Origin of the sequence: Acinetobacter sp. XS-4 (assembly GCF_023920705.1) — a bacterium.
GTDB lineage: Bacteria > Pseudomonadota > Gammaproteobacteria > Pseudomonadales > Moraxellaceae > Acinetobacter.
The window spans coordinates 3343652-3401322 of the sequence record NZ_CP094657.1 but is presented as its reverse complement, the minus strand read 5'-3'; the positions used below and the strand labels follow the sequence as shown (position 1 = coordinate 3401322).

General features: G+C 37.8%; 50 protein-coding genes and 1 pseudogene (2 of these 51 running past the window's edge). 32 read left to right on the top strand and 19 right to left on the bottom strand.

The annotated features are described in order from the left end of the window. Positions 1 to 3383, top strand: the final stretch of a protein-coding gene (locus tag MMY79_RS19460; RefSeq protein WP_354669042.1) for an ABSDF2314 family large adhesin. Its footprint begins 7282 nt before the window's first position; the window shows 3383 of its 10665 coding nt (coding positions 7283-10665); the start codon falls outside the window, past its left edge; the stop codon is at positions 3381 to 3383. A gap of 129 nt (positions 3384 to 3512) precedes the next feature. Here MMY79_RS19460 and MMY79_RS15770 read toward each other — a convergent pair whose 3' ends face one another. From MMY79_RS15770 to MMY79_RS15755, 4 genes are read right to left on the bottom strand one after another with little or no spacing between them, the layout of a single operon-like run. Beyond that, positions 3513 to 4580, bottom strand: a complete 1068-nt coding sequence (locus MMY79_RS15770; RefSeq protein WP_252610112.1) for a peptidase MA family protein — start codon at positions 4578 to 4580, stop codon at positions 3513 to 3515. Beyond that, positions 4550 to 6091 carry a glycosyltransferase gene (locus MMY79_RS15765; RefSeq protein WP_252610108.1) on the bottom strand — a complete coding sequence of 514 codons (1542 nt, stop codon included), beginning with the start codon at positions 6089 to 6091 and terminating at the stop codon, positions 4550 to 4552. Before MMY79_RS15765 ends, MMY79_RS15770 begins: the two co-directional genes overlap by 31 nt. A 48-nt stretch (positions 6092 to 6139) precedes the next feature. Further along, on the bottom strand, positions 6140 to 6889 hold the full coding sequence (locus MMY79_RS15760; RefSeq protein WP_252610106.1) for a CatB-related O-acetyltransferase: 750 nt from the start codon (positions 6887 to 6889) through the stop codon (positions 6140 to 6142). A gap of 44 nt (positions 6890 to 6933) precedes the next feature. Then, positions 6934 to 8592 carry a poly alpha-glucosyltransferase gene (locus MMY79_RS15755; RefSeq protein WP_252610104.1) on the bottom strand — a complete coding sequence of 553 codons (1659 nt, stop codon included), beginning with the start codon at positions 8590 to 8592 and terminating at the stop codon, positions 6934 to 6936. A 742-nt stretch (positions 8593 to 9334) separates the two neighbouring features. Between MMY79_RS15755 and MMY79_RS15750 the strand changes: the two are divergent. Together MMY79_RS15750 and MMY79_RS15745 are read left to right on the top strand one after the other, a co-directional pair. Then, positions 9335 to 9959: pseudogene (locus MMY79_RS15750) on the top strand (hypothetical protein). 625 nt (positions 9960 to 10584) lie between these two features. After that, on the top strand, positions 10585 to 10992 hold the full coding sequence (locus MMY79_RS15745; RefSeq protein WP_354669033.1) for a hypothetical protein: 408 nt from the start codon (positions 10585 to 10587) through the stop codon (positions 10990 to 10992). 90 nt (positions 10993 to 11082) lie between these two features. Here MMY79_RS15745 and MMY79_RS15740 read toward each other — a convergent pair whose 3' ends face one another. Together MMY79_RS15740 and MMY79_RS15735 are read right to left on the bottom strand one after the other, a co-directional pair. Further along, complete coding sequence (locus tag MMY79_RS15740; protein WP_252610100.1) at positions 11083 to 11457, bottom strand: hypothetical protein; 375 nt, start codon at positions 11455 to 11457, stop codon at positions 11083 to 11085. Positions 11458 to 12045: 588 nt separating this feature from the next. Continuing rightward, entirely contained in the window at positions 12046 to 12633 is a 588-nt protein-coding gene (locus MMY79_RS15735) for a recombinase family protein (RefSeq protein ID WP_252610099.1), read from the bottom strand. Positions 12634 to 13468: 835 nt separating this feature from the next. Between MMY79_RS15735 and MMY79_RS15730 the strand changes: the two genes are divergently transcribed. Continuing rightward, a complete protein-coding gene (locus MMY79_RS15730; RefSeq protein ID WP_252610098.1) occupies positions 13469 to 14047 on the top strand; it encodes a recombinase family protein in 579 nt (192 codons plus the stop codon). A gap of 689 nt (positions 14048 to 14736) precedes the next feature. Here MMY79_RS15730 and MMY79_RS15725 read toward each other — a convergent pair. The 3 genes from MMY79_RS15725 to MMY79_RS15715 all read right to left on the bottom strand — a co-directional run bounded on the left by MMY79_RS15725 (position 14737) and on the right by MMY79_RS15715 (position 19181). Beyond that, a complete protein-coding gene (locus tag MMY79_RS15725) occupies positions 14737 to 16020 on the bottom strand; it encodes a ribonucleotide-diphosphate reductase subunit beta (RefSeq protein WP_252610096.1) in 1284 nt (427 codons plus the stop codon). A 138-nt stretch (positions 16021 to 16158) separates the two neighbouring features. Beyond that, entirely contained in the window at positions 16159 to 16293 is a 135-nt protein-coding gene (locus tag MMY79_RS15720; RefSeq protein WP_016139143.1) for a hypothetical protein, read from the bottom strand. Between the two features lie 56 nt (positions 16294 to 16349). Further along, entirely contained in the window at positions 16350 to 19181 is a 2832-nt protein-coding gene (locus MMY79_RS15715; RefSeq protein ID WP_252610095.1) for a ribonucleoside-diphosphate reductase subunit alpha, read from the bottom strand. Positions 19182 to 19533: 352 nt separating this feature from the next. Here MMY79_RS15715 and MMY79_RS15710 point away from each other — a divergent pair, with 352 nt between their 5' ends. The 3 genes from MMY79_RS15710 to bfmS are packed head-to-tail and all read left to right on the top strand — an operon-like array spanning position 19534 to position 22111. Beyond that, a complete protein-coding gene (locus MMY79_RS15710) occupies positions 19534 to 19716 on the top strand; it encodes a hypothetical protein (protein ID WP_252610094.1) in 183 nt (60 codons plus the stop codon). After that, positions 19713 to 20429, top strand: a complete 717-nt coding sequence (gene bfmR / locus MMY79_RS15705) for a response regulator transcription factor BfmR (RefSeq protein ID WP_003653488.1) — start codon at positions 19713 to 19715, stop codon at positions 20427 to 20429. Before MMY79_RS15710 ends, bfmR begins: the two co-directional genes overlap by 4 nt. Before the next feature lie 32 nt (positions 20430 to 20461). Then, a complete protein-coding gene (bfmS, locus tag MMY79_RS15700) occupies positions 20462 to 22111 on the top strand; it encodes a sensor histidine kinase BfmS (RefSeq protein WP_252610092.1) in 1650 nt (549 codons plus the stop codon). A gap of 22 nt (positions 22112 to 22133) precedes the next feature. On the opposite strand, the gene MMY79_RS15695 is transcribed toward bfmS, so the two are convergent. Together MMY79_RS15695 and MMY79_RS15690 are read right to left on the bottom strand one after the other, a co-directional pair. Further along, entirely contained in the window at positions 22134 to 22487 is a 354-nt protein-coding gene (locus MMY79_RS15695; RefSeq protein WP_252610090.1) for a hypothetical protein, read from the bottom strand. A 91-nt stretch (positions 22488 to 22578) separates the two neighbouring features. Next, the gene (locus MMY79_RS15690) at positions 22579 to 23997 is read right to left on the bottom strand and encodes a GGDEF domain-containing protein (protein ID WP_252610088.1); all 1419 of its coding nucleotides are present in this window, start codon (positions 23995 to 23997) and stop codon (positions 22579 to 22581) included. 424 nt (positions 23998 to 24421) lie between these two features. On the opposite strand from MMY79_RS15690, the gene ndhC reads away from it, so the two are divergent. The 15 genes from ndhC to MMY79_RS15615 all read left to right on the top strand — a co-directional run bounded on the left by ndhC (position 24422) and on the right by MMY79_RS15615 (position 40615). Further along, positions 24422 to 24973 carry an NADH-quinone oxidoreductase subunit A gene (gene ndhC / locus MMY79_RS15685; protein ID WP_003653481.1) on the top strand — a complete coding sequence of 184 codons (552 nt, stop codon included), beginning with the start codon at positions 24422 to 24424 and terminating at the stop codon, positions 24971 to 24973. A gap of 6 nt (positions 24974 to 24979) precedes the next feature. Then, the gene (locus MMY79_RS15680) at positions 24980 to 25657 is read left to right on the top strand and encodes an NADH-quinone oxidoreductase subunit B (protein ID WP_002050353.1); all 678 of its coding nucleotides are present in this window, start codon (positions 24980 to 24982) and stop codon (positions 25655 to 25657) included. A gap of 84 nt (positions 25658 to 25741) precedes the next feature. Next, entirely contained in the window at positions 25742 to 27529 is a 1788-nt protein-coding gene (nuoC, locus tag MMY79_RS15675) for an NADH-quinone oxidoreductase subunit C/D (protein WP_144735482.1), read from the top strand. A 13-nt stretch (positions 27530 to 27542) separates the two neighbouring features. Next, positions 27543 to 28052, top strand: a complete 510-nt coding sequence (nuoE, locus tag MMY79_RS15670; RefSeq protein WP_199968106.1) for an NADH-quinone oxidoreductase subunit NuoE — start codon at positions 27543 to 27545, stop codon at positions 28050 to 28052. Next, positions 28049 to 29380, top strand: coding sequence for an NADH-quinone oxidoreductase subunit NuoF (nuoF, locus tag MMY79_RS15665; RefSeq protein WP_252610086.1), 1332 nt, complete (start codon positions 28049 to 28051; stop codon positions 29378 to 29380). The genes nuoE and nuoF overlap by 4 nt, the downstream gene beginning before the upstream one ends. Positions 29381 to 29391: 11 nt before the next feature. Continuing rightward, complete coding sequence (gene nuoG, locus MMY79_RS15660; RefSeq protein ID WP_252610084.1) at positions 29392 to 32076, top strand: NADH-quinone oxidoreductase subunit NuoG; 2685 nt, start codon at positions 29392 to 29394, stop codon at positions 32074 to 32076. Positions 32077 to 32079: 3 nt separating this feature from the next. Next, the gene (gene nuoH / locus MMY79_RS15655; protein ID WP_004703499.1) at positions 32080 to 33096 is read left to right on the top strand and encodes an NADH-quinone oxidoreductase subunit NuoH; all 1017 of its coding nucleotides are present in this window, start codon (positions 32080 to 32082) and stop codon (positions 33094 to 33096) included. 18 nt (positions 33097 to 33114) lie between these two features. Continuing rightward, a complete protein-coding gene (nuoI, locus tag MMY79_RS15650; RefSeq protein WP_174738674.1) occupies positions 33115 to 33657 on the top strand; it encodes an NADH-quinone oxidoreductase subunit NuoI in 543 nt (180 codons plus the stop codon). Beyond that, entirely contained in the window at positions 33657 to 34175 is a 519-nt protein-coding gene (gene nuoJ, locus MMY79_RS15645) for an NADH-quinone oxidoreductase subunit J (protein ID WP_014205902.1), read from the top strand. Before nuoI ends, nuoJ begins: the two co-directional genes overlap by 1 nt. Continuing rightward, positions 34175 to 34483: an NADH-quinone oxidoreductase subunit NuoK gene (nuoK, locus tag MMY79_RS15640; RefSeq protein WP_003653467.1), complete on the top strand. Its 309-nt coding sequence runs from the start codon at positions 34175 to 34177 to the stop codon at positions 34481 to 34483. The genes nuoJ and nuoK overlap by 1 nt, the downstream gene beginning before the upstream one ends. Then, complete coding sequence (gene nuoL / locus MMY79_RS15635) at positions 34480 to 36369, top strand: NADH-quinone oxidoreductase subunit L (protein WP_004794316.1); 1890 nt, start codon at positions 34480 to 34482, stop codon at positions 36367 to 36369. Before nuoK ends, nuoL begins: the two co-directional genes overlap by 4 nt. Before the next feature lies 1 nt (position 36370). Beyond that, positions 36371 to 37969: an NADH-quinone oxidoreductase subunit M gene (gene nuoM / locus MMY79_RS15630; RefSeq protein ID WP_252610082.1), complete on the top strand. Its 1599-nt coding sequence runs from the start codon at positions 36371 to 36373 to the stop codon at positions 37967 to 37969. Positions 37970 to 37971: 2 nt separating this feature from the next. Then, positions 37972 to 39468, top strand: coding sequence for an NADH-quinone oxidoreductase subunit NuoN (gene nuoN / locus MMY79_RS15625; protein ID WP_252610079.1), 1497 nt, complete (start codon positions 37972 to 37974; stop codon positions 39466 to 39468). Between the two features lie 100 nt (positions 39469 to 39568). Then, positions 39569 to 40204, top strand: a complete 636-nt coding sequence (upp, locus tag MMY79_RS15620; RefSeq protein WP_003653460.1) for a uracil phosphoribosyltransferase — start codon at positions 39569 to 39571, stop codon at positions 40202 to 40204. 117 nt (positions 40205 to 40321) lie between these two features. Next, on the top strand, positions 40322 to 40615 hold the full coding sequence (locus MMY79_RS15615) for a cold shock domain-containing protein (RefSeq protein ID WP_252610077.1): 294 nt from the start codon (positions 40322 to 40324) through the stop codon (positions 40613 to 40615). Positions 40616 to 40813: 198 nt separating this feature from the next. Here MMY79_RS15615 and gigC read toward each other — a convergent pair whose 3' ends face one another. Continuing rightward, entirely contained in the window at positions 40814 to 41698 is an 885-nt protein-coding gene (gene gigC, locus MMY79_RS15610; RefSeq protein WP_252610075.1) for a LysR family transcriptional regulator GigC, read from the bottom strand. Between the two features lie 86 nt (positions 41699 to 41784). Between gigC and MMY79_RS15605 the strand changes: the two genes are divergently transcribed. Continuing rightward, positions 41785 to 42546, top strand: a complete 762-nt coding sequence (locus MMY79_RS15605) for a ferredoxin--NADP reductase (RefSeq protein WP_252610073.1) — start codon at positions 41785 to 41787, stop codon at positions 42544 to 42546. Between the two features lie 48 nt (positions 42547 to 42594). Here the strand turns inward: MMY79_RS15605 and MMY79_RS15600 are convergent, their stop codons facing one another. Then, complete coding sequence (locus MMY79_RS15600; RefSeq protein WP_171056780.1) at positions 42595 to 43014, bottom strand: hypothetical protein; 420 nt, start codon at positions 43012 to 43014, stop codon at positions 42595 to 42597. Positions 43015 to 43304: 290 nt separating this feature from the next. On the opposite strand from MMY79_RS15600, the gene MMY79_RS15595 reads away from it, so the two are divergent. The 3 genes from MMY79_RS15595 (at position 43305) to MMY79_RS15585 (ending at position 45716) form a co-directional block, all read left to right on the top strand. Further along, positions 43305 to 43538 carry a hypothetical protein gene (locus MMY79_RS15595; protein WP_252610071.1) on the top strand — a complete coding sequence of 78 codons (234 nt, stop codon included), beginning with the start codon at positions 43305 to 43307 and terminating at the stop codon, positions 43536 to 43538. A 221-nt stretch (positions 43539 to 43759) separates the two neighbouring features. After that, a complete protein-coding gene (locus MMY79_RS15590; RefSeq protein ID WP_252610069.1) occupies positions 43760 to 45418 on the top strand; it encodes a mechanosensitive ion channel in 1659 nt (552 codons plus the stop codon). A gap of 127 nt (positions 45419 to 45545) precedes the next feature. Next, positions 45546 to 45716 carry a hypothetical protein gene (locus tag MMY79_RS15585; protein WP_252610067.1) on the top strand — a complete coding sequence of 57 codons (171 nt, stop codon included), beginning with the start codon at positions 45546 to 45548 and terminating at the stop codon, positions 45714 to 45716. Position 45717: 1 nt separating this feature from the next. On the opposite strand, the gene MMY79_RS15580 is transcribed toward MMY79_RS15585, so the two are convergent. From MMY79_RS15580 to MMY79_RS15560, 5 genes are all read right to left on the bottom strand, one after another. Beyond that, positions 45718 to 46917: an NAD(P)/FAD-dependent oxidoreductase gene (locus tag MMY79_RS15580; protein WP_252610065.1), complete on the bottom strand. Its 1200-nt coding sequence runs from the start codon at positions 46915 to 46917 to the stop codon at positions 45718 to 45720. A 117-nt stretch (positions 46918 to 47034) separates the two neighbouring features. Beyond that, a complete protein-coding gene (locus MMY79_RS15575) occupies positions 47035 to 47916 on the bottom strand; it encodes a pyridoxal-phosphate dependent enzyme (RefSeq protein ID WP_252610063.1) in 882 nt (293 codons plus the stop codon). 64 nt (positions 47917 to 47980) lie between these two features. After that, positions 47981 to 49102: an HlyD family secretion protein gene (locus MMY79_RS15570; RefSeq protein WP_252610060.1), complete on the bottom strand. Its 1122-nt coding sequence runs from the start codon at positions 49100 to 49102 to the stop codon at positions 47981 to 47983. 40 nt (positions 49103 to 49142) lie between these two features. Beyond that, positions 49143 to 50786, bottom strand: a complete 1644-nt coding sequence (locus MMY79_RS15565; RefSeq protein WP_049838187.1) for an MFS transporter — start codon at positions 50784 to 50786, stop codon at positions 49143 to 49145. Beyond that, positions 50783 to 51352 carry a TetR/AcrR family transcriptional regulator gene (locus MMY79_RS15560; RefSeq protein ID WP_252610057.1) on the bottom strand — a complete coding sequence of 190 codons (570 nt, stop codon included), beginning with the start codon at positions 51350 to 51352 and terminating at the stop codon, positions 50783 to 50785. The genes MMY79_RS15565 and MMY79_RS15560 overlap by 4 nt, the downstream gene beginning before the upstream one ends. A gap of 178 nt (positions 51353 to 51530) precedes the next feature. On the opposite strand from MMY79_RS15560, the gene MMY79_RS15555 reads away from it, so the two are divergent. The 3 genes from MMY79_RS15555 to MMY79_RS15545 all read left to right on the top strand — a co-directional run bounded on the left by MMY79_RS15555 (position 51531) and on the right by MMY79_RS15545 (position 52812). Beyond that, a complete protein-coding gene (locus MMY79_RS15555; protein ID WP_013198835.1) occupies positions 51531 to 52154 on the top strand; it encodes a LysE family translocator in 624 nt (207 codons plus the stop codon). A gap of 153 nt (positions 52155 to 52307) precedes the next feature. Beyond that, entirely contained in the window at positions 52308 to 52496 is a 189-nt protein-coding gene (locus MMY79_RS15550; RefSeq protein WP_005302999.1) for an NF038215 family lipoprotein, read from the top strand. Then, positions 52477 to 52812, top strand: a complete 336-nt coding sequence (locus MMY79_RS15545; RefSeq protein WP_252610055.1) for a calcium-binding protein — start codon at positions 52477 to 52479, stop codon at positions 52810 to 52812. Before MMY79_RS15550 ends, MMY79_RS15545 begins: the two co-directional genes overlap by 20 nt. A gap of 108 nt (positions 52813 to 52920) precedes the next feature. Here MMY79_RS15545 and metG read toward each other — a convergent pair whose 3' ends face one another. Then, positions 52921 to 54987 (bottom strand): methionine--tRNA ligase, encoded by a 2067-nt coding sequence (gene metG / locus MMY79_RS15540; protein ID WP_252613543.1) that lies wholly within the window; start codon positions 54985 to 54987, stop codon positions 52921 to 52923. Between the two features lie 393 nt (positions 54988 to 55380). Here metG and MMY79_RS15535 point away from each other — a divergent pair, with 393 nt between their 5' ends. The 3 genes from MMY79_RS15535 to MMY79_RS15525 form a co-directional block, all read left to right on the top strand. Then, positions 55381 to 55881, top strand: a complete 501-nt coding sequence (locus MMY79_RS15535) for a hypothetical protein (RefSeq protein WP_252610053.1) — start codon at positions 55381 to 55383, stop codon at positions 55879 to 55881. 145 nt (positions 55882 to 56026) lie between these two features. Continuing rightward, a complete protein-coding gene (apbC, locus tag MMY79_RS15530; RefSeq protein ID WP_252610051.1) occupies positions 56027 to 57217 on the top strand; it encodes an iron-sulfur cluster carrier protein ApbC in 1191 nt (396 codons plus the stop codon). A 142-nt stretch (positions 57218 to 57359) separates the two neighbouring features. Next, a protein-coding gene (locus tag MMY79_RS15525; protein ID WP_252610048.1) for a 5'-methylthioadenosine/S-adenosylhomocysteine nucleosidase crosses the window boundary here: on the top strand, positions 57360 to 57671 show its 5' portion. 564 nt of this gene lie beyond the right edge of the window; only the first 312 of its 876 coding nucleotides appear in the window; its start codon is at positions 57360 to 57362; the stop codon falls past the right edge of the window.

Genomic DNA, 57671 nt, shown 5'->3' with positions numbered 1-57671 from the left:
CCACAGCGACAGTTGTTGCGGGTACAGATGGAAGCTGGACAGTACCGAACCCAGGCTTGAATGATGGCGATGTTGTAACAGCAACAGCGACAGATGCAGCAGGTAACGAATCGGCACCGGCAACAGAAGTTGTAGATGCATTGGCTCCGGCAGCACCAGAGATTGATCCAATCAATGGTACGGATCCGATCACAGGTACGGCAGAACCAGGTTCAACAGTGACAGTGACTTATCCAGATGGCACCACAGCGACAGTTGTTGCGGGTACAGATGGAAGCTGGACAGTACCGAACCCAGGCTTGAATGATGGCGATGTTGTAACGGCAACAGCGACAGATGCAGCAGGTAATGAATCAGTACCGGCAACGGAAGTTGTAGATGCATTGGCTCCGGCAGCACCAGAGATTGATCCAATCAATGGTACGGATCCGATTACAGGTACGGCAGAACCAGGTTCAACAGTGACAGTGACTTATCCAGATGGCACCACAGCGACAGTTGTTGCGGGTACAGATGGAAGCTGGACAGTACCGAACCCAGGCTTGAATGATGGCGATGTTGTAACGGCAACAGCGACAGATGCAGCAGGTAATGAATCAGTACCGGCAACGGAAGTTGTAGATGCATTGGCTCCGGCAGCACCAGAGATTGATCCAATCAATGGTACGGATCCGATTACAGGTACGGCAGAACCAGGTTCAACAGTGACAGTGACTTATCCAGATGGCACCACAGCGACAGTTGTTGCGGGTACAGATGGAAGCTGGACAGTACCGAACCCAGGCTTGAATGATGGCGATGTTGTAACAGCAACAGCGACAGATGCAGCAGGTAATGAATCAGTACCGGCAACGGAAGTTGTAGATGCATTGGCTCCGGCAGCACCAGAGATTGATCCAATCAATGGTACGGATCCGATTACAGGTACGGCAGAACCAGGTTCAACAGTGACAGTGACTTATCCAGATGGCACTACAGCAACAGTCGTTGCGGGTACAGATGGAAGCTGGACAGTACCGAACCCAGGCTTGAATAATGGCGATGTTGTAACAGCAACAGCGACTGATGCAGCAGGTAACGAATCAGTACCGGCAACGGAAGTTGTAGATACTGTACCTCCAGTAATTGCTATTGATGAATTGGATGATGTTGATCCGATTACAGGTACGGCAGAACCAGGCTCAACAGTAACTGTAACCTTCCCAGATGGTAGTACCATTACTACTACTACAGAAGGTGATGGTACTTGGTCTGTACCTAATCCTGGCACATTAGTAACTGGCGATGTTGTAACAGCAACAGCGACAGATGCAGCAGGTAATACTTCATTACCAGTCACATCTATAGTTCCAGTTTTCATTGATGCTATTGACGATATTGCTACGGTATTAAGTGAGGTTAATCCTGTAGTAACTCATCCTGATATTCCGGGTGGTGCATTAGTAACCTTCCCATCATTGTCATTCATCGGTCCAATTATTGATCTTAAAGGTCAAACACCAATTACAGTTACCGTACCTGAAGGTGGAATTGCATCGTTTGATGTGTCTTTTGGTGGAGTGTTAATAGGTGGTGGTATTGGTTCTTATGACCTTAATATTCTTCGTTATAACGAGAATACTGGTGGATACGAACAGTACAGCAAAATAGACAATGCTGGATCTATGCTTGGAATTGGTTTAGGCGTCATGGGTGGTGGAGCATCTATCAGTAATCTACCTGAAGGACAATATGCGCTTGTATTAACTCCAGGTGAGGGTGTTCAAGTAACTGGTATTGGTATCGCTTCAATTTCTGTTACCAATGAGGTACTGAGTGATTATGGTGATGTCGTTGCGAAAGGTAATGTGATTACAGCAAATAATCCTGAAAATCCAACGGACGTTGCTGATGTGATTCATGCTGGTGAAACAGCAACGGTTATCAGTGTTGCTAATGAAGATGGTGTGACAACTGCTCTACCACAAGACAGTGAAGCATTTACTCGTATTCAAGGTGAATATGGTGAGTTGTTTATTGATAAGAATGGTAATTATGAATACATCCGTGATTTCACCATTCCAAATAGTCTAGGTAAAGTAGATAGTTTCACTTACACCATTCAGGATAGTGACGGGCATCAAGATACAGCGACTTTAAATGTTCGCATTGATACAAATGATCTTGATATCACATGGCCAGAAGATCCAACTCAAGATGGTGTAGTAGAGTTGACGGCAACTGATAATACAGCAGCAGCTGCGATTACGTTAGTTCCATCAACCAATACAACTGTTGATACGGGTAGTATGGCTGCAAGTAGTACGAAACCGTTATTTGGCGCTGCTACTTCAGTTGCTGGTAGTGATACGAGTGATGTGATTAATGTCGCTGCAAATACTGCTGCATCGCTTAATTTCTCTGTGACTACACAAGGTGGTATCCTCGATAGCTCTGCTAATGGTGATACTTTCAGTTATCAAGTGCAAAAACTTGTGAATGGTGTTTGGACAACTCAACCTGGAGCATCAGCTTCTGTTGTACATTCATCACCAATCTTAGGTGATGCTGGCGGTACTGTGTTGATCAGTGGCTCTTATCAGGTTTCTGCATCAGACACTGCTAGTCAATGGCGTGTCGTGTTTGGTAGCACAGAATCTAATATTCCTCTGATTGCTGGAACGAATACAACTACTGTCAACACTACTGTAAATGCTACTTTCACACATTATGACCAATTCGTTGGTAATGGTGCGACGGTAACTGCTACGGGTAACTTGTTAACAGATGATTCTGGTAATGGTGTAGATGTAACGGGTGGAGCAAGTACAAAAGTATTTGTAGAAACTTCGCCTGGTACATATGTACAAGCGAATGGTCAAACAATCGCGGTTGAGGATGGTACATTCGTTGTTTCGGCAAATGGAACATATACGTTCACAGCAAATAGTTCTGCTACTTCTGGTGATGTCGCTACATTGAACTATAAACTGGTTGCTGCAACAGGTGATGAAAGTACACCTGCAACATTGACCGTGAATATTGGTAGTGAGACCATCAGTACTGCTAGCCATGACATTATTACCACTGGAGCTGGTGCAGATACAGTTGTCTATAACTTACTGAATGCTGCTGATGCAACGGGTGGCAATGGTAAGGATGAATGGACTGACTTTAATTTGGCGCAAGGTGATAAAGTTGATATTAGTTCATTGTTAAATGGTGCTAATGCAAGCAATATCTCTAATTATGTGTCTGTTACTTCTGATGGTGCGGGTAATACTTTGATTAGTATTGATCGAGATGGTACTGGAAATACCTATAACTCAACTGATCTCATTGTATTGAAAAATACAGATACAACACTGGATGAGTTATTGAATAATAATCAGTTGTTATTTTAATTGATTATTGCGAATAGAAAACTGTAAATAGAAGAGAAGGCATAAGTGCCTTCTCTTTTTTTATTTAAAAATAGTTTTTAAAAGCATTAGTCGCAGTAAATGGCTTATTTAATATTTTTGAAAGTAAAATTAACTAGATTTTTTATTTTTAATAACTTTTTTTAAGAGACTTTGAAATTTATTTTTCTCTATATTGCTTTCGTTAGTTTTTTCTAGAGTTATCAATAAAGTATCTAAAATTTTTTGGTTGAAATGAGCTGAATTTTGATCAATTTCTTTCCAATGATATAAATTCCAATTATTTAAAATAGAAATTTGTTGATCTTGTCTTCCAAGATTTTCAAGAAACTTTTTCATAAAGATGGTTCCTTTTAAATATTGATCTTGAAAAACAGGTTGTCCATCAGTGTATCTCTGTTGTATGAGAGAAGAGGGTAAAAATAGTTTTCCATCAGATGTATCTATAAGTGTGGTAAGACGGTTCCATAATTGAGATGTTCTATAAGTTCTTTGCAAGATGTATTTGTCAAAATCTTCTTCATTTTTCGGCAAATTTCTTTGTCCATATGTACCAAACTTATCTTTTCTGATAATCCCTTCTGACCAAGCTGCCAAGCTTTCTGTCAGCCAAGGTTGCTTAAACATCGTATAACCATAGGTGTAAAGATGAAATAATTCATGTGCTATTAATGAAGAGTCAGTAGTTAGATTTGGAATATTATTGCTAATAAGAATAATTAGAGCACAAGCATTTTTTTTTAATGGATTATTGGAATGTCGATGGGGTTCATCATAAGCTAGTCCGAGTCCATCAAGCTTCTGTATTTGTATATCAATATATTGGACGTTATTTTTATAGCGTGGACTATTCAAAGGATCTTGGTAGCCTAAAACGGACCAAGCTTTTCGTGTGGTATTTGCTTGAATAGCAATATTTTCTACATAGTCTGGAACATGATTTAGATTTTTATCCTGCTGAAATATTAAAGCATTATCACCAGAAGTAGTGTAAAAAATACGCAGATTATTCATGCCATAATAGACTTGATCAAGTTGTTTAACAACAGGAGGGCTACTTGAATAACAATCAGTTTTTGCATGAATATAAGTAGATACACAAAATGTAGAGAATAATAAAACCAAAGTTTTTTTATGCATAAAAAACATTACTGAATAGCCTGGAAAAGCTCTTGCCATTTTAGGGCAAATTGTTTTTGATCTGTGAGTCGACTACATGCATATGCATTTTCACTAAGTTTAAGCCGTTTGTGTTCATCTTTTAATAAAGAAACTACTTTCTGTGCAAATAAATCTTCATCTTGAAAAGTAATTAAATAACCATTTTCATCATGATTAATCATATCTGATGGTCCGTAATCGATGTCATAACTCACTACAGGGCAACCATGGCATAGGGCTTCTAAAACTGCCATACCGAAACCTTCAGATCGGCTAGAAAAAAGGAATAAGCTTGCTTTATTATATAAAGCATCAGTATTCTCATTATAGCCCATCAATTTAATATGGTTATTTAACTGATGTTCATCAATTTGACTTTGTAAGAAGTTATACTCACTTCCAAAACCATAAATGTTTAAATAAGCATTGGGGATTACTTCTACAACTTTTTTGAAGACCCTAATTAAGCTATCTAAATTTTTCGCTTTATCATATCTGGCAATAGTTAAGCAAAACATTGGATCTCTGTTTGAAAAATTGACATAATCGACAGTTTTTTCATATATATGCGGAATAACAAATAGTTTCCCTTCCATTCCAAAGCGCTGTTGAATATGTTGTTTTTGGCGTTCAGTTAAAATTACTAGTGCATCTAATTCATTACTATATTTAAAGTAACTACGATAATGACGATTAATTGTAGAGTTTTGAATATCATGACCATTTAAATGGGTGGCATGAATTGTACCAATAAAACGCATATTTTCTTGTTTTATCTCTCTAAGTGGTTCATAGAAATGAATTGCACGGTCGATAAGAATATACATCAGATCATTTTTATAAAGTTGAGAGATTTTTAGGAACCAGTATTGAATGAGTTGAGACTCAGTATCAAAAACCTCATCAATAACACCTTGTTTATTAAATAAAAAAATATTTGAAATAATGTTTTTATTCTTTTCGTTGAGTTGATAGTTTTTTATAATAACTGGATAACCTTCTGTATGATAATAAGTTTCAGTTATTATCATTTGATTTTCTGGGTTGATGACTTGAATACAACTAAGATAACCATAAGAGTCATAAATAATTCGTCCTGTTTTTACACCTTTTTTGAAAGTATTCACATAACTTAAAGTAGGAGAGTCATTTTGTCGTATTTCGTACAAATAGTTTTTATTATTTTTATCATGAAAACGTTGATTGTATGTGAAAGGAATTATAGTTTTTAAAATGTTACTGTTAAACATTTCTACCATAGGGCCATGAATTTTTTTATTAGCTAGTTTTAGATGAGTTCCTTGAAAATCACCATATAAATTGAGATAGCCAATAGAAGGAGGAGCTAAGTTTGTAGCTATAAGGCTCCAATAATTTTCTGCAAGTGAGCGATCATATTCAGTAGTAATAATTGTGGGGCTAATACATAATTGTTCATTTAGTATTTTTGCGCGCTTTAAAAGAGCAAAAACCAATCCATTTTTCTTTTGGTCAATTTTTGGAAATAGAAAAAAATATTGAGTTTTCATAATAAATAACCATTTTATAATTTATACAACATAAAAGATTTTTTTGCTTTAAGATGGTTGAAGTAAATCATTTTTTGTAAAAATTGGTGGGTGATATTCATTTAATTTTTCCACATAAATTCTTTTTTCTAAATTATTTATGAAATCAGATGGGGCTGTAAAATTTAGACCTTTTAAATCATTTTTATGAAATCTCCACCATTTTAAGTGCATTAATTCTTTAATGACTGTATCTTCGAATCTTTTACGAATTAATTTGGCAGGATTACCACCCACAATAGTATATGGTTCTACATTCTTTGTAATAACACTATTAGAAGCAATTATTGCGCCATCACCAATTGTAATGTTATTTTTTAAAACAACATCAGCTCCAATCCAAACATCATTTCCGATAGTAACATTACGCCGACTTCTATAATTATGGGTGACTAATGCTGGATCAGTATCATGATAGTCCTCACTATAAAAGTGCGGTGAAGTAGAAATCCACTCGGGAAAGTGGTGAGCACCCATAATTTTGATATTACTTGCTAGACTACAATAGCGGCCAATAGATATTCCATAGTTAAGATTAGAAGATGAGTATGAGAAGGCACCAATTGTACAAAGGCTTAGAACAGAATTATAAAAATTATTATGTCCTTCAAGTTTCAAATCATTATTTAGTGTAATAAGCTTATGTGGATTTTTTTTAAGGAAAAACATATTTATATTAAGTCGACTAAGACTCTTTTCAATTTTAAAAAACTCAACATTTGTAGTTTCATTTGATAAAGTAAATATTTCATTATTCATAAAAATACCTTTAATTACATTATTAAATAATTTTAGATTTGAAACTAATCTTTGAAGTGTAAATAATAGGCAATGTAACCTGATAAATTATGTTCTTGATCATCAATTCGAGCACGAAAACGATCATGTCTTACATAAAAAGAATTTAATATAGACTTGGGATTTTTCATATACATGGCAACTTCTGGATAGAAGAAACCTGTGCGTTGAAATTCAGCACGTAACTGAATAAGAGATTTTAATTCTTCGAATTTAGAAGATTTAAATAGATTTTCATGACCTTGTATATTTAGACGATTTACCATTTTATAAGCAGACATCATCATCTCAAGGAAAGTAGCATATACTGTTTTACGATTTTTAATGAAGTTCATATGATTTAAATAGTTGTTGATACCAAACTGATAGTATTTAACTTCTGGACATACTACTGTTAATTCATTCGTACAATAACTTAACCAATGATCATGATATTTTTCATATGAATTAGATATGAAGTTATCAAACATTAACTTAACAGTATCTAAAAGAACTTTGTTATTATTTAACTGATAAAGCCTTAAGAGTGCCAGTGCAGCTTCACCATCATAATAAACAATTCTAAATTTTTCTTTAATAGACAAGGATGGGTATTCCAAAATATGAGTGGTTTTTCCTGTTTTATCAATCATTTGAAGAATTCCATTTGCTATTTTTTCTGCATATTCTAGATATTTTTTATTTTTAGTAATTTCCTGATATTTTGTTAACATTAAAATAGTAGCTGCATTCGCACCAAGCTTGATCTCATAATTATTGTCATTTCCATCAATCATATGAGCTGTATCTTCATCTATTAATTTATAAAAATTTTTGATGCTATACTCAATAGCTAAGTGAATTTTAGACCAATATTGATTGTTTTCTTCAATCTCAAAAGTTTCTAAAAGTGAATAAATTGAAGTGCAATGCCGTATTGTATTGTAGCTTTTAATTTCATTATTAAATGCAGGGAAATAGCCGTAGATAAATTTCCCATCTTCTAAAATTTGACTGGTTAGGAAACTAGCATTTTTATTAATTATTTCTTTAATATGAGATTTATCATTTTTATCAATGAACCTAACCCCATTTTCACAACCTCCACTTTGAAGTTTAATAAATTTACCATTTTCGTAAAATACACTTTCAGTTTCAAAAAGCCATACATCATTAATTTTACTAATTTCTAATTCTTTTTGAATAGAAGGATATTTTTTCTTGATTGCATTATTTAAATTTTTTTGGTCAATGAAATTTTTTTGATCGTATGAAATTCCTCGTATGATTGCATTCCCATAAATTTCTTGCTCTAAAAAACATATATTGAAATCTTTATCAAAACTAATACCTTTCCTAAAATGATTATTATGCTTTTGATTAGATATATCATTGGTAACATCAGTCCAAGTTTTTTTTTCTATTTGAGTTGCAATGTCAATTTTTATATAGGCTAGATAACGTTTATCTCTAAGAAAAATTTTTTCTAAAAAGTTATTTATTTTTTTTTGCAATTTTTGCATGTCAGAACTAGCGATTGAAAAAACTTTACAACGTTGATCTAGGCAACCATATGATATAAAAACTATTTTTTTATCAGAGTCTGTCTGATCATTTAGTGATATCCATTCACTGATCTGATTCTTTAAATTACTTAAATCTAAATATTTCAATTGATGTAGCATATTACGACCTAATTAAGTTAATCTTGGCTGGAAAACAATTAAATTGTTTTAATCCCTTTTTTAAAAAATAATAGAGTGATATTTAATTCTATTTGTTATTGTATTTGTTTTTTTGTGGTACTAGAAGTGATTTTAAGATTTGAGTTGTGTTTAAAATTATTTGAAAATTAATTCATATGTTTTAATTTAAGTGTAGTTTAAAACATAATTTATATTTTAAGTTTTAGTGTAATCTAACTTAATTTTTTAATAAAACTAAATAAATTATATATTTCAATATTGCTGAATTTTTTTGTTGTTGTGTTAATTAATCTTGGTTGTTAATTTAATTATCTAAAGTTTATTTGAATTAAAATGGTTAATTATGAAAAAAATAATTTCTTTATTGATGTTGTTAGCTGCTAATCATAGTTTTGCTGAAACAGTTAGTATAGATTTAACAAATGGAAACTTTATTGGAAATGATGCATATAAAGTTGTTACTTCGACTCAAGAACAATGTACACAATTGGATAACTCGGGAATCGGGAGAACAGTTTGGGTTGAAGTAAATTTAAATGGTTACTCATATAAAGAATGCATACGATATTATTCTGCCGGATTACTCGAAAATCAAACCAATAATAGAGCAATTGCATATTTTTCTGGAGATGTAGCAATTGTAGGAGGGAAAGCACCTGCATCATATACTGACAAAAAACCACAGGACAAAGTTAATGAAGCAGTCGTTAAGTCAACAGAGTTGTATAATTTCCCATATATTTTTGTAGCTCGTCCAGGGATTTATGGATCATCTGGTGTACATAATGGTGCTAGAAAGCCATTGGAATCTTTATTAATGTCTGAAGCATTAAATAAAATTAAGCAAAGACATCAAATCCTTAATTATGTGTTAGTTGGGCATAGTGGTGGTGGTCATATTGTATCAGCCTTATTGTCAAAAAGGACTGATATATTATGTGCTATCCCAAGTTCAGCCCCTTCATCACCAAAAATATTGGCTGAAGCATTGGGAAAGACGCCTGATCCAAGACTATTTGAAACTGTAGATGCAATAACAGCACTTACACCTAAGCACCCAGCGAATAGAGTATTTGTAGTAGGGGATTTAAATGACAGTATTGTGCCTTGGGTTTCTCAAAAAGTACTTCATGACAAGTTGATTCAATTATCTTGGGCGTCAAATATCATAAATTTACAAGCAATTGACGGATCTCATCATGATGTGGCTGAGAAAGCTACCAAGATCGCGGGGATGTGTGCAAGGGGATTGCCAACCTTAAATATTCTTGACCAAGCAGGAAATTTATAAGCGTATTTTTTATTTGCTTACAACAATAAAAGTACTATCGTTATATCACTCATAGGAATCACTTTTACGCGAATACTAAAAGATTAGCTTACTTTGAATCTATCAAATGATCTATTTAATTGTTTATTGCTTAAATATAAGTTTTATAAATGAAATGAAAATTGAGATGAGAAGGAATATAGCTATAAAAATTATAAACTCTGAACAATAAGTTGTGAGAGTATTCTATCTTTAAAATTTTTTATAATGTTTGAAATTTAAGTATTTAAAACATAATTTTAAAACATTTTTTTAGATATGAATAGTCTTAGTGTATGTAAAATAAAGATAATTTTAAAAATAGGAATTTTTTTTTTGAACTTAATTAATTCGTAATTGATAATGATGAGTTCTCATGTGAATATAATTTTGAGGATATTTATTATACAACTATCCTCGTATTTCAGGTTTGAGTGATATTCACTAAGTCCACAACCTTACAGGATGTGGACTCTTCTTAATTAATAAAGAACTTAAAGTCATATTGATTTCTTTTATCTTAATTCAGAAGTATAAAGTTAAATTTTACTTAAACTTATTGGGATATATCTATTATTAACAATCCTAATTCTATAAATTTTAATTTAAGATGGATTCTATAAAAATGGATGTTTATGTATTTAACATGAGGATTAAAATTAGTGAAGAATTTAATTCTAACTCAAATCGTATTTTCATTAACAGTAATCTTAGCTGGATGTGTGAATCAGCCGTATGGTCATCAATCTGTTTATTCACCTGCTTCCATTAATACAATTGCTAGTCATAAATTGTACTTAATAGCCGAAAAATCAGGTCATCCTAGCTTAGGTACGGGTGAGGTCACAGCAGATAAAGCTACTCAATATGCAAGTAATCATAAGAAGACAGTGATTTGTGATAAACATCATTACTATGCTGCGAGTAATGTTAGTAGCGATGTGAAACAGACAAAGATTACTTTAGTAAGTGGTGAGGAGATTAATGTCTCTAAATCGTGTTGGGTAGAGGATGCAAACCCAAAAAATTCAATTTATGTTTCTAAATCATCTGTTAGTCATAGTTTTTGATAATTAAGTACATAGTGGAGATTAAGCCTTAGTAGTTTAGTCTCCTTATAATTTATTTAAATGATTTCAATAAAATTCTCTTTAAAAAGATTAATTATTTAAATTAAAGCAATTAATTGAAGTGATACCCTGAAAATAATTTTTATATAACTCTATATTGAGATCTATCAAATTATTTCTTTCAATTTCTATTAAGTAGACCTTGTTACTATTTACTTCCTTTTGGCTTAAAATGTACTCTATTATTGTACCTATTTCTATTTTTTTATCTAAATTTAATTTTACTATAAAAACGAAAAACCCTATTTCTTTCATTCTTTTTGCATAGAAAGTAGCATAAGCTCTTGTATTTTTTATTAAACCTGTATCAAAAATAATAATTGTTGGAAAAGGTCCAATTCCTTTAGGAATATAAATCTCAGCTGTTGCTGAGTCTATTGAGGAATTCCAGAAAATATCATTCATATCAAGGATTTATCTTATTTTAAAATAAATAAATTTTCATAATAATGCTTGAAAACATTAAACTATTTTATTAAAACTGAAATTTATAAATCTTAAATGGTTAAATTGTTAAGCTAACATTTGAAATACATTGGTACTATCAAGATTTTATTGAAAGTTAATTTAATTTATTTCATGGAAACAACTTTACGTTGTAAATATAATATAATCAATAGCAGATGCACATAAATTATATTTTTATATAAAATCTTCTTTATAACCAATTGAAAATAAATCGTTTTTAGACTTATAAAATTAATTATCCCTAGTTTAATTGAGAAGAGTAATGATAATAAAAGATACTTTTAAAGTTATATGGTAAAAGTAACTGAATATAGAGCTACTATGAATCATATAGATTAAATTTTAAGCACAACAAATATTCTAAATATATGTATATATATCAATATCTTATTGATTAAGGTTTAATATTCAATATTTCTGTAATTCATATTCTATAGAGGCTTAACCCTTATTAATAAAATGTATTTCATTACTATCCCTTTTATATTATTCCATATGTATTTAATAGGTTTGAAATTTAAATAATTACAATACATTACTCTTTGTGGCATTGTTTAAAATTCTTTGAATTACAGTTCTTGTAACTGAAAATTCTTTAGCAAGTGAATATACGCTATAACCCTTTTTGAACAATTCAATCACTCTATTTTTTTGTTCATTATTTAATATTTCCGGCCTACCAACCTTTCTTGTTGGTTTCTGATCTTTGAACTTCTTATTGTCAGACTTGAACAACTTCTCAAATTCAGCTGATAATTTGAGAAAATGAAGGAAGAAAATTTTCAAGTCACCATTAATTTCATTTTTAGAATAATCTAAGCATATCAGTCGGATTTTTTTTTGATCAATTTTATCAACTATACCTAAAATTTCTTCAAAACTATTACCTAAGCAATCCATGCTTTTTATCACTAAAATATCGCCTTCTTCTAACGAATAACTTATTAAGTTAAGAAATTTATCTCTATAAATAATAGATTTATCAACAGATACTTCTTCTACTACTAATCTATTCTTTTGAATTTTATAACCATACTCACTGAAAAAGGAGATATATCTAGAAAATTCAAATTGTAAATTAGGATCTATTCTAACATAGGCATATGTACGCATATTAAAAACACCAAAATTAAACAAAAACAAAACAAATCTTAGCATCTTATTTTTTTAAAAAAAACATGAACTAAATCACAAAAGTGTACTATACAGTGTTTAAAACATATTAATTAAATACATAGTTGAAGTTTAACTGTTCATTAAATTTTTTGTTCATCATTATTATATTAGTTAATAATTTTATTAGTTTTTTAGGAGTGTTTTTTTTCATCTTTAATTACCTCATTACTTAAGCATTTCTGAATTTAATATTAATCTAATGTTAAAATCTAGTTTTATTTTTTTACTAGATTAATTCGAATATACATAACATAACAAAATAGCGTGTGGGCAATCGGGTAAATCTTTTTGTTTTTTGTATCTTATTGATATTGTTTGTTTTTTTAATTGTTTTTATTTTGTTTTTAGCTATATGTTTAAATTTATTAAAAATAAAAAACATGGTTTTAAAACATCTTTGTAGAATGATTGTTAAAATTTATAATTTTAAATTTTTATTAATATTTAAAATATATATGGTTTTAATTTTTTAGTATTTAGTCATATTTATAATGTTATTTTATTAATTTTTGAAATTTGAACTTTAAAGTTAAAATAATTTCACTGGAATTTATTAATCTTTATATAATATTTTTAAATATTATATTTTTAATTGTTGTGATGGTTGGAGTTTGAAATAGTAGAAATATGGAAATAATTACACTATTATAAAAGAATGAAATTAATAAACTAATTATATAACAAACAATAAGTGAAGATCTAAAAGTATATTTCGGTTTTAATTTACTTTGGTATACACACTTCACATAATTTCAAGGAGTGGAAGGGGAGCATGCGTACTTATGCCTATATGCGAATTAACTCTAATCTTGAAGATTCGGAAAAAGAATCCTTTGTTTCTTTACTGGCAAGCTTTAATCGTAAAGTTCACTCCAATAGAGTCATTTTCGAATTTGTGTCAGTAGATAAATCTATTGCTATACGGAATATTTTTTTTAATCTAATTAATTATTCCTTAGAAGAGGGTGACTTTCTAATTGTTAAAGGCATTGACTGTTTAGGAAATAGTTTTGAAGAAATATTATCTACAATTACTTTAATTGAAAAAAAGAAAATTAAATTAATTATATTGGATTATGCTAATAGTGAGTTGAAAGAAGATATTAAAAATAACTTTATCCATTTTATTGAAATTGGCATTGGTTTTGAAAAACTTTTTTTAGCTGATCAAGCTACACAAAAAAATTATAGATTATCTAAAAAGGTAGGTAGACCTGAAAAATTAACCAATGATCAAAAACAGGATGTTATTAATAAATTTAAAAAAGGATTTAGTGTGTATTCGTTAGCTAAGGACCTTGCTGTCTCAAGAACTGTGATACAAAGAATAATTGAAAGATCAAATGAGTAATTGTTAATATTTAATACTACATTAAAGTGATTTCTTTTAGTTGTTTTTTTGTGTATTAAATTATGTTTTATTTTTTAATTTAATAAGTATTAAATTAAAAAATAATTTTAAAATTAAATTCATATTGATATTTTTATTGATATTGTTGTATATGTTTTATAAAGTAATTTTAATTTATTGAAAGTTATATTAGATAGCTATGTAGTTGATTTTATGGTCTGGTAAAATTAAATATGGATATGAATATTGATTTAGAGAAATGGAGATGCTCTATATGTAATGGTTTTGTTGTTGTTGATCATTCAAAAATTCAGAAAGAAGATTCTGTGCAGTTTGTATATAGACGAATAACTAATAATGATTCTATTTATTTTATTTATAGAGTGGGTTTAGTCATTAGCCGAAAGGAAAAATTATTAACTATTAAATATAAGAATAGACTGTATAAAGTTCTCGATAGTGATACTTACCCAATAGCTGCTCCAGCTCTTATTGTCTACAATATGTTTTGGATTTGTGGTTGTTAGTGTCTAAATATTAAAAATGCTTATTTTTGTCTAGTTGAAATTCCTATAAATTTTTAATTCCTATATTTTGATTTTATCTGCCGTTTTGTGTGTTTTAATGAATTATATTTTAAATAAAAAACCGCTATTTATAGCGGTTTTTTATTTAGTAGATGCTTAAACTTACCAGCTTAATGCACCACCAGTTTGGTAGTCAGTTACGCGAGTTTCAAAGAAGTTTTTCTCTTTACGTAAGTCCATCATCTCAGACATCCATGCAAATGGATTCGTTACACCAGCAAATTGCTCTGGTAAACCTAACTGAGATAAACGGCGGTTACAGATGAATTTCAAATATTCTTCCATCATGCTTGCGTTCATACCTAATACACCGCGTGGCATTGTGTCACGTGCATATTCGATTTCAAGCATTGTGCCTTCAACAATCATTTGAACCACTTCTTGTTGGAACTCAGTGCTCCAAAGGTGAGGGTTCTCAATCTTGATTTGGTTAATCATGTCGATACCAAAGTTCAAGTGCATAGACTCATCACGCAAGATGTATTGGAATTGCTCAGCAACACCGTTCATCTTGTTACGACGACCCATACTCAAAATTTGAGTAAAGCCACAGTAGAAGAAGATCCCTTCAAGAACACAGTAGAATGCAATCAGGTTACGAAGTAAACGCTGGTCGTTTTCAGGTGTGCCTGTGTGGAAATTAGGGTCAGTTAAAGATTGAGTATATTTCAATCCCCATGCTGCTTTACGCGCAACAGATGGAACTTCACGGTACATGTTGAAGACTTCGCCTTCATCCATACCTAAAGATTCGATACAGTATTGGTAAGCGTGAGTATGAATTGCTTCTTCAAATGCTTGACGCAAAATGTACTGACGGCATTCAGGGTTAGTAATGTGGCGGTAAATTGCCAATACAAGGTTGTTTGCAACCAAAGAGTCCGCAGTCGAGAAGAAACCTAAAGAACGCATAACAATCGTACGCTCGTCTTCAGTTAAGCCGTTTTCAGACTTCCAAAGTGCGATGTCGAGGTTCATGTTTACTTCTTGCGGCATCCAGTGGTTTGCACACCCGTCAAGATACTTCTGCCAAGCCCACTCATATTTAAATGGAACAAGCTGGTTCAAGTCCGCACGACAGTTAATCATTGCTTTGTCGTCAACTTGAACACGTTGCGCACCCATTTCTAGCTCTTCAAGGCCAGGGGCAACGTCTAAGTGTTCTAAGGCTGCAGAGGCTCTAGCCACCGTATCGGAGGCAACTGTTGGTCGCACGGAATGGGTTCCAGCGGATTGTGGAGCTGCCACGCTCTGCGATGATGACTGCGCAGCAGATACATTCTGCGAATCAGGCGTTTTTTCCGGTTGGATGGGCGCAGACTTGTGTTCAGGTGCAGCCGGTTTTTGCGAATCATCTTCAAAATCGTCCCAACTAAGGATAGACATTTTTGTTCTCTCTTCGTTGTGTATATCTATATTTGACATCTCTTAAACGAAGATGTCCCTACTATACGCTTTTAATGTGTAAACAAAATTAAGTTTTATTGATGCATGACCAAATTTTGGGCCTCTGGTCTCTACTCACTACAACTTATTTTGCTTACGCTGTTGCTTACGTATTGTGAAAAATGCGTAAATCAGTGGTATATAAAAGAAAAGAAAGGCAAAGATTAAAACTCCAACACCAAGCATATAGTTATGGCTGAGATGAGAAAGCATAATCTTTACCTCTTTTAAAATTGCTCTTTAGTGAAAAAGAGCAATTTTATTGAATGTTATTGGCAAGCTTCACAATCAGGATTGTCGATTGAACAAGCCATTGGAACTGGAGCTGCTTGAGTAAACCCATCTTCTTCAACAGCTTCTGGTTTCTTCGCTTCTACAACAGGGGCAGCAACTACCGCCGCTTCAACAGTCGCAGGTTTAACTGCGTTTAAAGCACCTGTGTTGATTGTAGATTTTTCAGCAGAAGTTGCGCCTAAAGCTCGGAGGTAATAAGTCGTTTTAAGACCACGTAACCATGCCATCTTGTAAGTGATGTCAAGTTTCTTACCATTTGCACCAGCAATGTAAAGGTTAAGCGACTGAGCTTGATCAATCCATTTTTGACGGCGTGATGCAGCATCAACGATCCAGCGTGTATCTACTTCAAACGCAGTAGCAAAGATTGCTTTTAATTCTTCAGGAATACGAGCAATTTTTTGTACTGAACCTTCAAAGTGTTTCAAGTCATTAACCATCACTGTGTCCCAAAGACCACGATCTTTTAATGCACGAACGAGGTAAGGGTTAATTACAGTGAACTCACCAGACAAGTTAGATTTCACATATAAGTTCTGGAATGTTGGCTCAATAGACTGAGAAACACCACAAATATTAGAGATGGTTGCAGTAGGAGCAATCGCCATTACGTTTGAGTTACGCATACCGTCTTTTTGAACTTTTGCACGTAAAGTGTCCCAGTCTAAACGTTGAGTACGGTCAACTTCGAACATGCGCTCTGGACGAGATTTTGCAACAATTTCTAAAGAATCGATTGGAAGGATGCCTTGATCCCACAATGAACCTTTGAATGTTGAGTAAGAACCACGTTCAACAGCCAAGTTGCTTGAAGTTTCAATCGCGTAGTAGCTAATCACTTCCATTGATTCATCAGCAAAATCAATAGCAGCATCTGAACCATAAGCGATGTTCATTTCATATAGAGCATCTTGGAAGCCCATGATACCCATACCCACTGGGCGGTGTTTTAAGTTCGAATTTTTCGCTTGTGGCACAGCGTAGTAGTTAATGTCGATAACGTTATCGAGCATGCGTACTGCTGTTTTAATAGTGCGAGCTAACTTCTCACGGTCTAACACACCACCTTGAACGTGTTGTACAAGGTTGATTGAGCCCAAGTTACATACTGCAATTTCATCTTGATTTGTATTCAAGGTAATTTCAGTACATAAGTTAGATGAGTGAACTACACCAACATGTTGTTGTGGTGAACGTAAGTTACATACATCTTTGAATGTAATCCACGGGTGACCAGTTTCAAACAACATAGAAAGCATTTTGCGCCATAAGTCTTTAGCACGTACTTTCTTGTGTAGCATGTTAGTTTCTTTCGCTACAGACTCATAGTAAGCATAACGCTCAGCAAATTCAGCACCAGTTAAGTCGTGCAAGTCTGGAGTTTCAGAAGGCGTAAATAATGTCCATTCACCATCTTCAAATACACGTTGCATAAACAAATCTGGAACCCAGTTCGCAGTGTTCATGTCGTGTGTACGGCGACGGTCATCACCAGTGTTTTTACGAAGTTCTAAAAACTCTTCGATATCTAAGTGCCAAGTTTCTAAGTATGCACACACGGCACCTTTACGCTTACCCCCTTGGTTTACTGCAACCGCTGTATCGTTCGCAACTTTCAAGAATGGAACTACACCCTGAGACTTACCGTTTGTACCCTTAATATAAGAGTTCAATGCACGTACAGGTGTCCAGTCATTACCTAAACCACCAGCCCATTTAGAAAGCATTGCATTGTCACGCATTGCGCCATAAATGTCATAGAGATCATCGCCAATTGTTGTTAAGTAACAACTAGAAAGCTGTGGACGTAATGTACCTGAGTTAAACAGGGTAGGCGTAGAAGCCATGTAGTCGAAGCTAGACAATAAGTTGTAGAACTCAATTGCACGTTCTTCTTTATCTTGCTCATTTAAGGTAAGACCCATCGACACACGCATAAAGAATAATTGCGGTAATTCGAAGCGAACGCCATTTGAGTGAATGAAGTAACGGTCAAATAAAGTCTGTAAACCTAAATAGGTAAACTGATTAGAACGTTCTGGCTGAATTGCTGCTGCCAGTTTCTCTAAATCGAAATCAAGTAAGTCTGGTGAAAGCAAATCAAGCTCTACACCTTTTTTCAAAAAGGCTTCGAGTGCAGTGTTTTCAGGAGTATCTGTAGGTAAGCCTAAGAACGCTAAACCTGTGCTCACTAATTCACTAGAAAGCAAACGTGCAGTCACGTAAGTATAGTTTGGTTCTTGCTCAATACGAGTACGTGTTGCCATCATCATCGTAGTGGCAATATCACTTTCTTTTACGCCGTTATATAAGTTCTTAACGGTTTCATCGACAATAGCCTGAACATCAATACCTTCCAAACCTTCAGCTGCTTTAGCAATAGTTGCTTGCAATGCACTTAAATCAAGTGGCTGAAGCTGACCGTTTGTATCGGTCACTTGTAACGTAGGGTGGTGGTTTGAGTTCGTTTGCTGACGAGCAGTCGTACGTTGTTCGCGGTAAATTACGTAAGCGCGGGCAACTTTCTGTTCTCCGGTACGCATTAAAGCAAGTTCAACCTGATCTTGAATTTCTTCAATATGGATCGTACCGCCCGATGGTAAACGGCGAGTGAAAGTATTTAATACCATTTCCGTCAGTTGGGTAATACGGTCGTGAATACGGCTTGAATCCGAACTCTGTTGACCTTCCACAGCAAGAAAAGCTTTACCAATCGCAACAGAAATTTTCTCTGCATCAAATGCAGCAACATCTCCAGTGCGTTTGATCACCTGAATTTGACCGGGAGTCGAAGTAATTACGCTCATGCAGCATAGCTCCATTGTCACTTTTGTTATGTTTATAGACCGTTTGAACCGAGCAAAAAGTATGCCACGATGTTTGAGGGATAAACACAAGACTTAGTAGTTAAAGTTTATTTTGAACACAAGATACGGGATTTTTCATAGCAGATCAATCTTGACTTTTTAGTAATTTTTTATCTGTATGATTTGATGGGAGATAGCATAGCAAAGCTATTAAAAAACGCTTATAGATAACTTTGTGGATAACTCAAAAAACAAACACTTAAATACAATTAATGTAGGAAGAGAAATAATTTGTTTAATATTCATACATTGGAAATATGAATAGAATATGAAATTTAATAACAATAACTAAATGTTAAAAACACGAGAAAATTCAAAGGTTAATAAAATGCAACAAAACACGGTTGTCATGTATCAGTTTGGTGAACGCCTACTTGTTTACAATGTAAACGTGTGTATATTGCAAATGATAAACGAATGTATCTGCAAGATTTTTAAGATACATGTAATGAGATTTATAGGGGCAATGATATGAGCCAAGAAGAAAAGTTACCAAAGATTCTGATCGTTGAAGATGACGAGCGTTTAGCACGATTAACTCAAGAGTATTTAATCCGCAACGGCTTGGAAGTTGGTGTAGAAACTGATGGTAACCGTGCAATTCGTCGTATTATTAGTGAACAACCAGACCTCGTGGTCTTGGATGTCATGTTGCCGGGTGCCGATGGCTTAACCGTTTGCCGTGAAGTTCGTCCACATTATCATCAACCGATTTTGATGTTGACTGCACGTACAGAAGATATGGATCAGGTACTTGGTCTTGAAATGGGTGCGGACGACTATGTCGCTAAACCAGTTCAGCCGCGTGTACTTTTAGCCCGTATTCGTGCGTTATTACGTCGTACAGATAAAACTGTAGAAGACGAAGTTGCACAACGTATCGAATTTGATGACCTTGTGATTGATAATGGCGGCCGTTCTGTAACGCTGCATGGTGAGCTTGTTGATTTCACTAGCGCAGAATATGACCTATTATGGTTGCTTGCATCAAACGCTGGCCGTATTTTATCGCGTGAAGATATCTTCGAACGTTTGCGTGGTATCGAATACGATGGTCAGGACCGTTCAATCGATGTCCGTATCTCTCGTATTCGTCCAAAAATTGGTGATGATCCTGAAAATCCAAAACGTATTAAAACAGTACGTAGTAAAGGTTACTTGTTCGTTAAAGAAACCAATGGGTTATAAGATCTGAATAAACTTCCTATAAGGTTGGTCGAGTGTTTAAACACAGCATATTCCTGCGAATCTATGCGGGACTGGTAATTCTTGTTGTTTTGGTTGCCGTTTTTGGTTATTTGCTTGTGCAAATTATCAACTATCAACGGGCTCAAGAATACCGTGAATCTTTAACTGATGGTATTTCATATGTCATTAGTGAGGGAGTCGCTCGACAACCGGGGAAGCAACAGAAAATAGACTGGGTTTCAGATGCATCAGATTTATTGGAACTTCCAATTTACTATACTGATGCGAGCAAGGTTGAGTTATCTCGTACTGAGAAAAAGCGGATCGAAGCTCAAAAGTCTGTTGTTCGTTACGATGCCAGTAATAGTATTGCTTATATCATTATTGGTTTGCGTGACGATCCTCAGCACTTTTTATCGATAAAAGTAGACAAAATTAGTGAGCGCCAAATGAAGGCTCTCCCTATTTTTGTGCTTGATTATCTAATGTTTTATCCGGGGCAAGAACAAGAGTATCTTGCTAAGATTCAAAAACATTTCTCATATCCAATTAATATCTTCAATATTCAAGATATTAATCTAGACTCTGAGCAAATTGGTCGTTTACGCCAAGATCAAAGTGTCATGTTGTACAAAGATAGTGCAACAATGCGTGGCACAACCATTTCAATCGTATCTCCAATACCAAATCATCCTACTCAAGTTCTGGTTCTTGGGCCAGTTCCAATGTTTAACTGGATGCCTTTACAGCTTTCTGCCGGAATTACCTTATTTAGCCTATTCCTACTGAGTTTAGGTGTTTATGGTCTTATCTTGCCGTTAGAGCGTAAAATTCGCCAAGTTCGTTATGCTTTAAACCGTATGAAGTCAGGTGACTTGTCATTGCGTGTTCCTATTGAAGGAAGCGATGAAATGGCAAACTTGGCATCAAGTTATAACAATATGTCTGATCATATTCAGCGTTTAATTGAGGCTCAGCGTGAGTTGATGAGAGCTGTATCTCATGAGCTTAGAACGCCAGTTGCCCGTATCCGTTTTGGTACAGAGATGTTGGCAGAGGAAGACGATTACAATCATCGTATGCATCAGGTTGATATGATTGATAAAGATATTGAAGCGCTCAATACTTTAATTGATGAAATCATGACTTATGCAAAACTAGAGCAGGGTACACCTTCATTAGATTTTGCTGAAATTGCTCTATTTGATGTATTAGATCAGGTTGCGGTAGAAACTGAAGCTTTAAAAACGCAAAAAGAAATTGAACTTGTTGCTCCTCCTGTTTATTTGAAAGTGGATGCAGAGCGTCGTTATTTACATCGGGTTGTTCAAAACTTGGTGGGTAATGCTGTTCGTTATTGTGATAATAAAGTCCGTATTACAGGTGGTGTTCACAGCGATGGTATGGCCTTTGTTTGTGTTGAAGATGATGGTGCTGGAATTCCTGAACAAGATCGTCAAAGAGTATTTGAAGCCTTTGCCCGTTTAGATGACAGTCGTACGCGTGCGTCAGGTGGATATGGCCTAGGATTGTCTATTGTAAGTCGTATTGCTTACTGGTTCGGTGGTGAAATTAAAGTAGATGAAAGTCCTACCTTAGGTGGAGCTCGCTTTATCATGACATGGCCTGCAAAACGTTTTAAACAACCTCCTTTGAAAGCCAATAAAAAAGCACCTTCATAAAGGTGCTTTTTTATTGCATTACTTATAATTGAGTTGCATCTGGTTCCAAAATGGGTTTTCCGTTTCTTAAGCTGGTTAACGCATCGGAATTAAAGTCGATCAGTAATGAATTATTTTTTGCATCAATCTGGTATTTCTGAATAAGAGGTTGATCTCCATTAAGCGTTTCTATTTTATATTCATCTGCAATATGCAAAATACCTTCTAGGTTTGTTGTCGTTGACGCAAAATCCTGTCTAAATATTTCATAGACATCTCGCAAGTCAAAAATTGCATTGTTAGCATCTGGATGTTTGTGAATATAGCTTTCTATATGTCGCACAAGTAGCTGCGCAAACAAGTAGTAGTTTGGTTTGTGCGTATATTCTAGATTCATGCATTTTTCTCCTTATTATCTGTTATTAGCATACATGGCAAAACACAGGTTATTGTATAAAATTCATTACACTAGATGATTAAATGGAAACCTATAAAGATATAAAGACCCGATTACGCCCTTGACGTTTTGCTTGATATAAAGCGTCATCTGCTTCTTTAAATAAATTTTCAATCGCTCTATGTGATGAAGGGGAATATAAACTTATACCAATACTGACTTGTATGAAAATTGGTAATTTTCCATAAATATAAATCGGTTGCTGACTAATTTTAATTCGTATTTGTTCTGCAAGGTCAAAGGCACTCTCTTTCGTGGTATCTGCAATGAAAATTGCAAATTCTTCACCGCCAAATCGTCCCAATAAATCATGAGGATGCAAAATATTTTGAATAGTGGTAACACAGGTTTGTAGGGCGCGATCACCTATTTGATGTCCGTAGTTGTCATTAACCTGTTTGAAGTGGTCCACATCCAGCATGAAAAAGGCTGAAGTTTTATTTTCCTTGTGTACCTTTTCTTGAAGTAGTCTGACCGATTGCAAAAACTGGCGTCGAGTGAGACTTGAGGTGAGTTCATCATGCGCAATGGCGTGTTGAAGCTTTTGAATTAACTCTGAATGTAAAACACTAATGCTAGAGACGGTAAGAGGTGCAATCGTCATCATGATTAAGCCAATACGAATTGAAATGGTATTACTTAAATATTCGTTTGGATAAAGCAAAAGGTAATGCCCAGAGACATGATAGATAATATAGGCACTCGTAAAGGTCGTAATGAGTGCAACAATAATCGGTTTGTAGCGAATTGCACACCAGATCAGTGCGGCAATTGGGTAGAGTAGCGAACCAGGACCAGAGTCATAATAGCTGGCGGCAATAGAAATGATGACAGCTAAAAAAGGTAAAAGGTCAATCGTTTGTAAGCCACGATTTCTCGAAATATAATGTTTTACCTGACTATATTGAGGTAAGTTCAATATGATCGGCAAAAGAAGTAAAGCGTTTTGTAGTTCTGATGTGAACCAGTAACCGAATTCATCCCATAAACTACCAAGCATAAATTTGGTATTAAACATAGGCACGAAAGTTGCTGCAAACAATGCACCTGCTACGCTTCCTACTCCGCATAAAGCAAATAAAAAAAGGTAAGAATAACCTCGGTAGGCTGCTTTAATATGCTGATTAAAAAACATGTAGAGTGCAAACGTAGTAACAACATAAATAAAATTTGACGTTGTTAAAACGAGTGTGAGAACAAATGGAGTGCCTTGAAGTAGGTCGGCAATGACATAGCCGCTATAGGCGCCTAAAAATGTGCTTAATCGACGTGTGCTTGGAAAGCGAATGAGTAAACCAAGCAAAATAGAATTGGCGGGCCAAAAGAACGCAAGAAAGCTTAAAGGGCGAGATGCAATGCCAATAAAACAACATACTGTAATAATAAAGCCAAACAGGAGAAAAAATTTTAAAGAAGTGGGAAATGAAAATTCACGAAGTGAGTATGGCATCAGCTGCCCTTAATGATAAATACTCTTATCCAAGAGTAATAAAATATTATGCATGATTAAACATTCATCATAATTCAGAGGAGAAGCTGAATACAATAAAAAACAAACTAATATTATAAAAAAGTAAGTTATAAAAACTTAATAGTCGATGAACTGTGTAAATATTCTAAAATTAAAAAATGAAAAAAATCATCATAAACAAAAAAACTATTAAATAAACCGATTATGTGCGGTGAAACCCCCCTTACAACCCATAGAAGAATAGTTTTGCCAAGAAAATCATCCGAAAGACTAAGACGCTTCAACTAGCATGCGAAATTAGAAATCAGGTACAATTGGCGGGATTAATTTTGTGTTTGGTGTATTTGAAGGCCAATACATACATTCTTTGTTAAATAATAGGCCTGCCAGGAGTTATCCCCGCATGAGTGCCATTACTCCATACGACTGGGCGATTATCGCCTTCGTGATCGGCGTTACATTTCTTTGCGTCTTTATGCTCACAGTTCCCTTACTCCTCGGGGGGAAATCGTGGGGGCGTGCTAAGCAAGAGCAGTTTGAATCGGGTGTCGTGAGTGCTGGTGGCGCTCGCATTCGCCTGTCTGCAAAGTTCTATTTAGTTGCAATTTTCTTTGTTGTCTTCGACTTAGAGGCACTTTACCTCTATGCATGGTCTACTTCTGTGCGTGAAGTAGGGTGGTTGGGCTATACCACTGTCGTGATCTTTGTCGTTGATTTATTGATTGCGCTTGTTTATGCCTTCTCTGTAGGTGCTTTAAGTTGGTCACCAGCAGATCGCCGTAAATCAGCAGGTGAGGCGATTAAAATCGGTTCACCAACAATGAACATTGCTGAAATTACACGCTTTAACTCTATTGAAGAGCTCGTAACTGACCCTACAGGCCAGATTCCAGCTCAATCATCAGGTCGTGTTAAGTCAAAAACTACACCTGCATTGTCATCTGAAAAGGAGTAAGTCGGGATGAAATATACTCTGACCCGCGCGAATCCGGATGCTGATCAATACCCATTGCAAGAACGTCAAATCGTGACAGATCCACTAGAAGAGGAAGTGAATAAAAACGTATTCATGACTCGTTTAGAGGATGTCTTGCATACAGCAGTAAACTGGGGGCGTAAAAACTCCTTGTGGCCATTTAACTTTGGTACCTCATGTTGTTACGTTGAGTATGCAACGACCTTAACAGGTGTGCATGACTTGTCACGTTTCGGCGCAGAGGTTATCCGTGCTTCACCTCGTCAAGCTGATTTGATGATTGTTGCAGGGACCTGTTTCGTAAAAATGGCACCAGTTATTCAGCGTCTATATGAACAGATGTTAGAGCCTAAATGGGTCATCTCGATGGGTGCTTGTGCAAACTCTGGAGGTATGTACGACATCTATTCAGTAGTTCAAGGTGTAGACAAAATTATTCCTGTTGACGTGTACGTCCCAGGTTGTCCACCTCGTCCTGAAGCATTAATTCAAGCTTTAATGCTTTTACAAGACCAGATTCAATTAGAGCGACGCCCGCTTTCTGCCGTGATCGGTGATGATCTTCAGCCAGTGTATAAGCCAAAGATGATGCCAGAACGTGACCGTAAGAATGCGCAGCGTATTGCCGTTAAAAACTTACGCTCTATGGATGAGATTAAATAATTTTTTGACGGTGCTTTGACATATCTAACCGATATGTTCATCGAGAAAATTGACAGAATTTGTATTAAATAGGAAGCCAAGCCAATGGCTGAAACTGACATTGCTATGCCAGAGTCAACACCAGTTGATTCACGCCCAGCATTTGCAATCGTAGAAGAACTCAAAACCAAATTTGGTGAGAACTTTTACGTGCAGGCGACTTTTGAAGAGTTTCCAACAGTCTGGGTTGAGCGCGCACGCGTGCAAGAAGTCCTTATGTTCCTACGTAAAGTGGAACGCCCATATGTAATGCTGTTTGACTTATCTGCGATGGATGAGCGTTTACGTGTTCATCGTGATGGTTTACCAGCATCTGACTTCACTGTGTTCTATCATTTATTATCGCTTGAGCGTAATAGTGACATTCGTATCAAGGTTGCCTTGAACGAAAATGATCTTAACCTTCCGACAGCGACCAATATCTGGCCAAATGCCAACTGGTATGAACGTGAAGCTTACGATATGTTCGGTATTAATTTCGAAGGGCATCCAATGCTCCGTCGTATTTTGCTGCCAACGTATTGGGAAGGTCACCCGCTTCGTAAAGAATATTCAGCACGTGCGACGGAATATACGCCGTACATGCAAGACAAAGCGAAACAAGACTTTGAACAAGAGCACTTACGTTTTGTTCCAGAAGACTGGGGTCTTAAGCGTGGTAACGCTGACGAAGACTTCATGTTCCTGAACTTGGGTCCTAACCATCCATCTGCACATGGTGCGTTCCGTGTTGTATTGCAGTTAGATGGCGAAGAAGTGAAGGACTGTGTTCCTGATATTGGTTATCACCACCGTGGTGTGGAAAAGATGGCTGAACGTCAAACATGGCATTCTTTCATTCCTTATACTGACCGTGTCGACTACTTAGGTGGTTGTGCTCAAAACATGCCGTACGTAATGGCTGTAGAGCAAATGGCAGGCATTAAAGTTCCTGAACGTGCGCAAGTTATTCGTGTCATGTTGAACGAATTGTTCCGTATTAATAACCACTTGTTGTTCTGTGGTACGGCAATTCAGGATGCCGGTGGTATGACACCAGTATTCTATATGTTTGCAGACCGTCAAAAAGTTTACGACATTGTTGAAGCAATCACGGGTTACCGTATGCATCCAGCATGGTTCCGTATTGGTGGTACAGCACACGATCTTCCAAACAACTGGCAAAAACTTGTTAAAGAATTGCTAGAGTGGATGCCTAAGCGCTTAAATGAATATTACACAGCGGCATTGAAAAACTCTGTGTTTATTGGTCGTACGCGTAACGTTGCACAATACGATGCCAAATCTGCACTCGCATGGGGTGTAACTGGTACTGGTTTACGTGCAACAGGTATTGATTTTGACGTTCGTAAATATCGTCCATACAGTGGCTATGAAAACTTCGATTTTGATGTGCCAGTTGAGTATGAAGGCGATGCATATGCACGTGTACTCGTTCACTTCCGTGAAATTACTGAGTCGTTAAAAATTATTCAACAGTGTTTGGATAACATGCCTTCTGGTCCATATAAAGCGGATCACCCATTGGCTGTTCCACCACCGAAAGATAAGACATTACAAGATATTGAAACCTTGATTACGCACTTCTTGAGCGTTTCATGGGGTCCTGTCATGCCAGCGGGCGAGTCATCATTTATGACTGAAGTGGTTAAAGGCGCAAGTACGTACTACTTGACTTCAGATAAAGCGACGATGAGTTATCGTACTCGTATTCGTACACCGACGTTTACTCACTTACAGCAAATGCCTGCAGTGATTAACGGAAGTTTGGTATCTGACTTAATCATTTATCTGGCGACCATTGACGTGGTTATGGCTGACGTGGATCGCTAAGAGGTAACACATAATGATGATTTTGACTGATAAAAAACCACGTGTGAATGTTGAAGGGATTTTGACTGCGGAAGAAATTCACGATATCGAACATCACATTGGTCACTATCCATACCCTCGTGCAGCCTCTTTGGATGCATTGAAGTGTGTACAGCGCCGTAATGGTTGGGTAGATGACGCTCAAATGAATGCCATCGCACAGTTATTGTCGATGAGTGTTGCTGATTTGGAAGGTGTTGCAACATTTTACAACCGTATCTATCGCCAACCGGTAGGTCGTCACGTAATTTTGCTTTGTGACTCAATTGCTTGCTTCTTGATGGGTGCAGAAACACTTGCTGAAGCATTCCAGCGCGAATTAGGTATTCAGTTTGGTCAAACGACTGCAGATGGTCGTTTTACGCTGCTTCCAATTTGCTGCCTAGGCAACTGCGACAAAGGCCCAACTTTAATGATTGATGAAGATACTCACGGTTTAGTTGAAGTGACATCAGTCAAACAGTTATTGGAGAAGTATGTATGAATACTGAACCAAAACCAATTTATGGCGACGGTAATCCAGAAACTCATCCACTAACTTGGCGTTTAAGTAAACGTGACGAAGTTCGTGGTGCTGATGATTACGAAGCACTTGAAGGTTATGCTGGCTTTAAAAAAGCATTAAGCATGAAGCCTGCTGAAGTGTTAGACGTGATTAAAGCTGCAACCGTAAAAGGTCGTGGTGGTGCGGGTTTCCCAGCGGGTATTAAATGGTCATTAATGGCACCAAATGATGGTGGTCCACGTTATTTGATCTGTAATGCCGATGAAATGGAACCGGGTACCTTTAAAGACCGTTTGTTGATGGAAAAACTTCCACATCAATTGATCGAAGGGATGTTAATTGCGGGTTATACCTTAGAGGCGACTCATGGTTATATCTTTATCCGTGGTGAATACATCGAGGCCGCTCAATATCTAAATGAAGCGCTAGAACAGATTCGTGCTAAAGGTTATTTAGGCGAAAATATTTTAGGTTCTGGCTGGAATTTTGAGTTGCATGTACATACGGGTGCAGGGCGTTATATCTGTGGTGAAGAAACTGCATTAATTAACTCGCTTGAAGGCCGTCGTGCTAACCCTCGTACTAAGCCACCGTTCCCGCAAGTTGCAGGAGCATGGGGCCGTCCAACAATTGTGAACAACGTTGAAACTTATAACAACTTGCCAGCAATTATGCTTCGTGGTCCAGAGTGGTATATCGGTTTATCAGCAGGTAAATCAAAAGACCCAGGCACTAAAATTTATGGTGCCTCAGGTAAAGTGAAATTCCCAGGTCTTTGGGAATTACCATTTGGTACAACTGCGCGTGAAGTGATTGAAGATCATGCTGGTGGTATGCGAGAAGGCTTAACGCTGAAAGCATGGTTACCAGGCGGTGCTTCAACTGACTTTTTACCAGCAGATACCATTGATTTACCAATGGATGCAGACACGATTATGAAAGCAGGTTCTCGTTTGGGAACATGTTTATTAATGGTTGTAGATGAAACTCAATGCATGGTATCGCTCACTCGTAACTTAGAAGAGTTCTTTGCACGTGAATCATGTGGTTTCTGTACACCATGTCGTGATGGTTTGCCATGGGCTGTTAAAGCGCTTAAAGCACTTGAAGCAGGCGAAGGTAAGAAAGAAGATATCGACCATTTACAAGAATTGACTCGTAAATTATGGATCGGTAAAACTTTCTGTGCCCACGCACCAGGTGCGATGGAGCCGCTTATGGGCGCACTCAAACATTTCCGTGGTGAGTTTGAAGCGAAAGTGACGACTCGTCCTGTCGTGCAAACCAGCAACGTAGAACAAGCTTAAGGAATTCGACTATGGCTACAATTCATGTCGATGGAAAATCGTATGAAGTCAACGGCTCGGAAAACTTGCTACAAGCATGTTTGAGTCTGGGCATCGACATCCCATATTTTTGTTGGCATCCATCCTTAGGTTCGGTTGGTTCTTGCCGTCAATGTGCTGTTACGCAATATGCGAATCCAGAAGATACGCGTGGTCGTTTGGTCATGTCTTGCATGACACCAGCATCTGACAATACCTATATCTCAGTTGAAGACAAAGAAGCAACGGATTTCCGTGCATCTATTGTTGAATTTTTGATGACGAATCACCCGCACGACTGTCCAGTCTGTGAAGAGGGTGGTCACTGTCATTTACAAGATATGACGGTAATGACTGGTCATGACCGTCGTCGTTACCGCTTCACAAAACGTACGCATTACAATCAAGAACTCGGCTCATTCATTGCACATGAAATGAACCGTTGTATTGCTTGTTACCGTTGTGTTCGTTACTACAAAGATTATGCGGGTGGTACAGACTTTGGTGTGTATGCCAATGCATCTCGTGTTTACTTTGGTCGTCCAGAATCAGGTACTTTAGAATCTGAATTCTCAGGTAACTTGACTGAAGTATGTCCAACAGGTGTATTCACTGATAAGACTCATTCAGAGCGTTATAACCGTAAATGGGATATGCAGTATGCACCAAGCGTGTGTCAGGGCTGTTCTTCGGGTTGTAACATTTCTCCGGGTGAACGTTATGGTGAAATCCGTCGCGTAGAAAACCGTTTCAATGGTTCGGTTAACCAGTACTTCCTTTGTGACAAAGGTCGTTTTGGCACAGGTTATGTAAACCGTGCAGACCGTCCACGTCAGCCTCAATTCCGTAACGGTGAAACTGTTGCAACTGTTTCTGTCGATCAAGCTTTAGATCAAACGATTGCAAAGCTTCAAGGCAAAAAAGTTTTGGGTATTGGTTCTCCGCGTGCAAGCTTGGAATCTAACTATGCATTACGTGAGCTTGTAGGTCAGGCAAATTACTCAACTGGTGTTGCTCAAAAAGAGCAAAAACTTGTTGAACTTGCTGCATCTATCATGCAAACCGAGGGTATTTACAACCCGAACATGCGTGAAATTGAAAGCTACGATGCTGTTCTGATTTTAGGTGAAGATCTAACTCAAACTGCTCCACGTATGGCATTGTCTGTTCGCCAAGCTGCGAAAAACAAAGCTCGTGAAATGGCTGCGAAAACACGTACTCCAGATTGGTTGGCTGAACCTTTACAACGTATTGGTCAGGAAGCAAAATCTCCGATCTATATCTTGGCTGCAACTCAAACTCGTCTTGCCGACGTTGCAACTGGTGAAGTTGTTGCTTCTCCAAATGATATTGCACGTTTAGGCTTTGCCGTAGCAGCAGCAGTGAAAGGTGACGTATTAACTGGTTTAGATGACGATGCAAAAGCATTTGCTCAAACCATTGCCGACACTTTAAAAGCAGCAAACAAACCATTAATCATTGCGGGCACAAGTTTGCAAGATGCTTCTATTATGGAAGCTGCGGCTGAGTTGACTCAGAACTTAGGTTCTAAAGCTGGTTTAAGTCTTGTGGTTCCTGAAGTGAACTCTATGGGCTTGGCATTGTTTGGAGGCTTAAGCCTTGAACAAGCATTTGCTCAAGACTACGACACACTGGTTATTGTTGAAAATGACTTGTTCCGTCGTTTACCTGCTGCTCAAGTAAAAGCTGCACTAGATAAAGCTGAAACAGTAATCGTGCTTGATCACAGTGAAACTGAAACTGTGAAACTAGCTGATATCGTTCTTTCAGCAGCAAGCTTTGCAGAGGGTGACGGTACTGTTGTAAGCCAAGAAGGTCGTGCACAACGCTTCTATCAAGTTTACGATCCAAGTTATTACAAGCCTGAATATGCAATTAAAGAATCATGGCGTTGGTTACATGCCATCGAAACTGGCATTAAAGGTAAGGCTGTAGATTGGACATTGCTTGATGATGTGATTGAAAGCATCGTGAAAAATGTACCAGTACTTGAAGCAATTCAAGATGTGGCACCTGATGCAGGTTACCGTGTACATGGTTTGAAAATTGCGCGTGAACCACGTCGTTATTCAGGTCGTACAGCAATGCGTGCGCCGTTATCAGTTCATGAACCGAAACAGCCTACCGATCCAGATTCAGCATTAACATTCTCAATGGAAGGTTATGTTGGTCCGCAAAAAGCATCATCATTAGTACCATTTGCATGGGCTCCGGGCTGGAACTCTCCACAATCTTGGAACAAATACCAAGATGAAGTGGGTGGTCACTTAAAAGGTGGTGATTCCGGTGTTCGTTTATTCGATCGCTTGGCAAAACGTCCTGCACGTAGCTATGTTGCTCCAGTGTCTGTAGTTGCAAACCCTGAAAGTTTCCGCTTAGTACCAATGCATCATATTTTTGGTTCTGGTGAATTCACTATTAAAACACCTGCAATGGAAACTCGTATTCCAGAAGCTATGTTTGCAGTGGGCGAACAAGATGCAACTCGTTTGAACCTTCAAGAAGGTCAACGCATTACAGTAAAAGCAGGCGAAACCACAGTGAGCTTGCCTGTACAAGTAATTGAATATTTACCTACAGGTTATATTGGTTACCCAGTTGGTTTAGCACCAATGGTGTCACTAGCTGAGCCTGTTTCAGTGGCTTTAGGAGTGTAATTCATGAATCAAGAAATTATACGTCAAACGCCACTTTGGGCTGAGAACTGGCCAATCGCCTACGCTGTAGTTCAAGCAGTTGTGATTTTGCTTGTGGTTGTTTTAGTTGCAGCGTTGATGTCTTTTATTGAACGTCGTTTACTTGCTTGGTGGCAAGACCGTTATGGTCCAAACCGTGTTGGTCCTGGTGGTATGTTCCAGATCGTTGCCGACATGCTCAAGATCATGTTCAAAGAAGACTGGACACCAAAATTTGCTGACAAACTTACATTCCGTTTAGCACCAGCTGTTGCAATGGCAACAGCGGTTCTCTCATTCATGGTAATCCCGGTGAGTCCTTCACTGGGTGTTGCCGATATGAGTATCGGTTTGTTGTTCTTCATGGCAATGGCTGGTATTGCAGTCTATGCAGTATTATTTGGTGGCTGGGCTTCAAATAACAAATACTCATTGCTTGGTGGTTTACGTTCAGCTGCTCAAACCATTTCTTATGAAGTGTTCTTGGGTATTTCATTGATGGGTGTGGTTGCAATTGCAGGCTCATTTAACCTTCGTGAAATTGTTGAAGCACAACGCGATGTTTGGTTTGTCATTCCACAATTCTTAGGTTTCTTGATTTTTGTGGTTGCTGGTGTTGCGGTAACTCACCGTCATCCATTTGACCAACCAGAAGCAGAACAAGAATTGGCTGAAGGTTACCATGTTGAATATGGTGGTATGAAATGGGGTATGTTCTTCGTTGCTGAATATGTCAACGTGGTACTTATTTCTGCATTGATCGTAACTTTATTCTTCGGTGGCTGGTTAGCACCATTCAATTTAGAAATTCCATTTGTTCCGCCAGTATTCTGGTTTGTGATTAAAACAGCATTCTTTGTAATGATGTTTGTTTTGGCTCGTGGTTCTTTAATGCGTCCACGTTATGACCAAGTCATGAACTTTGGTTGGAAAATTTGTTTGCCATTGGCGTTGGTCAACTTGTTAGTGACTGGTGCTGTGATTCTGATGAATCAGGCCTAGGACAGCAGGGAGTACAAAATGTATAAATTTCTAGCTGGATTCGGATCGATTGTACGTTCGTTGTTTATGGTATTTAGCCATGTAACGCGTAAACGTGACACGATTTTATATCCAGAAGTACCAGCTGAACAGATTGTACCGCCACGCTTTCGTGGTCGTATTGTGTTGACGCGTGACCCAGATGGGGAAGAGCGTTGTGTGGCATGTAACCTATGTGCGGTTGCGTGTCCGGTTGGCTGTATCTCACTACAAAAAGCAGAAACAGAAGATGGGCGTTGGTATCCGGAATTTTTCCGTATTAACTTTTCACGCTGTATTTTCTGCGGTATGTGTGAAGAAGCTTGTCCAACCACTGCGATTCAGATGACACCAGATTTCGAACTTGGTGAATATGTACGTCAAGACCTTGTTTATGAGAAAGAAAACTTACTCATTTCAGGTCCGGGAAAATACCCAGACTACAACTTCTACCGTGTAACGGGTATGGCAATTAACGGTAAAGAGAAAGGTCAAGCACAAAAAGAAAGTGCACCAATCGATGTACGGAGTCTATTACCATGATGTGGCCGTTTTATTTGATGGCACTCGTGGCCATCGTTTCTACGGTTCGTGTAGTGACTAACACGAACCCTGTACACGCTTTGCTTAGTCTAATTGTTTCATTGCTTGCTGTTGCTGGTATTTTCATGATCGTGGGGGCGCCTTTTGCAGGTGCTCTTGAAATCATCGTCTATGCTGGAGCAATTATGGTTCTGTTTGTATTCGTTGTGATGATGCTTAACTTAGGTCAACACACCGTTGAACAAGAACGTAAATGGCTTTCTTCAGATGCTTGGGCATATCCGGCCCTCATGAGTTTCTTACTCGGCTTGCTTTTAGTTTGGATGCTTGGCGGTGAATACACCACTATTTCAGCACCACTTGGGGCACAAGTGATTGGACCAAAAGTAGTTGGTCAAGCACTCTTTACTCACTATTTATTATTGGTTGAAGTTGCCGCGATGTTATTGCTAGCAGCCCTTGTTGCAGCATACCACTTAGGTAAACGTGAACCAGGTGCAGAAGAGGAAAAAGAATAATGGGCCAGATTCCTTTAGAACATGGTTTGATTGTTGCAACCATCCTTTTTGCACTCGGTTTTTACGGTGTAATGGTGCGACGCAACCTATTATTTATGTTAATGAGCCTTGAGGTCATGATGAATGCTGCTGCATTGGCATTTGTTCTTGCGGGTAGCGTATGGGCACAACCAGATGGACAAGTGATGTTCATTCTGATTTTGACCCTTGCAGCAGCAGAGGCATGTATCGGTCTTGCGATTGTCCTTCAGTTCTATCATCGCTTCCATCATTTGGATGTGGATGCTGCTAGTGAGATGCGCGGATGAGTTATTTATATCTAACAGTATTATTTCCGCTAATCGGTTTTATTTTATTGGCGGCAGGACGAGACAAACTCTCTGAAAATGTTGCAGCAATTATTGGTGTGGGTTCTGTAGGTTTATCTGCATTATTTGCACTGATTGCTGGAATGGCATTTACCACGAGTGGTCAGCAAGTCTTTGTTCAAAATCTGTGGACTTGGTTCAATGTTGGTGGTTTTGCACCGGGCATTAGCTTACATTTAGATGGCTTATCTTTACTCATGATGGGCATGGTGACGGGGGTTGGTTTCTTAATCCACATCTTTGCATCATGGTACATGCGCGGTGAAGAAGGTTATGCTCGTTTCTTCTCTTATTTCAACCTGTTTGTTGCCAGCATGCTTGTGCTTGTACTGGGCGACAACTTAGCGTTGTTATTCTTAGGTTGGGAAGGCGTAGGTCTTTGCTCTTATTTGCTTATCGGTTTCTATTATGCAAACCCTGCAAATGGTTGGGCTGCGATCAAAGCATTTACAGTTACCCGCGTAGGTGACGTATTCTTACTTATCGCTTTATTCTTGCTTTACCAACAATTTGGTACGCTGAATACTCAGTACATCGTTGAACACGCAGCAGAAGTAATGACGAAGAGTTCGTCTCTTACGATCTGGACTGCATTAATGTTGTTCTTGGGTGCTGCTGGTAAATCTGCGCAAATTCCATTGCAAACATGGTTGGCAGATGCAATGGCAGGTCCAACACCTGTTTCTGCATTAATCCATGCTGCAACAATGGTAACGGCTGGTGTGTACTTATGCTGCCGTCTATTCAGCGTATTCGAACTTGCGCCTGAAGTGATGCAATTCATTTCGGTAACAGGTGCTGTGACTTTGTTAGTTGCAGGTTTTGCTGCACTCGTTCAAACAGACATCAAACGTATCTTGGCTTACTCAACAATGAGTCAGTTGGGTTATATGTTCATGGCTGTAGGTGCGGAAGCTTATCAAGCTGGCTTATTCCATATGTTGGCTCACGCATTCTTTAAGGCATTATTATTCTTGTCTTCTGGTGCGGTGATTCTGGCTTACCACCACGAGCAAAACATCTTCAAAATGGGTGGCTTGTTCAAACGTAACAAATTCCTGTTTGCTTGTTTTGCGATTGGTGGCGGTGCATTAGCAGCGATTCCATTCTTGACCATAGGCTTCTTCTCTAAAGATGCGATTCTTGGTGAAGTTTGGGTACAAGGCCAATCAGTTGCTCTATATCACACCTTATATTGGGTGGGTGTAGCTGGTGCATTCCTGACTTCAATCTATACATTCCGTTTAATCTGGGTTGTATTCTTTGGTCAAGAAAACACGCCTTACCATGAAATTAAAGGTGCAACTTACTGGGCTCCATTGGGCATTTTAGCTGTACTGTCTACTTTTGTTGGTGCCGTATTAAAAGCGCCTGTAGCTGGTATTCTTAATACTGCAAAAATTCCTGAATTCCATGTGGCTGAACAATTTGTTGAAGGCATGCATGGGGCAGAGCATTTAGCAGTAGGAATTGCGCTAGTTGGTCTAGTTGTTGGTATAGCATTATTTACATTTGCTTATGGTGCAGTGAAATCATTCGCTCAAACAAGTTTGGGTTCAGGTTTGGCACATATTTGCCGTACCGCTTTTGGTTTTGATGCATTGTATGACATCGTTTTTGTTAAACCTTATTTGTTCTTCGCCAAAATCTTTGGCCGTGACCCGATTGACAGTTTGTGGTTAGTTCTTCCTGCACTTGTTAAAGGCGGAAACAGTTTTACAAGCTCACGTCAAACCGGTTCATTGCGTGAATACGCATCAAGTATGTCACTCGGTGTAGTGGTGTTATTGATGATCTTGATCGTTATTCAGGTAGTGGGGAAATAAAATGGAAAACAATTTAATTTTACCCGCGCTGATCCTTGTTCCGTTCATTGCTGGTTTTATTTGTTGGTTAGTCGATAAGCTCGACAAAACCTTGCCACGCTGGATTGCCTTAATTGGTATGCTCATTACTTTGGGCTTAGGTCTTGCACTTTGGCAAAGTGGAACTTATAGCTATGAGATGGGTTCAAAAATCCCAACTTGGTCTGCTGAGTTCTATTTACCGTGGATTCAATCACTCGGTATCGGCATTCACTTAGCTGTGGATGGTTTATCTTTACTCATGGTTTTACTAACAGCATTACTTGGTGTACTTGCTGTTGGTTGTTCATGGGGCGAAATTCAAAAGAACGTTGGTTTCTTCCACTTAAACCTCTTATGGAGTTTAGGTGGTGTTATCGGTGTATTCTTAGCGATTGACCTATTCTTGTTCTTCTTCTTCTGGGAGATGATGCTTGTACCAATCTACTTCCTGATTGCGTTATGGGGTCATAAAGGTTCAAACGGTCGTTCACGTGTTTACGCAGCTACTAAGTTCTTCCTTTACACGCAAATCGCTGGTTTAGTGATGTTAATCGGTATTCTTGGTCTTGTAGTTTATGGCTACATGATGACCGGAATGATCGGTTTCGATTACAACTATTTATTAGCTGTAGCTAATCACTTACCTCCTAGCTTAGCGTATGGTTTCATGATCTGTTTCTTCATCGGTTTTGCGGTGAAGTTACCAGTATTCCCATTACACGGTTGGTTACCAGATGCACATGCTCAAGCACCTACAGCAGGTTCTGTAGACTTAGCAGGTATCTTGATTAAAACAGCTGCGTATGGCTTGCTTCGTTTTGTTATTCCATTCTTCCCGACAGCTTCTGCACAGTTTGCAGACATTGCGATTATTTTCGGTTTGATTGGTATTTTCTACGGCGCATGGTGTGCTTACCAGCAAACTGACATGAAACGTTTACTTGCGTACACGTCGATTTCACACATGGGCTTTATTTTACTTGCGATCTACGCAGGTAACATTTTGACCTTCCAAGGTTTAATGATCATGATGTTGGCACACGGTTTGTCATCAGCTGCATTGTTCATTATGTCTGGTCAAATCTACGAACGTTTACATACACGTGATTTACGTTTAATGGGTGGTCTTCGTGGCCAGCTTCAGTACTTGCCATTTTTCTTGATGTTCTTCGTGGCTGCTCTTGTAGGCGTGCCAGGTTTGGGTAACTTTATCGGTGAATTCCTGATCTTGATGGGTTCATTCAATAAATATCCTGTATTCACGATTCTTGCTTCTATCAGCCTTGTATTTGCAGGCTTATACGGCTTGATTTTGGTTCACCGTACTTTATTTGGTGAACCAAATCCTGAACAAAAGCAACACTACACTAGTCCACTAAAAGACTTATCTGCTCGTGAAGTTGGTATTTTGATGATTTGTGCGATTGGTCTCGTTTGGCTTGGTATCTACCCACAAACATTCTTGGATGTATCTCATTCAAGCATGCAGTGGTTTGTAAATAGTTATATGCCAGTTCAAGAAGTCGTTGAAACTGTTCAGCAAACAGCTACTCAACTTGACCATGTGGAGATCCAATAATCATGAACTTCACAGTATCACTTGCTACGCTTATGCCTTTAGCTCCGGTGATGATTGTTGCTTTGACAACAATCGTCGTCATGCTGTTAATTTCAATTAAGCGTAATCATAATTTAATCGCAACAGCTTCTGTTGTTGGTTTAAACCTCGCTGCACTTTATATTTTATTTGCAGTATTTGGCGGTAAGTTTGTACCGGCAAATGTGATGGGCATGTTTATGGTTGATCCATTTACCATGTTCTATCAATTTATGATTTTGATTGCGGCATTGGCTTGTTGTACTTTGTCTCACGCTTACATCGAAACCTATAAAGACAACCGCGAAGAACTCTATCTTTTGTTACTTGCTTCAGTAGCAGGTGCAATGTTGATGGTTGCAAGTTCTCATTATGCATCGTTCTTCATTAGCCTTGAGTTAATGTCGATTCCTGTATACGGCTTACTTGCTTATACTTACCAACGTAGTAGTTCACTTGAAGCTGGTATTAAATACCTTGTACTTTCAGCGACAGCTTCTGCAATGTTGTTGATGGGTATGGCATACATCTATGCATATACTGGTTCACTGTCATTCTATGATTCTGTACAGGCTTTATTTGGCGCAATCAAACAGCCAATGGTGTTATTAGGTTTAGCACTCATTATCTTTGCTGTTGCGTTTAAATTATCGCTTGCACCGTTCCATAAATGGACACCAGATGTGTATGCAGGTGCGCCAGCGCCAATGGCAACTTTCTTGGCGACTGCTGCTAAAGTTGCAACAATTGGTTTGTTCGTGCGTTATATGCTTGCTTCAGGCGCAATTATGGTGGATTCGTTAGTCACTATTTTGACAATCATTGCAGTATTGTCGATTTTAGTTGGTAACTTACTCGCTGTTCGTCAAGTTAACTTAAAACGTATTCTTGGTTATTCATCTATTGCTCATTTTGGTTATTTGTTAATTGCTTTAATTAGTATGACTTATGCGAGCTTGGGTAGCGTAACTGTATATGTGGTGTCTTATGTATTAACAACTATCGGTGCTTTTGGTGCGGTAGCGTTAATGTCTAGCCCATATAACAACGTAGATGAAGCACAAAGTCTTGCAGACTACCGTGGTTTGTTCTGGCGTCGTCCAGTACTTACAGCAACTTTAACAGTCATGATGTTATCTTTGGCTGGTATTCCATTAACAGCAGGCTTCATTGGTAAGTTCTTGGTTGTAATGGCTGCTGTAACAACTCAGCACTGGTTCTTAGCTGCAATGATTATTGTGGGTAGTGGTATTGGTTTGTACTATTACTTACGTGTGATGGTTGTAATGTATATGACACCACCAGAAACTCCTCGTATTGATGCAGATGCTCATTGGGGTCAAAAAGTAGGTGGTTTAATGGTATTGGCTGCTGCTGCATTAGTTATTATTTTGGGTGTTTACCCAGATCCAATGATTAATTTGGCATTAAAAGCAGAAATTTTATCTCCGTTACATTTCATGCTTTCACAACAACATTAATTCTAGTGTACAAAAAAGCCTCCAAATATGGAGGCTTTTTTTTATTGAGCATTAAAAAAAGATTATAATAAATACGTTTATATATTTTTAGGTAACATCTGTGGCCATTCAAGAAATTCGTCACCCACTTATTCGTCATAAATTAGGTTTGTTACGTCGTTCTGACATCAGTACTAAGAATTTCCGTGAGCTTGCTCAGGAAGTGACTATGTTGTTGACTTATGAAGCAACAAAAGATTTACCAGTTGTGGATTGTGAAATTAATGGATGGGCTGGAACTGTTACTACACAGCGTATTGCTGGTAAAAAAATAACGATTGTACCGATTTTACGTGCAGGCATTGGTATGCTGGATGGTGTACTTAATCTGATTCCAAGTGCAAAAGTGAGTGTTTTAGGTCTTGAGCGTAATGAAGAAACATTAGAAGTTCGTACTTACTATAAAAAATTAGTTCCAGACGTTGCTAATCGTCTTGCAATGATTATCGATCCAATGTTGGCAACTGGTAATTCATTAGTTGCTGCCATTGATGTGTTAAAGGCGAGTGGCTGTAAAGATATACGTGTTATGGTATTAGTTGCTGCTCCAGAAGGTGTTGCTAAAGTTGAAGCCGCTCATCCTGATGTACAGATTTATACAGCATCTATTGATAATGGCTTAAATGAACAAGGCTATATTGTTCCTGGTCTAGGTGATGCGGGCGATAAAATTTTTGGTAGTGTCCAAAAAGACTAGTTTTTAAAATAAAGATAAAAAGAGACTTAATCAAACCGTAAAGTTTTGAAGGCGGATTGAAAGTCTCTTTTTAATTTTCTGCTGTAATCACAGTATTGAAAAAGTAGGGTAAAGATCATGAAGCAAGAGTTTTATACCGGAAAAGTTAAACAATATGATCCTGAAAAAGGATTTGGTTTTATTGGAACGGCTGAAGGAGATATTTTCTTTCATATTTCGGATTTCCCTGCATCAGAAGGTGAACCGAAAAGAAATGAAAAAGTTAGATTTCTTGCGGCAGATAATCAGGGGAAATTTAAGGCTATCAAGATTGAGCGTATCGATCCTAATCCGGCTAAAACAAAAAAGAATAAAATCGCTGATCATAATAACGCGATTACGTCAGAGTTGTTATCACATTTTCGACGTTAATAGTGATTCTCAATCTTCAAGGCTAGCTTGATATCGAGCTTAGCTGTGACGGATAGGGATGATTATTGATAATGTTTGGAACAGGTAAGTAATACAAAATTAAGGGAGGTGTAAGCTTCCCTTAATTGTCTTAAGCAATAAATAATAAAATGGTGAGCCTTGCGAGAATGACTCAAGATGGTACTAGAAGATCAGGTCTTAAACCTGATCTTCACAGAATTGTAAGAATGCTTTTAGGCCAGGGCCTTGGTATTTTTGACGGTGTACCAACATGTAAAGTGGGCGAGTAAGTTGCCAGAAAGGTGTATCTAAAATAACGAGTTGTCCTTTTTCAATTAAAGGTTCAATAGCGAGTTTAGAGATACAAGACATTCCTAAACCACCAGCAACGATTTTCAAGATTGCTTCATTGTGACCTAAGGTTAGGCGAATATTAGCGTCTGGGAGGTCTTGTAAAATAGCATTATCAAACACTTCACGAGTTCCGGAACCTTCTTCACGTAAAATCCATTCAACTTGATAAAAATCATTCGCTGTTAAAGGTCGATTTAAACGTGCTAGAGGGTGACTAGGGGAGCAGCATACTGCAAGCTCATCATCTCGCCAGTGAATACATTGAAGTTGAGGCAGGTGACACGAGCCTTCAATTAATGCCAAATCAAGCTGAAACTGATTGACTGCTTCAATCATTTGGCGTGTGTTGCCTACTTGTAATTGTAGGTGTGCCTTAGGATGATACTGTAAAAAGTTTGCCATTAAATCTGGCATGAGATAATCACTGATCGTTAGAGTTGCCCCAATGCGTAAATCAATGCTTTGTAACTCACCTTTTGCAGCTTGCTCAAAAGCTTCACAGCGACCTAATATTTCTAGCGCTTGAGGCAATAGAAAGCGACCAAGATCATTGAGTTGTAGTCGTTTACCTAAACGATCAAATAGAGGAGCACCAAGACCATCCTCTAAATCGGCTAAAGCCATACTTGCTGCACTTTGCGTCAGTCTGACCGCATCACTGGCTTTGGTGACAGTTCCTTCTTGAGCGACTGCTACAAAAACAGCCAACTGGCGTAATGTCATGCGCATGTTTAAAAAGCCTTAACGTTTAAAAGTATTCATTATTTCGGCTGTCATGCTAACATGAGCGCACTATTTCATGCCACGTTGAAATCATGTCAATTGAAAAATTTAGCGTAGAAAAAGTTTTATCTGTACACCGCTGGACTCCAACTCTTTTTAGTTTCACGATGACTCGCCCCGCACATTTTAAATTTACGGCTGGGCAATTTGCGCGTATTGGACTGAAAGTTGGAGATGAACTTGTTGTTCGTGCCTATTCGGTGGTGTCGTCTCCATTTGATGAAACGCTAGAATTTTTCTCAATTGTGGTGCCTGACGGTGCATTTACCTCGAATCTTCAACATTTGAAGGTAGATGATGAGCTTTACTTAGAAAAAATACCTTACGGTTATCTTACTTTAGCTCGCTATCAGCAGCCTTTACCGCATGATCTATGGTTATTAGCAACGGGTACTGGCTTGGCGCCGTTTTTGTCGATGCTGCAAGACTTCGATACATGGTCTAAATATCAAAAGATCAATTTGGTTTACAGTGTGCGTACAGCCGCTGAATTAGCTTATGCCGATCGTATTCAAGAGATTGCTGAAACTTTTGGTGAAGGGCACGTCGGTTTTAAATTTATTTCAATTATTACTCGTGATCCATCAGCACAGTTACATGATCGTTTGCCAGTTTTGATTGAAAACGGTGAATTAGAAAAAGTTGCTGGTATCGAATTAAGCCCTGTAACAAGCCATGTTATGCTTTGTGGAAACCCAGAAATGGTAGATGACACAAAAGAGGCTTTAAAGCGCCGTGGTTTGACGATGAATCGTCGTGGTGAAGGAAATATTGCAGTAGAAAATTACTGGTAACAAACGACAATTGAAAGAACTTTAAAATTATTTTTATGGATATGTTTATTAATGGACAAACATATCCATAAATTCACGAATTTCGGAAATAGCACTGTCTACATCGCTTGAAAGCCAAGTTGGTTCAAAAAGACCTGCATAATGTTCTAAACGGTCTTGGGGAACAACTAAGCGAACAGGGCAGTCTTCTTCAAGTAAACGCCAAGGTAAAATTGGAACTTCATTGTCCAGAAAAATATTGATATTACGAATATCAACAATCATGGCATTAATGCAGTCAGGAAATGGCATCACTGAAAACTCTTCAGTGCGACGACGAAAATATTCCAGATCACCCCATTTGAGTTCATAGCTTGGCTTATTAAATTCAATAATACCAATCAGATGTTCATCTCTCGTCTGGTGTATATAACATTGATGTGTGACGTCAGTGTCGAGATCAAGAGTTACGTTTTGCTGACGATACATCATAAAATAGAGCAGCTTTAAAACAAGGGGGCTTATTATAGCCTATTTTCTAAAAAGTAAGCGCTAAAACATATTGTATTACAAATGGGGCATAGACGAAGTTCGTGAATAACGAGAAATTATTTTTAATTGTCTAAATTAATTTGTGCAAATTTTATACTGTTTTTATTATTTTAAAAGTAGAGTTTTGCAACTACAGACACCTTCCAATAATGCTTTTTCACACAATGCAACAAAGCAAATTGCTATGATGAATATAAAGTTAATGATAATAGAAGAGGGGAAAGAAGATGCATGACTTTTCAAAACCACCTCATGTGACGAGTCCTGAAGAAACTGCGAAAAAAAGAAGACTGCCAGTTTATATTTTAATTATTGTTGGGCTTTTTCTTCTTGCGCTTATTGTCTATATGGTTACTGACCACAACCAGACTCCTAAACAAGAAGGCGCTTTTCAAAATGAGACCACACCACATGTAATTAAGGGTAGTTCTGATTTGAATTTAAAGACCTATAGAGGGTAATAAGCGAATCAGTTTATCTTGATATCAAGCCTTTAGGTGTAAACCTGAAGGCTTTTTTGCAACCTTTTGCATCAATTTGTTGTATTTGTGCAGAAGTGTGTTGATTAGAAAATATTCAAAACATAATGTGAGATAGACCGCATTCATCGTCATTTTTTACAACGAATGGTGTTTCCTAGAGATAACACTGAAAAGAACAGAACAATTGAGGACATAACAATATGAATGAATTTTTTGATGGGCCTCGCGGCGCTCAATTTGATGCGATGTATTACTGGGATCAGTTTCATCCTATTCTGGCTGCAATAGTGATCTTATTAGTGGGTTGGATAATTGCATTATTAGTAGCGGCAGGTGTAAAAAAGCTTCTACAAAAAGTAAATACTAATGCCAAACTATCTTCAGCTACTGGCCGAGCACCAAATATTGAAGGCCTGATTTCCAAGGTTGTATTCTGGTTTATTTTGATCTTAGCTGTTGTCGCCGCTCTAAATGTGCTCAACATTAGTGGAGTGAGTGGCCCATTCAGCAATATGGTGAATCAGGTACTTGTCTACATTCCAAATATTATTGCTGCTGTGGTGGTGGGTTTTATTGGTTGGATCGTTGCTCGACTGGTGCGGGCAGGGATTACCAATGTTTTATCCAGAACCCAACTCGACGATAAATTAAGTAATGAAGTCGGTGTAGGTGGAATTAGCCAAAATATTGGTGAAATTCTTTACTGGCTTGTATTGTTACTTTTCCTTCCAATTGTTCTTTCAATCTTAGGACTAACAGGCTTACTCATTCCAGTTCAGAATATGGTAAATGAAGCAGTAGCTTTCTTACCAAATATCTTTATTGCGGGCGTTATCGTTTTTGTTGGTTATATCTTGGCAAAAATTGTACGCGGTATTGTTGAAGGTTTAATTAATAGCTTAGGTGTTCAGGCCCAAGCGGAAAAAATTGGTCTTTTCAAAAGTTCTAATGTAGGCAAATTCTTAGGTTCATTTGTTTTTGCCATCATTATCATTACCACATTAATTGTAGCGTTCGAAGCTCTAGGGATTGAGACAATTTCTCAGCCTGCGACAGCAATGTTGAATGAAATCTTGCAAGCAATTCCAAACATTATTGCGGCTGGTTTAATTTTATTGGTTGCCTATATTGTTTCTCGTTTTGTTGGACGTTTGGTTGCAGAGTTAATTGCAGGTACAGGTGTTGATGAAATTCCTGCCAAATTAGATGTACAACGATTTTTAGGCCAAACTAAAGTTTCTAGTGCTGTCGGTTGCCTAATCGTATTCTTTACGATGCTTTTTGCAGTATCTGAAGCAGCGGACCGTCTTGGCTTCGACCAAATCAGTGGTCTAATTGCAATGTTTATCCATTTCGGTGCAAACATTCTATTGGGTGCTGTAATTCTAGTGATTGGTTTCTGGCTAGCGAATGTTGTAGCGAATGTAGTTCAACGTGGTGAATATAATAGCTCGCGTTGGTTAGCTAGTTTAGTTCGTGTTTTAATTATTGGTCTTGTACTTGCGCTTGGTCTAAGAGCGATGGGTATTGCGGATTCAATCGTTAATCTTGCATTTGGTTTGACTCTAGGTGCGGTTGCAGTGGCTTTCGCTCTTGCATTTGGTTTAGGTGGTCGTCAACCAGCAGAACGACTTTTAACTGATTTGCTTGATAAAGCGAAAAAAGAAGCGAATCAACCAAATCCTCTTTATCAACCACCTTCTAGTACGAGTAGTGCGGCTCCAACTACATCTACGCCAACAACTCCACCATCAGCAGCTCCATCTGATGCAAAACCAGCGGATTCTGTACAGGTGAATCCAGCGCACCCTCCTGTAAATAAACCGTTTGGTTCTACAGGCGAAAATGATGAAATTTAAGGGAGTTAAATTGAATTTCAGATAAACAGTACAAAAAATCTTTGATTTTTGTGATAAGTTCGACCACTCTATATTGAGTGGTCGTTCTTTTTGGCCGTTATAAAAACAAATAAGTGAGGAAAATACGATGAAGAAACCAGGTCGTTTTTTAGCACCGATTGTCATTGCCGGAATTACGGTGGGTTTTTTAGCAAGTGCTTATAAATTTGTATTTAGTAAGTCGGAAAGCTCAAAACAGACTACTTCTCAGTCACAAGATTCACAGAACGCATCAAGTAGTTCGAAAAACTCAAATTAGCTTATACATATTGGGCAGCAGCATAGGCAGAAGACCAAGCCCACTGGAAGTTGTAGCCCCCTAAATGGCCAGTGACATCGAGCACTTCTCCAACAAAAAACAGTCCTTTCTGCTTTTTACTTTCCATGGTTTTAGAAGATACTTCAGTTGTATCTATTCCGCCTAAAGTAACTTCAGCGGTACGATATCCTTCTGTTCCAGACGGTTTAACTGCAAAGCCATGTAACTGCTCTGCAATATGATCTAGTTGTGCATCACTGATATTGCCAATCGCTATTTCGCTTTGCTCAGACCAGATGAGTTGTTGTAACTCTTGGATAATACTTTTGGCAGTAAACTCATTAAGAAGAGTACGTAATAAAACTTTAGGCTGTGCTTTCTTTTTATCTTTTAAATAGGTTGCTAAATCTTGGCTAGGGAAGAAGTCAATTTTAAAACTTTCTCCTGAATTCCAATAGTTTGAAAGCTGCAAAGAACTTGGCCCACTCAAACCACGATGGGTAAATAATAATGCTTCAGTAAAGCTATTTTTTGAGTTGCTTAACGTCACATCCAAAGCATTACCACTTAAGCGTGTGGTCACTTCTTTAATATGATCTGAAAAAGTAAATGGAACTAAACCTGCGCGAGTTGGAAAAACTTGATGTCCAAATTTTTGTGCCAGTTCATAGCCAAAACCGGAACCACCTAATGTGGGAATCGATAACCCCCCAGTGGCAATAACTAAAGAATCACAAGTGTAATGTCCTTGATTGGTGTTTAGTGAAAATCCACCTTTTTCCAATGGCGTAATTTGTCCAACTTCACAATGGGTTTGAATATCTACATTTTTGGTTTTATTACACTCACTCACAAGCATTTCTAAAATTTCTTTAGCGCCGTTTAGCGTAAATAATTGTCCGTGTTTACGTTCTTCATAGGCAATTTTGTAGTCACATACCAAACCGATAAAGTCCCAGTTGCTATAGCGTGACAGAGCAGAAATAACGAAGTGCGGATTATGAGAAATATAATTGTCAGGTTCGACATACAGATTGGTAAAGTTACACTTACCGCCACCTGACATTAAAATCTTTTTACCAATTTTATTGGCTTTTTCTAAAATTAAAACCGAGCGCCCTCGTTTAGCAGCATGTGCAGCCAACATGAGTCCAGAAGCACCTGCACCTAAGACAATGACATCGACATGGCTGTTAGACATAAGAGGTTCTCGATTAATCTTGAAAATTAAAAAGGGGCATATACTATCATGCCGAGCCTTAGTCATGCTAAAGACATTTACCACTCTGGTGAATAAGGCTCCCTAAATATTTGTGAGTCAGTAGCTTGGTTTATTTCTTATATCTGCTTGTAAACCACCAGAATGAATTGCCAGAATGCGAGTTTCTTCAGGGAAGTAATTGTTTTTGATAAGGTCAAACAGACCGAACATCATTTTGCCCGTATAGATCGGTTCAAGGGGTATCGCATGTCGCTCTTCAAAATTCTCTATAAATGCCAGTAATTCAGATGAAGTTTTCGCATAACCACCGCAGCAATAAGCATCTGTCAGCGACCAATTCTGTTTTTTAGTCCACTGCATAATATCTTGTTGTAGAAAGTCGCCTTTTAATGCTGAAAATCCTAGAACCTTTTGATGCGGTGCGCTTCGTTCAATGAGTCCTGAAATCGTTCCTCCAGTTCCAACCGCACAACAAATCACATCATAGTTTTGTAAATCGCTTTGACGGAGAATTTCCTGACATCCTTGTACTGCTAGCTTATTAGAACCACCTTCAGGAATAATGAAAGTTTCAGGAAATTGATTGTGTAATTGTTGAAGGTAGTTTGCGTCATCCCTCAAGCGATATTCAATGCGCGAGACAAAATGTAAATGCATTCCTAAACTTTGAGCTTTTGCCAAGGTTGGGTTAAGAGGCTGGGTTGCTAATTCTTCCCCACGAATAATACCTATACTTTTAAAGCCAAAAAGATGAGCTGCATATGCAGTTGCGGCAATATGGTTTGAATAAGCGCCACCAAAAGTCAAAACGCGTGATAACGCTTGTTGTTTTGCGGCAAGCAAATTGTATTTTAATTTGAAAAATTTATTACCCGAGATTTGGGGGTGAATTAAATCTAGCCGCTTAATGTCGAGGTGCAGGGGATTAGGTAGTTGAATATGTTGATAAGGAACTGATTGAGCAATGTGATCAAACATTAGAAATTGAGAAAATAATGATTGATCACATTGTAACTTTTTAAATAGAACTTTAAAAAGCTGTTTACGAATTTGTATCGACAGAAGTAACCACTGACATGCCAGGACGTAAATGTTCCATTCCTTCCTGATTTGGATCAATAGTAATGCGTACGGCAATTCGTTGCACAACTTTGGTAAAGTTTCCTGTCGCATTGTCAGGTTTTAACACACTGAACTCGGAACCGGCAGCAGGTGAGATCTGCTCAACATGTCCTGTAAATTTTTTGTGTTTCATTGCATCGACTGTAAACCATGCCTTCTGACCAATTCGCATATTGGCAATTTGGGTTTCTTTGAAATTGGCAATTACCCAAGTTTGCTGTGGAATGAGGTAGAGTAACTGAGAACCTGCTGCTACATATTGCCCAACACGAGGGTTAACTTCACCAAGTTGGCCATCCATCGGAGCAACAATAACGCTATAGTCTTTGGTGGTTTGTGCTTGGTCTAACTGCGCTTTAGCACTTGAAACTTGTGCTTCTAATCCCGCTTCTGCAACTTGTGCTGTTTTAAGTGCTTCATTTGCAACTAACACATTGGCTTCTGCCTGCTTCAGGGCTGCAAGGTTATTTTCAGCATCTGCTGCGGCTTTATCTTGTTCAGATTTAGAAGCTGCGCCACTATTTCCTAACTGTTGATAGCGTCTAAGCTGCGCTAAAGAAAGTTCATATTGAGCTTTGGCTTGATCCACTTTGGCTTGTGCCGCCACAATGTCAGCTTGTTTCTGGGCAATGGATTGCGTTTGATTGGCTAAGGTATTTTTAGCTTGCTCAACACCTGATGCTGCTTGTGTTACTTTTTGGTCGTAAGTGGTTGCATCAATATGCATGAGCACTTGACCTTTCTTGACATGATCAAAGTCTTTAACGACTACATCTTTAACATAACCATTAATTTGTGACGATAAAATCGTGGTTTTACCTTTGACATAACTATTGTCAGTTTGCTGAATACTCGTTGCAAAAGGACCAATTCTCCATGCCCATAAAATCACTAAAATACCGATAATAAGAACACCTAACATCCATAATAGAGTTGAGCGTTTTGTCGGAATCAGTTTACTTGCAGGTGCAGGTGCAGGTGTTGGCTCGTTGGCAGGTGCCTGAGCAGGTGTTTGTTCCGGTTTGTTTTGATCATCTGACATATATCAATCTCAATTTCTATTTCATCAAATACGAAAGCCATTAAGGACGGCTAATTCCTCTGCGTTGTAGATATTTACTACGTGCAATATTAAATCCACCCCATAAGAGTAGTGCGACGGCAAAAATACCGTTTAAAGCAATAACATCATTGTAGGCACGCACTTGGGCTTCACGAGTGACCACTTGATTAAGTGAACGCATGGATTGAGCTGTTTGTAATGCTGGGTCAGTAGTGGTGATGGATGCACTGCGTTGATAGGTCGAGAGCCTTTGAGCGACTAGAGGGTCTGCTTGTTCTAAATCTTTAATAATCTCTGCCTGATAGTTTTGCGTACGATGTTGTTGATAGGTCGAGAAGAAAGAAGACCCAACAAGACCACCAAAAGTTTGGGTAGCAGAAAATAATACGATAAAGGTCACTACGTAAGATGGGCCTTTAGCAAGCGTTTGCGCAAAACCAATCAGAAGCAATGGACCAATAAATAGACCACCAGCAAAACCGACTAAAAACTGACTTGCAAAGAAATTCACAGGTCGAACATCACTGGTTAGGTGATAATCTAGTCCACAAGCAACCAGAATGAGGAACTCTGCAAAAAGTAAATGGAAGATAATTCGTTCGCGTGAAAAAGTAAGTGCACTAAAAAGTGTTCCGCTTAAAATCCCCACTAATATGACAACATAGAGTGGAACAAATTGGTCAGGACCCATTCCCATTGTTTTTAAAAAGTTAACAGCAGCATAGCTTTGCTCTGACATTAAAAGTCGAATAGCAAAAGCACCAAAAATGAAACGCAGGGTCGAAGACGCACCTAACCAACGTGTCATAATTAATGGATTGGCACGATAGTGTTCATAGAGCAAACCTAAAACAACTAAGCTAAAACCTGCAATTAAAACGTAAGCAAGCCATTCGCTATTAAACCACCATAAAATTGGGCCTTGCGTGAGCACAATACATAAGCAGGCAAAACCTGGAGCCAATAAAGCAAAGGTAAAGAAATCTTGTTTCTCAAAAACATATATTCTTAAGCTACGTGGTAACTTTAATGAAACCACCATGGCTAAACAACAAAGTGCTAGGCCCAGTTCGAAAGTGTAGAGTACAGACCAACTGTCTGTACTAACAAGAAATGGAGAAATAATCCAAGCTAACGGTACGCCAAGTTGCTGAAAGCCGAAGGCGATATATATTCCTTTTGCCATGTCTGCTTTTTTAAAGGCTTGCATGGTGTAATACATACCTAATGAGCTGAGTGGTGCACCAGCCAAACCCGCCACAACCCGCGCGAATAGTGCCATTTCATAGGTATGCACAAAAATATGCAACACAAGCACGGCAATAAAAATAACGAGCCCTATTTCTGAAAATACTCTCAGGCCATATTGTTGTCTGGCTTTAAATAAAATCAGGTTTGAACTGACATTTGCCATAACATATGCCGCAGGTAGCCAAGCAGCTTCGGAAGGCGTCAGGCCATATTCACCTTGGATTAGGGGTAAATTTGCTGTAATAAAACCATTACTTAAGCTTGCCGACAGGGCGATGAATAAACCAATAAAAAAGTAAATAAACCGCTTAGGTACAGAATGCGCAATAGCAGCTGGTGAACCAGGTAGAGTCGGTTGCTCTTCTGGTGTCCAGTCGGGTGGTGTTTCTAAATAACGAGGCGTTTTACTCATTCTATCCCTCGAATTTTTTGTATTTGAATACCATGAAATAGTAATTCAATTGCTCGTTTTGCTAAGCGAGTCTGTTCTTCTGGCTCATGTCCTTGAAATGAAGAACCCAACATTGCAGTGACCATTGCATAGTCATCGGCAGTTAAATCAGCTCTGCACAGTTTTTGCTCTATCGCATTTTCAATCAGTGGGTTAAGTGCATTATTCCGCCGTTCATAAATTTTTAACATAATTGGGTCTTGTCGATCAATTACTCTCCAAAAATCTTGCAAAATTGCGAGCTTGGGAAGTTGCCCAATATGTCCTTCAATTAAACGAAGTAAACCATCCTCGAATTCTTGAAAATGAGCTGCTTTTTGCTCTAGCTGTGTAATCGCACGCTCTAAAAGCGCACTAATTAAAGCCTTGCGATCACAAAAGTTGCGGTAAAAAGTTGCTCTACCCACACCAGCATGGTCAATTACAACTTGTAAGGGAACATTAATGCCATGAATACGAAAACATTCTTCGGCTGCATTGAGTAATTCATCCCGATTATGGGCAGCAATTTTTTGACGTTTACTCATGTCATCGATTGGGGAGTTTCAAAGGTTATATATTTAACGGACATTTTTGTCCGTTGTGAAGATATAAATTGTAAAAACATGAAAATTCAATTTTCATCATTTATATCTTCTGCATTTTTATATGCGTCATAAAAAGCTGTTAGAATACCGCGCAATTGCGTGATGCTAGGTCAATACAATGTTTGAGTCCCTTATTCCTCTTTTTTCAATTGCAATGGCATTGATGCTTGGAGCAATAAGCCCTGGGCCAAGCTTTATTTATGTTGCGCAAAATTCGATTTCTAAATCACGTAAACATGGGTTGTTTACAGCATTAGGGACGGGGACAGGCGCAGCTCTGTTTGGCCTATTAGCTGTTATGGGGTTACAAGCAGTTTTATTAGCAGTACCTTCAGCTTATTTGATTTTAAAAATTGGTGGTGGGCTGTATTTGCTTTGGCTGGCTTTTAAAATTATTAAACATGCCAAAGAACCAATTGCCATGGAAAATGATGGCAAATCAAAAATGACCTATAAACAGGCATATCGTTATGGTCTTATTACACAGTTAAGTAATCCGAAAATTGCAGTGGTGCTAGCCAGTGTATTCACTGCTTTGTTGCCAAAAGAAATCCCAAATTATTACTACGTCGCATTACCAGTGATTTGTTTTATGATTGATGCTGGTTGGTACTCATGTGTGGCAATGCTGTTATCTTCAGAGAAGCCTAGAACAATGTACTTAAAAGCAAAAACTGGTGTTGACCGAGTCGCTGGAAGTATTGTGAGTGTATTAGGCTTAAAGTTAATTTTCTTCAAATGATAAGTCTTTAATTAAAAAATCCAAAGCCAGCTATTTATAGTCTGGCTTTATTTTTGCGTAAAATATATACAAATTGAAATATCTTTTTTAGCACTTAAACACTTTAAAAGTGGTAACTTAATAAATAAAACAAAAAGAAATGAGGATCACGTTATGAAAAAACTAATGGTGAGCATTTCTGTAGTTTTTCTCATCTTAACTACAGGATGTGAGATGAGAACAATGAGTAAGCAACAGCCAGCAAATGAGCGGACCATGAGTATTGTGGGTACTCCGGTTCATGAAAAGGATTATAAAATTTCCGATATACAAGTGAATAATCATGAGCAAGCTAACTATTAAGTTACTTGCTGGATGTGCAACTTACTGTATTTTGAATATGGTAAATGCATGTGAGCCTGCTTCTTTAGATTGGAAACTTTTTCAGGAAAAATATGATTTAAATCATGATGGTATGTATAGCCTAAAAGAATTTCAACGTGTTGAAGATTTTTATCCTTATAACTGGCCAAGCGATAAACGTTTTCAAGGCGAAAATAAGCAAACAGAGCTATTTCATTATCTAGATGAAAATAAAAATGGTTATTTAACAAATGAGGAGTTAGGGAGCATACATGTTTTATTTAATAACCCTTGTGAAGGGTGGCCGTGGTCATAATTTGAAAGCACTGGCTTCCTAAAGTTATTTAATATTTTAATTCACTCAGTTTTGATATTTCAAAAATAAAAAAGCTTCCAATTTAGGAAGCTTTTTTATTAAGACAGATTAAGAAACTTTATCGCCTGGTTTCGCGCCTGTATCGGGAGAAATAATGAAAATACCTTCACCATTTCCAGCAGCAAGTACCATTCCGTTTGAAACGCCAAAACGCATTTTACGTGGTGCAAGGTTAGCTACCATGACAACCAATTTACCTTTTAAATCTTCTGGTGCATATTGGCTACGAATACCACTGAATACATTACGTGGTTCAGCTTCACCAACGTCTAACGTCAGTTGAAGTAATTTATCTGAACCTTCAACAGTACCAGCTTCAACGACTTGAGCAACACGCAAGTCAACTTTTAAGAAGTCTTCGATACCGATAATTTCAGCTTCACCCACTGCTGGAACAGGGGCAGCTTTTTTCTCGGCAGCTTTGTCTTTTTTCGCCGTTGCTTTAGTTGCTTCTGGAGCAGGAGTACCTAAAGACTCTTTAGATGCATCTACCATTGCGGCAACAGCTTTTGGATCAACACGTTGCATGAGCGGTTGGAACTGTGCAATCTCATGGCTTACAAGAATTTGTTTACGTGATTCGAAATTAAAGCTTTCAAGTTTTAAGAAACCTTGAACTTGCTCAGCCAAAGTTGGAAGAACAGGGGCTAAGTAGACCGCTAATTGACGGAATAAGTTGATACCAACCGAGCATACATCAAGAACTTGTTGTTCTTGACCTTCTTGTTTAGCAAGTGCCCAAGGTTTTTTCTCATCAATATATTGGTTTGCACGGTCAGCAAGCGCCATAATTTCACGAATAGCCATTGAGAATTCACGTGCTTCATATGCACTAGCGATTGAATCACCTGCATCAATAAAGCTTTGTACTAATTCAGGTTCTGCGCATTCAGTAGATAAAGTATTGTTAAAGCTACTGTTGATAAATTTAGCGCAACGGCTAGCAATATTGACGACTTTACCGACTAAGTCAGAATTTACTTTTTGGATAAAATCATCAAGGTTTAAATCAGAGTCTTCAACTTTATCTGAAAGCTTAGAAGCAAAGTAGTAGCGTAAATATTCTGGATTTAGATGCTGTAAATAAGTCTCTGCTTTAATAAAAGTACCGCGAGACTTAGACATTTTTTGTCCGTTCACAGTCAAGAAACCATTTACAAAAAGACCTGTTGGAGTGCGATAGTTTGCACCATCTAACATTGCAGGCCAGAACAATGCATGGAAATACACAATATCTTTACCAATGAAATGGTAAACATCGTTTTGACTGTCTTTTTTCCAGAAATCATCAAAGTTTAAATCTGGGCGTTTCGTTTTGATGTAGTTTTCAAAACTAGACATATAGCCAATTGGGGCATCTACCCAAACATAGAAGTATTTATTTGGTGCATCTGGAATTTCAAAACCAAAATATGGCGCGTCACGAGAAATATCCCAATCTGCTAAACCTGCTTCAAACCATTCATCGAGTTTGTTCGCAATTGAAACAGGTAAGCGACCTTCATCACGGGTCCATTTCTGTAAATACTCAGCAAAGTTCGGTAGTTTAAAGAAATAGTGATCTGAAGATTTTTCAACTGGTGTGGCGCCACTTAATGTAGAACGTGGGTTAAGTAATTCAGTTGCATTATAGGTTGTACCACAAACTTCACATGAGTCGCCGTATTGATCTTCTGATTTACATTTCGGGCATGTGCCTTTAATGAAACGGTCAGATAAGAACATGCCTTTTTCAGGGTCAAATAATTGAGTTACAGGGCGAACCGCAATATTCCCAGCTTCACGGTTTTTAATATAGATATCTGTTGAACGTGCTTTATTGGCATCGCTATGAGTTGAATCATAGTGATCGAAATGTACACCGAAGCCATCAAAATCACGGATATGTTCTTTTTGAACATTCGCAATTTGCTCTTCTGGGCTAATACCGTTTGCCTCAGCACGTAGCATGATGGCAGTACCATGAGCATCATCCGCACATACATAAGTCACATCATGACCCATTGCCCGCATGGCACGAACCCAGATATCTGCCTGGATGTAACCGAGTAAATGACCCATATGAATTGGACCATTAGCGTAAGGAAGGGCATTAGTGACTAAAATTTTACGCACGGATTTCATTCTCTCATTCGTATTTATAAGGTGGAAGATTTTAACTGATGAAGGAGGAAAAACAAAGCAACGCTTTGTCCGAGTGCAAGACGAGAGCTAAGCTTGAGTGGTGGGATAAGCAAAGGTTAATAATCTTTGCCCGGGCGCAAGGCGAGAGCTGGACTTGAGTGGCGGGATAATAATCTTTATTGGGTAACAATGAGTATTCGTAAAAATCGGTTTTTAATTGCGAAGTTATTTCTCTTTAGAACAGATAAACAAATCGAAAAATATTTGAATCTTCCTGTATTGTCTTTGTGTCAAATTGCAGTTACGGTCAGAAAATCAACCATAACGATGTATAACTAATAACTTATTCAGGTAATTTTTTAATTAACTACGAGGATAACAACGATGACTACTGAAAATAAATTAGATGATTTAAAGGCAAAAGCGGCAGATGCAAAAGTACAAGGTGAAAAAGCTTTGGACGATTTAAAAGAAACCGTAAAAGCTAAGCAAGCTGCGGGTAAAGAAGCTGTTGAAGATACAGTAGACGAATTAAAGGCAAAAGCGGCAGATGCAAAAGCTCAAGGTGAAAAAGCTTTGGATGATTTAAAGGAAAATGTAAAAGAGAAACAAGCTGCGGGTAAAGAGGCGGTTGAAGATAAAGCAAATGATTTGAAAGGCAAACTTGAGGATGCCCAACATAGTCTGCAAGACAAGTTCGATCATTTACGTACTGAGGCAAGCCATAAACTTGATGATGCCAAAGCTAAGGCGGCAGAGTTAAAAGATGAGGCTGCAACAAAATTTGATGAGTTAAAAACTCAAGCAACAGCAAAATTTGACGAGTTGAAGAAAACAGCAACTGATAAGTTAAATAAATTGAAAAACCATGATTCTGCTGAATAAGCTGATTTAAACTAAAATCTGCACTCCTGACCTAAAAGATGAGATTGGAAGTGAGTAATTATTCATCCCAAGGTGAGCGAGTGCGGACCAATACTGTTACACTACCTCCATTAAGCTGTAATGATCTGTTTTTGGAGTAAACAATATGTCTTGGCTTTCTTCATTGAAGTCTGTTTTTTCACCCGCACAAGAAGTGAAAGAAGATGAAATCCAAATCGTACTCCAAAATTATTTACTACCCCATTCAAAAGATGCTTTAAAAGAGCGCATTAGTCAGCTCCAAGTTCAAGGTCGAGTATTACAACTCACTATTAATACCTTTCCTGATGAAAAAGAGCACTTGCAGCAAATTCATGATGATTTGGCTGAGGCTTTGGAAAAGTGTGGTATTGAAGAACTAAACCTGCATGTGGTTCAACAGAAGCGCCCTGCACAAGAAAGTTCAAACTTACCTCCTGTGCTAGATGCTTCACCTAAATCAGAACCAGATCCGAATAATCCTCCTATTCAAAAAGCGGCTCCACAACAAAGAGATGTCCCACTTCATCCGCGCATTAAGCATGTTATTTTAGTTTCATCTGGTAAGGGCGGTGTTGGTAAATCGACCACTACAGTCAATTTAGCACTTGCCTTGCAAAAAATGGGACTTAAGGTTGGGGTTTTGGATGCCGATATCTATGGCCCAAGTATTCCGACCATGCTAGGCAATGCAGGTAAAACACCTCTTATAGAAAGTGAAAATTTTGTACCTTTAGATGCCTATGGAATGGCCGTGTTATCGATTGGACATTTAACTGGTGATAACAACACACCTGTCGCGTGGCGTGGACCAAAGGCAACGGGTGCTTTAATGCAATTATTTAATCAAACGCTTTGGCCTGATTTAGATGTGCTCATGATTGATATGCCACCGGGTACTGGTGATATTCAACTCACGCTTGCACAGCGTATTCCAGTGACTGGTTCAATCATTGTGACTACACCTCAAAATGTTGCTTTACTAGATGCTACAAAAGGCATTGAGTTATTTAATAAAGTTGGCATTCCGGTATTAGGTGTTGTTGAGAATATGTCGACTCATATTTGCTCTAACTGTGGTCATGAAGAACAAATTTTTGGTATTGGTGGAGGTGATAAACTCTCTGAACAGTACCATATTCCATTGTTAGGTCGCTTGCCTCTAAATGCTCAGATCCGTGAAAATGCCGATCAGGGTAAACCTAGTGTTATAGCAATGGATGATGCAGCTGATAGTTATATTGATATTGCTAAAGTTATGTGGGAACAGATTGAAAAGATTCCTCAACGTACACGTGATGACAAACGGATTTTTTAATTTATTAAACCCGACTTTAAGTCGGGTTTTTTATTGTCTGGTTAAAATAAAAAAATAAATTACTGAATTTTAATAACAAAGCTAAACTTGAAATTGGCATATAGATTGCTACTTTACACTTTTTAAAAAGAAAGGGTAAAAAATGCAATTTAAATGTACTTTTGGCGTAATCAGTTTATGTAGCGCCTTATTTTTAGTCGGATGCAATAATGACGACTCTTCTGTTTCACAAACACCAACTATTCAGGAACAAAAACAGAAATTACAGCCGATTATTATTCAGGGTGCTTTGCCCGTAGAGTCAGCGCACATGGCTGCTAAATTACAGAATGTGACAGTTGAAACTATAGGAAATAGCTGGACATTCTGGAAGGGTACTTATAACGGCTATCCAATGATTATCTCTAAAACTCGCATGGGTATGAGTAACTCGGCTGCGGCAACTGCTTTAGCT

What these genes read in the sequence shown, in the direction of transcription:
- MMY79_RS15715 (WP_252610095.1), bottom strand. Translation starts at nt 19,181, where the DNA reads ATGAGCGTAATTACTTCGACTCCCGGTCAAATTCAGGTGATCAAACGC.
- MMY79_RS15730 (WP_252610098.1), top strand. Translation starts at nt 13,469, where the DNA reads ATGCGTACTTATGCCTATATGCGAATTAACTCTAATCTTGAAGATTCG.
- nuoN (WP_252610079.1), top strand. Translation starts at nt 37,972, where the DNA reads ATGAACTTCACAGTATCACTTGCTACGCTTATGCCTTTAGCTCCGGTG.
- MMY79_RS15710 (WP_252610094.1), top strand. Translation starts at nt 19,534, where the DNA reads ATGTTAAAAACACGAGAAAATTCAAAGGTTAATAAAATGCAACAAAAC.
- nuoG (WP_252610084.1), top strand. Translation starts at nt 29,392, where the DNA reads ATGGCTACAATTCATGTCGATGGAAAATCGTATGAAGTCAACGGCTCG.
- nuoE (WP_199968106.1), top strand. Translation starts at nt 27,543, where the DNA reads ATGATGATTTTGACTGATAAAAAACCACGTGTGAATGTTGAAGGGATT.
- MMY79_RS15725 (WP_252610096.1), bottom strand. Translation starts at nt 16,020, where the DNA reads ATGTCTATCCTTAGTTGGGACGATTTTGAAGATGATTCGCAAAAACCG.
- MMY79_RS15770 (WP_252610112.1), bottom strand. Translation starts at nt 4,580, where the DNA reads ATGGCAAGAGCTTTTCCAGGCTATTCAGTAATGTTTTTTATGCATAAA.
- MMY79_RS15565 (WP_049838187.1), bottom strand. Translation starts at nt 50,786, where the DNA reads ATGAGTAAAACGCCTCGTTATTTAGAAACACCACCCGACTGGACACCA.
- MMY79_RS15575 (WP_252610063.1), bottom strand. Translation starts at nt 47,916, where the DNA reads ATGTTTGATCACATTGCTCAATCAGTTCCTTATCAACATATTCAACTA.
- MMY79_RS15690 (WP_252610088.1), bottom strand. Translation starts at nt 23,997, where the DNA reads ATGCCATACTCACTTCGTGAATTTTCATTTCCCACTTCTTTAAAATTT.
- MMY79_RS15740 (WP_252610100.1), bottom strand. Translation starts at nt 11,457, where the DNA reads ATGAATGATATTTTCTGGAATTCCTCAATAGACTCAGCAACAGCTGAG.
- MMY79_RS15595 (WP_252610071.1), top strand. Translation starts at nt 43,305, where the DNA reads ATGCATGACTTTTCAAAACCACCTCATGTGACGAGTCCTGAAGAAACT.
- ndhC (WP_003653481.1), top strand. Translation starts at nt 24,422, where the DNA reads ATGAGTGCCATTACTCCATACGACTGGGCGATTATCGCCTTCGTGATC.
- MMY79_RS15720 (WP_016139143.1), bottom strand. Translation starts at nt 16,293, where the DNA reads ATGCTTTCTCATCTCAGCCATAACTATATGCTTGGTGTTGGAGTTTTA.
- MMY79_RS15765 (WP_252610108.1), bottom strand. Translation starts at nt 6,091, where the DNA reads ATGAAAACTCAATATTTTTTTCTATTTCCAAAAATTGACCAAAAGAAA.
- MMY79_RS15550 (WP_005302999.1), top strand. Translation starts at nt 52,308, where the DNA reads ATGAAAAAACTAATGGTGAGCATTTCTGTAGTTTTTCTCATCTTAACT.
- MMY79_RS15760 (WP_252610106.1), bottom strand. Translation starts at nt 6,889, where the DNA reads ATGAATAATGAAATATTTACTTTATCAAATGAAACTACAAATGTTGAG.
- nuoC (WP_144735482.1), top strand. Translation starts at nt 25,742, where the DNA reads ATGGCTGAAACTGACATTGCTATGCCAGAGTCAACACCAGTTGATTCA.
- MMY79_RS15615 (WP_252610077.1), top strand. Translation starts at nt 40,322, where the DNA reads ATGAAGCAAGAGTTTTATACCGGAAAAGTTAAACAATATGATCCTGAA.
- MMY79_RS15755 (WP_252610104.1), bottom strand. Translation starts at nt 8,592, where the DNA reads ATGCTACATCAATTGAAATATTTAGATTTAAGTAATTTAAAGAATCAG.
- apbC (WP_252610051.1), top strand. Translation starts at nt 56,027, where the DNA reads ATGTCTTGGCTTTCTTCATTGAAGTCTGTTTTTTCACCCGCACAAGAA.
- MMY79_RS15680 (WP_002050353.1), top strand. Translation starts at nt 24,980, where the DNA reads ATGAAATATACTCTGACCCGCGCGAATCCGGATGCTGATCAATACCCA.
- MMY79_RS15545 (WP_252610055.1), top strand. Translation starts at nt 52,477, where the DNA reads ATGAGCAAGCTAACTATTAAGTTACTTGCTGGATGTGCAACTTACTGT.
- MMY79_RS15535 (WP_252610053.1), top strand. Translation starts at nt 55,381, where the DNA reads ATGACTACTGAAAATAAATTAGATGATTTAAAGGCAAAAGCGGCAGAT.
- nuoH (WP_004703499.1), top strand. Translation starts at nt 32,080, where the DNA reads ATGAATCAAGAAATTATACGTCAAACGCCACTTTGGGCTGAGAACTGG.
- MMY79_RS15605 (WP_252610073.1), top strand. Translation starts at nt 41,785, where the DNA reads ATGTCAATTGAAAAATTTAGCGTAGAAAAAGTTTTATCTGTACACCGC.
- gigC (WP_252610075.1), bottom strand. Translation starts at nt 41,698, where the DNA reads ATGCGCATGACATTACGCCAGTTGGCTGTTTTTGTAGCAGTCGCTCAA.
- MMY79_RS15570 (WP_252610060.1), bottom strand. Translation starts at nt 49,102, where the DNA reads ATGTCAGATGATCAAAACAAACCGGAACAAACACCTGCTCAGGCACCT.
- MMY79_RS15555 (WP_013198835.1), top strand. Translation starts at nt 51,531, where the DNA reads ATGTTTGAGTCCCTTATTCCTCTTTTTTCAATTGCAATGGCATTGATG.
- MMY79_RS15560 (WP_252610057.1), bottom strand. Translation starts at nt 51,352, where the DNA reads ATGAGTAAACGTCAAAAAATTGCTGCCCATAATCGGGATGAATTACTC.
- nuoL (WP_004794316.1), top strand. Translation starts at nt 34,480, where the DNA reads ATGAGTTATTTATATCTAACAGTATTATTTCCGCTAATCGGTTTTATT.
- MMY79_RS15585 (WP_252610067.1), top strand. Translation starts at nt 45,546, where the DNA reads ATGAAGAAACCAGGTCGTTTTTTAGCACCGATTGTCATTGCCGGAATT.
- MMY79_RS15735 (WP_252610099.1), bottom strand. Translation starts at nt 12,633, where the DNA reads ATGCGTACATATGCCTATGTTAGAATAGATCCTAATTTACAATTTGAA.
- nuoJ (WP_014205902.1), top strand. Translation starts at nt 33,657, where the DNA reads ATGTGGCCGTTTTATTTGATGGCACTCGTGGCCATCGTTTCTACGGTT.
- nuoI (WP_174738674.1), top strand. Translation starts at nt 33,115, where the DNA reads ATGTATAAATTTCTAGCTGGATTCGGATCGATTGTACGTTCGTTGTTT.
- nuoK (WP_003653467.1), top strand. Translation starts at nt 34,175, where the DNA reads ATGGGCCAGATTCCTTTAGAACATGGTTTGATTGTTGCAACCATCCTT.
- MMY79_RS15590 (WP_252610069.1), top strand. Translation starts at nt 43,760, where the DNA reads ATGAATGAATTTTTTGATGGGCCTCGCGGCGCTCAATTTGATGCGATG.
- bfmR (WP_003653488.1), top strand. Translation starts at nt 19,713, where the DNA reads ATGAGCCAAGAAGAAAAGTTACCAAAGATTCTGATCGTTGAAGATGAC.
- nuoF (WP_252610086.1), top strand. Translation starts at nt 28,049, where the DNA reads ATGAATACTGAACCAAAACCAATTTATGGCGACGGTAATCCAGAAACT.
- nuoM (WP_252610082.1), top strand. Translation starts at nt 36,371, where the DNA reads ATGGAAAACAATTTAATTTTACCCGCGCTGATCCTTGTTCCGTTCATT.
- MMY79_RS15600 (WP_171056780.1), bottom strand. Translation starts at nt 43,014, where the DNA reads ATGTATCGTCAGCAAAACGTAACTCTTGATCTCGACACTGACGTCACA.
- MMY79_RS15580 (WP_252610065.1), bottom strand. Translation starts at nt 46,917, where the DNA reads ATGTCTAACAGCCATGTCGATGTCATTGTCTTAGGTGCAGGTGCTTCT.
- MMY79_RS15695 (WP_252610090.1), bottom strand. Translation starts at nt 22,487, where the DNA reads ATGAATCTAGAATATACGCACAAACCAAACTACTACTTGTTTGCGCAG.